46 protein-coding genes and 1 pseudogene (1 of these 47 running past the window's edge) are annotated in these 57671 nt (G+C 45.0%); 9 read left to right on the top strand and 38 right to left on the bottom strand.

Going from position 1 to position 57671, the window contains the following annotated elements; translation table 11 throughout:
- On the top strand, positions 1-88 hold the 3' end of the coding sequence (locus tag A3729_RS11445; RefSeq protein ID WP_068511175.1) for an ABC transporter substrate-binding protein. Its footprint begins 749 nt before the window's first position; 88 of the gene's 837 nt are visible here — the last part of the coding sequence; its start codon lies off the left edge, out of view; the stop codon is at positions 86-88.
- 1 nt (position 89) lies between these two features.
- Here the strand turns inward: A3729_RS11445 and A3729_RS11440 are convergent, their stop codons facing one another.
- From A3729_RS11440 to A3729_RS11405, 8 genes are all read right to left on the bottom strand, one after another.
- Positions 90-572 carry a hypothetical protein gene (locus tag A3729_RS11440; protein WP_068511176.1) on the bottom strand — a complete coding sequence of 161 codons (483 nt, stop codon included), beginning with the start codon at positions 570-572 and terminating at the stop codon, positions 90-92.
- Positions 573-580: 8 nt separating this feature from the next.
- Positions 581-1885 carry a GGDEF domain-containing protein gene (locus tag A3729_RS11435; RefSeq protein ID WP_068511178.1) on the bottom strand — a complete coding sequence of 435 codons (1305 nt, stop codon included), beginning with the start codon at positions 1883-1885 and terminating at the stop codon, positions 581-583.
- A 205-nt stretch (positions 1886-2090) separates the two neighbouring features.
- Complete coding sequence (locus A3729_RS11430) at positions 2091-2708, bottom strand: energy transducer TonB (protein WP_068633851.1); 618 nt, start codon at positions 2706-2708, stop codon at positions 2091-2093.
- Complete coding sequence (locus A3729_RS11425) at positions 2705-3229, bottom strand: hypothetical protein (protein ID WP_068511183.1); 525 nt, start codon at positions 3227-3229, stop codon at positions 2705-2707. Before A3729_RS11425 ends, A3729_RS11430 begins: the two co-directional genes overlap by 4 nt.
- Entirely contained in the window at positions 3229-4479 is a 1251-nt protein-coding gene (locus tag A3729_RS11420; RefSeq protein WP_068553848.1) for a sialidase family protein, read from the bottom strand. The genes A3729_RS11425 and A3729_RS11420 overlap by 1 nt, the downstream gene beginning before the upstream one ends.
- 3 nt (positions 4480-4482) lie before the next feature.
- Complete coding sequence (locus A3729_RS11415) at positions 4483-6594, bottom strand: TonB-dependent receptor (protein WP_197469959.1); 2112 nt, start codon at positions 6592-6594, stop codon at positions 4483-4485.
- Between the two features lie 169 nt (positions 6595-6763).
- The gene (locus tag A3729_RS11410) at positions 6764-7360 is read right to left on the bottom strand and encodes an HAD family hydrolase (protein WP_068508120.1); all 597 of its coding nucleotides are present in this window, start codon (positions 7358-7360) and stop codon (positions 6764-6766) included.
- A 192-nt stretch (positions 7361-7552) separates the two neighbouring features.
- Positions 7553-8011 carry a Spy/CpxP family protein refolding chaperone gene (locus tag A3729_RS11405; RefSeq protein WP_068508122.1) on the bottom strand — a complete coding sequence of 153 codons (459 nt, stop codon included), beginning with the start codon at positions 8009-8011 and terminating at the stop codon, positions 7553-7555.
- 173 nt (positions 8012-8184) lie between these two features.
- Between A3729_RS11405 and A3729_RS11400 the strand changes: the two genes are divergently transcribed.
- Both A3729_RS11400 and A3729_RS11395 read left to right on the top strand, forming a co-directional pair.
- Complete coding sequence (locus tag A3729_RS11400; protein ID WP_068508125.1) at positions 8185-8877, top strand: response regulator; 693 nt, start codon at positions 8185-8187, stop codon at positions 8875-8877.
- A gap of 2 nt (positions 8878-8879) precedes the next feature.
- A complete protein-coding gene (locus A3729_RS11395) occupies positions 8880-10235 on the top strand; it encodes a cell wall metabolism sensor histidine kinase WalK (RefSeq protein ID WP_068508127.1) in 1356 nt (451 codons plus the stop codon).
- Positions 10236-10273: 38 nt separating this feature from the next.
- Here A3729_RS11395 and A3729_RS33930 read toward each other — a convergent pair whose 3' ends face one another.
- From A3729_RS33930 to A3729_RS11295, 20 genes are all read right to left on the bottom strand, one after another.
- Positions 10274-19891, bottom strand: a complete 9618-nt coding sequence (locus A3729_RS33930) for a tandem-95 repeat protein (RefSeq protein WP_068508129.1) — start codon at positions 19889-19891, stop codon at positions 10274-10276.
- A gap of 30 nt (positions 19892-19921) precedes the next feature.
- Entirely contained in the window at positions 19922-21019 is a 1098-nt protein-coding gene (locus tag A3729_RS11385; protein WP_068508131.1) for a hypothetical protein, read from the bottom strand.
- Between the two features lie 30 nt (positions 21020-21049).
- On the bottom strand, positions 21050-21478 hold the full coding sequence (locus A3729_RS11380) for a hypothetical protein (RefSeq protein WP_068508133.1): 429 nt from the start codon (positions 21476-21478) through the stop codon (positions 21050-21052).
- 48 nt (positions 21479-21526) lie between these two features.
- Positions 21527-22120, bottom strand: a complete 594-nt coding sequence (locus tag A3729_RS11375) for a hypothetical protein (protein ID WP_068508134.1) — start codon at positions 22118-22120, stop codon at positions 21527-21529.
- A gap of 8 nt (positions 22121-22128) precedes the next feature.
- Positions 22129-22428, bottom strand: coding sequence for a hypothetical protein (locus tag A3729_RS11370; RefSeq protein WP_068508136.1), 300 nt, complete (start codon positions 22426-22428; stop codon positions 22129-22131).
- Positions 22429-22508: 80 nt separating this feature from the next.
- On the bottom strand, positions 22509-22763 hold the full coding sequence (locus A3729_RS11365) for a hypothetical protein (protein ID WP_068508138.1): 255 nt from the start codon (positions 22761-22763) through the stop codon (positions 22509-22511).
- A 217-nt stretch (positions 22764-22980) separates the two neighbouring features.
- Positions 22981-23271, bottom strand: a complete 291-nt coding sequence (locus A3729_RS11360) for a DNA-binding transcriptional regulator (RefSeq protein WP_068508141.1) — start codon at positions 23269-23271, stop codon at positions 22981-22983.
- A 5-nt stretch (positions 23272-23276) separates the two neighbouring features.
- Complete coding sequence (locus A3729_RS11355) at positions 23277-23588, bottom strand: hypothetical protein (RefSeq protein ID WP_068508142.1); 312 nt, start codon at positions 23586-23588, stop codon at positions 23277-23279.
- A 73-nt stretch (positions 23589-23661) separates the two neighbouring features.
- Positions 23662-25071, bottom strand: coding sequence for an HlyD family type I secretion periplasmic adaptor subunit (locus A3729_RS11350; protein ID WP_082880383.1), 1410 nt, complete (start codon positions 25069-25071; stop codon positions 23662-23664).
- Positions 25068-27392, bottom strand: coding sequence for a type I secretion system permease/ATPase (locus tag A3729_RS11345; RefSeq protein ID WP_156495335.1), 2325 nt, complete (start codon positions 27390-27392; stop codon positions 25068-25070). Before A3729_RS11345 ends, A3729_RS11350 begins: the two co-directional genes overlap by 4 nt.
- Before the next feature lie 95 nt (positions 27393-27487).
- The gene (locus A3729_RS11340) at positions 27488-27889 is read right to left on the bottom strand and encodes a hypothetical protein (protein WP_068507607.1); all 402 of its coding nucleotides are present in this window, start codon (positions 27887-27889) and stop codon (positions 27488-27490) included.
- A 72-nt stretch (positions 27890-27961) separates the two neighbouring features.
- Complete coding sequence (locus A3729_RS11335) at positions 27962-29320, bottom strand: HD-GYP domain-containing protein (RefSeq protein WP_068508144.1); 1359 nt, start codon at positions 29318-29320, stop codon at positions 27962-27964.
- 508 nt (positions 29321-29828) lie between these two features.
- Positions 29829-31301, bottom strand: a complete 1473-nt coding sequence (gcvPB, locus tag A3729_RS11330) for an aminomethyl-transferring glycine dehydrogenase subunit GcvPB (protein ID WP_068508146.1) — start codon at positions 31299-31301, stop codon at positions 29829-29831.
- Positions 31301-32671, bottom strand: coding sequence for an aminomethyl-transferring glycine dehydrogenase subunit GcvPA (gene gcvPA, locus A3729_RS11325; RefSeq protein WP_068508148.1), 1371 nt, complete (start codon positions 32669-32671; stop codon positions 31301-31303). The genes gcvPB and gcvPA overlap by 1 nt, the downstream gene beginning before the upstream one ends.
- 169 nt (positions 32672-32840) lie before the next feature.
- Complete coding sequence (gcvH, locus tag A3729_RS11320) at positions 32841-33239, bottom strand: glycine cleavage system protein GcvH (protein ID WP_068508150.1); 399 nt, start codon at positions 33237-33239, stop codon at positions 32841-32843.
- A 105-nt stretch (positions 33240-33344) separates the two neighbouring features.
- Positions 33345-34424, bottom strand: a complete 1080-nt coding sequence (gcvT, locus tag A3729_RS11315; RefSeq protein ID WP_068508169.1) for a glycine cleavage system aminomethyltransferase GcvT — start codon at positions 34422-34424, stop codon at positions 33345-33347.
- A gap of 118 nt (positions 34425-34542) precedes the next feature.
- A complete protein-coding gene (locus tag A3729_RS11310; protein WP_068508152.1) occupies positions 34543-35145 on the bottom strand; it encodes a YqiA/YcfP family alpha/beta fold hydrolase in 603 nt (200 codons plus the stop codon).
- On the bottom strand, positions 35142-35969 hold the full coding sequence (gene cpdA / locus A3729_RS11305; RefSeq protein WP_068508155.1) for a 3',5'-cyclic-AMP phosphodiesterase: 828 nt from the start codon (positions 35967-35969) through the stop codon (positions 35142-35144). The genes A3729_RS11310 and cpdA overlap by 4 nt, the downstream gene beginning before the upstream one ends.
- Before the next feature lie 283 nt (positions 35970-36252).
- Positions 36253-36705 carry a DUF1249 domain-containing protein gene (locus tag A3729_RS11300; protein ID WP_068508158.1) on the bottom strand — a complete coding sequence of 151 codons (453 nt, stop codon included), beginning with the start codon at positions 36703-36705 and terminating at the stop codon, positions 36253-36255.
- A 23-nt stretch (positions 36706-36728) separates the two neighbouring features.
- Entirely contained in the window at positions 36729-37349 is a 621-nt protein-coding gene (locus A3729_RS11295) for an NUDIX domain-containing protein (RefSeq protein WP_068508160.1), read from the bottom strand.
- A gap of 225 nt (positions 37350-37574) precedes the next feature.
- On the opposite strand from A3729_RS11295, the gene A3729_RS11290 reads away from it, so the two are divergent.
- A complete protein-coding gene (locus tag A3729_RS11290) occupies positions 37575-38903 on the top strand; it encodes a TolC family outer membrane protein (RefSeq protein ID WP_068508171.1) in 1329 nt (442 codons plus the stop codon).
- A gap of 3 nt (positions 38904-38906) precedes the next feature.
- Here the strand turns inward: A3729_RS11290 and waaA are convergent, their stop codons facing one another.
- Positions 38907-40178 (bottom strand): lipid IV(A) 3-deoxy-D-manno-octulosonic acid transferase, encoded by a 1272-nt coding sequence (waaA, locus tag A3729_RS11285; protein WP_068508161.1) that lies wholly within the window; start codon positions 40176-40178, stop codon positions 38907-38909.
- 97 nt (positions 40179-40275) lie between these two features.
- Here waaA and A3729_RS11280 point away from each other — a divergent pair, with 97 nt between their 5' ends.
- Genes A3729_RS11280 through A3729_RS11270 form a run of 3 tightly spaced genes read left to right on the top strand, consistent with a single transcriptional unit; the run spans position 40276 to position 43123 of the window.
- Positions 40276-41250 carry an ELM1/GtrOC1 family putative glycosyltransferase gene (locus A3729_RS11280; RefSeq protein ID WP_068554042.1) on the top strand — a complete coding sequence of 325 codons (975 nt, stop codon included), beginning with the start codon at positions 40276-40278 and terminating at the stop codon, positions 41248-41250.
- On the top strand, positions 41247-42374 hold the full coding sequence (locus A3729_RS11275) for a glycosyltransferase family 4 protein (protein ID WP_068510249.1): 1128 nt from the start codon (positions 41247-41249) through the stop codon (positions 42372-42374). Before A3729_RS11280 ends, A3729_RS11275 begins: the two co-directional genes overlap by 4 nt.
- A 38-nt stretch (positions 42375-42412) precedes the next feature.
- A complete protein-coding gene (locus tag A3729_RS11270) occupies positions 42413-43123 on the top strand; it encodes a 3-deoxy-D-manno-octulosonic acid kinase (protein WP_068510247.1) in 711 nt (236 codons plus the stop codon).
- Between the two features lie 15 nt (positions 43124-43138).
- On the opposite strand, the gene A3729_RS11265 is transcribed toward A3729_RS11270, so the two are convergent.
- The 6 genes from A3729_RS11265 to typA all read right to left on the bottom strand — a co-directional run bounded on the left by A3729_RS11265 (position 43139) and on the right by typA (position 51749).
- Positions 43139-44041: a lysophospholipid acyltransferase family protein gene (locus A3729_RS11265; protein ID WP_068510241.1), complete on the bottom strand. Its 903-nt coding sequence runs from the start codon at positions 44039-44041 to the stop codon at positions 43139-43141.
- A gap of 73 nt (positions 44042-44114) precedes the next feature.
- On the bottom strand, positions 44115-47072 hold the full coding sequence (gene glnE / locus A3729_RS11260; RefSeq protein ID WP_082865324.1) for a bifunctional [glutamate--ammonia ligase]-adenylyl-L-tyrosine phosphorylase/[glutamate--ammonia-ligase] adenylyltransferase: 2958 nt from the start codon (positions 47070-47072) through the stop codon (positions 44115-44117).
- A 94-nt stretch (positions 47073-47166) separates the two neighbouring features.
- Positions 47167-47778: a CYTH domain-containing protein gene (locus A3729_RS11255; RefSeq protein ID WP_068510239.1), complete on the bottom strand. Its 612-nt coding sequence runs from the start codon at positions 47776-47778 to the stop codon at positions 47167-47169.
- A 93-nt stretch (positions 47779-47871) separates the two neighbouring features.
- On the bottom strand, positions 47872-48774 hold the full coding sequence (locus A3729_RS11250) for a porin (RefSeq protein ID WP_068510236.1): 903 nt from the start codon (positions 48772-48774) through the stop codon (positions 47872-47874).
- Positions 48775-49372: 598 nt separating this feature from the next.
- Complete coding sequence (gene dtd, locus A3729_RS11245; protein ID WP_068510233.1) at positions 49373-49810, bottom strand: D-aminoacyl-tRNA deacylase; 438 nt, start codon at positions 49808-49810, stop codon at positions 49373-49375.
- Positions 49811-49940: 130 nt separating this feature from the next.
- Complete coding sequence (gene typA / locus A3729_RS11240) at positions 49941-51749, bottom strand: translational GTPase TypA (RefSeq protein WP_068510231.1); 1809 nt, start codon at positions 51747-51749, stop codon at positions 49941-49943.
- Positions 51750-52331: 582 nt separating this feature from the next.
- On the opposite strand from typA, the gene glnA reads away from it, so the two are divergent.
- A complete protein-coding gene (gene glnA, locus A3729_RS11235) occupies positions 52332-53738 on the top strand; it encodes a glutamate--ammonia ligase (RefSeq protein ID WP_068633847.1) in 1407 nt (468 codons plus the stop codon).
- Between the two features lie 195 nt (positions 53739-53933).
- Positions 53934-55628 (top strand): VCBS domain-containing protein, encoded by a 1695-nt coding sequence (locus A3729_RS11230; RefSeq protein WP_068633844.1) that lies wholly within the window; start codon positions 53934-53936, stop codon positions 55626-55628.
- A gap of 17 nt (positions 55629-55645) precedes the next feature.
- Here the strand turns inward: A3729_RS11230 and A3729_RS11225 are convergent, their stop codons facing one another.
- The 3 genes and pseudogenes from A3729_RS11225 to A3729_RS32925 all read right to left on the bottom strand — a co-directional run.
- Complete coding sequence (locus A3729_RS11225) at positions 55646-55876, bottom strand: hypothetical protein (RefSeq protein ID WP_156495336.1); 231 nt, start codon at positions 55874-55876, stop codon at positions 55646-55648.
- Positions 55873-57285: a TolC family outer membrane protein gene (locus tag A3729_RS11220; protein ID WP_068633841.1), complete on the bottom strand. Its 1413-nt coding sequence runs from the start codon at positions 57283-57285 to the stop codon at positions 55873-55875. Before A3729_RS11220 ends, A3729_RS11225 begins: the two co-directional genes overlap by 4 nt.
- Before the next feature lie 100 nt (positions 57286-57385).
- Positions 57386-57671: pseudogene (locus A3729_RS32925) on the bottom strand (HlyD family type I secretion periplasmic adaptor subunit); the annotation flags it as partial.

Here is a 57671-nt window from a genome sequence, read left to right as displayed (position 1 = left end):
CACCATGACGGATATTTACGCACGATACAATGGCTCTGTTACCGCGAACGTGCCTGCCATCGAAGATATGGTCGTTCCCGGGCACTAAACTAGCTAATACTTTCGACTAGATAGCGCTTATCACCAAGCTCTACTTCGTCCTCGAGATAGGCGCCAAACAAAGCCTTTCCCAGCGGCGCGAGCTTACTCAAAAGCAACACCTGGCGGCCATTAAAATCGACTATAAGGCCCCCTGCAACAGGCGAAAGAAACACTTCACTAGCAGCCTCGTCGCGACCAGTGCCGAGCTCTCTCAGTCCAATTAAGGTACCAAATTGAATTGCATCGTCTTCACCAAAGTTCTTTGGCTTTAAGCGTTCAAATGTTTTAAGTGCGTTTTCTGCTTCAGCCATCCGGCGAGCCTGCCCTTCGGCCAAATAAGAAGCTTCCAGCCCAAGCGTATCATATTTGTTCTCGGCAACATTCTCTTCGTGCGTTGCCGTTTCATAAGCTTGTTTAGCAGCAGAGTACGCAATATCATAACGCGATTTTAGTGCACTAATTATTTGTACATGCAGAAGCTCTTTATCCATCGCAATAACTATAATTCCGCCTGTCCACTATCGTAGATAAAATGCTGGTTACGTCCGTTTTCCTTGGCGTGGTATAGCGCTTTATCCGCTCTCGCGATTAATGCTCCAATGCCTTCATCCGCCATCATCATTTCTGCAATTCCAACCGATACAGTCACTTTAATATTATGACCTTCAAACTCAAATAATTGACCTTCAACCACATCAATTATGTTTTGCGCAACCGTCACAGCATCTTCAGAGGAGGTATTCTCTAACAAGATCGCAAACTCTTCTCCTCCAAAGCGAGCGAAGATATCGCTTTCACGCAATAACTGGCCAACAAGCAAAGTAAACTTAACCAAGACCTCGTCACCAGCCGCATGCCCGTATTCGTCATTGATATGCTTAAAGTGGTCCAAATCCAAAGCCAGAAGGGATAAGGGATGCTTATTGCGCAAGGCTAAAGCCCGATATTTTTCAGCCAGAACAAAGAACTTTCGACGATTATAGATTGAGGTAAGCGGGTCGGTACTCGCATAAAAACTTAGCTGCTGATTCGCCAACTCCAGTTCGTGAGTTCTCTCATGAACTTTCCGCTCTAACTCTCGATGGTAGCTTTGCTGCGCATCAACAAATTCCTGCTTCTGTTGCTGTAAGGTTTCGAGCATCTGGTTATAGCTATTCTCTAGAGACTGTAGCTCATCATCATGTTCCAGGCCAAGGTTAAGACGACGTTTATCAAGACTATCAAAATCCATACTATGCAATTCACCTACAAACTTTTGCATAGGTTTATAGAGCATTACTTTAAAGACCCATAAAAACAGGCACCAAAGAATAATACTTTTCATCAAAGCATTAATTGCAATAATTAAGAAGCCGAATTTCACACGATCAAATACCACCTGACTATCAGACAAAAAGGTTACTTTTGCCAAATAAACGTACTGATCGTTCAGGGTGCTTTGCAGAATGTCGAAGCTATATTCAAAGCTGCCTGCATCAACCTCCCCTACATTTAGACTTCCAGGAATAAGGGACTCTCCTTTTCCGTTCTCAATTTTCAAACCCGTCACGAAGGGCAACTGAAGAATTCCGTTAGCAATAGAAGAAAGTTGTTTCTCATTGACCGCCCAAAGTGCAGTGCGGAGCGCGGGTGTAAAGGTTCCTTCGATTTCCTTCAACTCAGATTTCACCACATCTTTTGTATGATGGTATTCCGAATAAGCATGAGCAAACGTCATGATAAGCGTAATGCTGAAATAGATAAGAAAAATGCGCTTTAGCAGCCGTAAAGCAATTGAATCAAATGAGAAAAGATTTGAAGCCATACCTACCCTGTACATCTCAAACTACATCGCACCGAGCGTAAACCAGAGGCGACTATTCAACAGAATTCTGTTCAGCCCCCTGTCCCTGATAAGGCCGCTAAATAAACCCTATTGAGTGTAGTTCAAAGACAGCTATTTTGTAAGATTTTTAAACCCTACAATGAAAGCGGTTAAGCAGAAGCGTTTTGGGCAGCCTCCTTCTACGCTACATTCGAAGGCTGTAGTTTAGTGCGACCGTAAAGGTCCACTCTGCACGGGTAGACTCTTTTGGAAAAGGTGGGAAAGTGTCGACCTTCTTTAGCGATGCCAGTGAAGCTTGTTTGAAGAGTTTATGTCCACGCGAGTCGATGACTTTAATGACTTTTAAATCGCCATTTGCCAAGAGCGTGAATTCAATCGTCACCTCACCCTCTCTACGCATTCTTTTGAGGCGCTTCGGATAAAATTTCTGTGCCTCAATAAGCTTAAACAGCTCCTGTTTATAGGCAAGTATCGATTCACCTTCTAAACCCAGGCTTTGCGCTTGCAAAACGGTTTCAGATGGAAAGCTAAAGTGTTCATTCTCTGATCGATTTTCTGGCTTTGGCTCTGGCTCTGGCTTTGGCTTTGGCTTTGGCTTTGGCTTTGGCTTTGGCTTTGGCTTTGGCTTTGCAGCAACATGGTGATGACTAATCACAAGCGCTGGACGCAGCAATGGCTTATCCACATTAACAGTATCTAGGCTAACACCACCAGACACGGTAAGAAAAACGGCCAACATCATTCCGCAATGAACAAGCACTGACACGATAACGGTAATACGTATAGGCTTGGAAGTTGTCATGGTGAATCGGTACTTTCCGGTGCAGAGTTCGCATGAATTAAAGCCAACCACTGTTCCAACATTGCTTTTGTCAACATGCCGCTATGTGCAACCCGCTGCCCGCGAGCGGAGTAAATATAGGCTCTGGGCAATTCACCATACCAGCCTGGATCGATGTTATAGCGAAGACGTTCAGGTAAATCGCCATTGAAAAGCCAATGCTCATACTCAAGAAGCGCTTCGTTTGCTATTAAAGCTTCAATATCTGTCTGGTATTCCATATCGTCCGTTGAAACTAGCAACAAGTGCTTATTCAGGCCTTGCCCTGTTAATTCCTTTAGAAGTTTTAATTCTTTTAGACAAGGAGGACACTCGATTGACCATAGCAGTAATATAAATGCCTCTCCCTTACGAGATTCTTCAATGGCAATCAGACTATCCGCTGAAAAGGGCTTTATATTCGCATTTGCCTGAAGCGAAGCGCTCCACCCTATAACTATTAAACCCCATATAAACACAGCTAGTTTTTTCACGCTTATCATTACTCTACCCTAATCCAGCGTAAGCCTTCAGCCTGTGTATGCCACATAGCATGAATTCGGCCCTTCACTTCAATCAGGTCAGGGTGATCTGAGTCATGAGTGGTACTTGCGATTACCTTTTCTTTTAGCCAGTCTTTTCCTAAGTTCACGGACTGACGTAAGATCAAATCGAGACCTTGTCCGTTGTAGCGTTTCCATAGTAGGAACACATTCGAATCTTGCACTATGACCTGTGGACGACTCGCACCTGGGAGTGAATCAATCGAAATTGTGTCTAAGGCCCTTCCTTCAGAAAAGTTATAGCGACCGTACACCAAACCTTTATGTTTATCCCCTTGTGTAAACCAGACAATATGTGCGCGGTCATCACGATCAAAAGACATATCAGGACCATGGTGAGGACAGCCTTCAATCACCCAGTTATCTATAGCCGCTTTAGCTGGATGAGCGTTCTGCATAGACTTCCAGTCTTTGACATAGGCAATAGCATGGTCTCGAATGCTGCCTGGGAATACATGCCGCCATAAGATCGCTACATCTTGGTTCGAATCATTTGCTAGGGCCAAACGACAACATTCACAACTATGATCAACCCACTTTTTATCGGGCTGAAAGCTAGCGCCTACATCGTCAGAGTAGGTGAAATATATCGATCCCCCTAAGTAGTCTTGATTCCTGTCACGAGCGGCTTTTTTATCTCGTTTATCAATCCAGAATAAATATAAACGCCCTGTACCATCCATCAGCATCGCATCAAAACGATGACCGATTAGTGCTTTGTCATTGTTGATCGTAATCGGTTCAGAAAAATTTTGACCGCCATCGAGTGAACGAGCAAAACGCACATCCCCCGAATAGCGCCCAGGCGTCTTATGCGTCCATGAGATAAAGATCTCTTGTTGTTTTCCCAACAGGATCTTTGGCCTATTCTCGCCATCATCATAAATCGCTTCAGGTCGCCGATTAACAGCAATAGGAGGCGTATAGCTGCGCCCTTCATCTGATGATGAAGATAAGTAGATATGGCCATTCTGAGAGAAGACCACATACACTTTATCCTTACCCTCGGCATACGATGGAGCGCGTCCACAATGCACAGATGGAAGTGCCATACCTTGACACTCAGGCAGCAAACTGTTTTTCATTGCTCCATGCTTTTTTGCTGCCTCTGCATCTTGGTTGCAGGTCAATAAGAGTGCAAGCAAAAGGCACAGTATGAAAAAAATACCTGAGCGTTCTTTAGTCATCATGTCTTAAAACCGATACTCAATACCTGCGAATAACTGACGCGGAGCCCCTGGTGTATACTTCTCTTTGCCGTAACTGAAGCTGGCATTTTCCGCATACACTTTATTCGACAGGTTATTAATCTTAGCGCTCAATTTGAGCTGTTCAGAAATTTTATATAGTGCTTTTAAGTGTGTAACCGTATAGCCGCCATATTTTTTAGTGTTATTGTCATCCATCCAATACTCACCAATATGCTCAAGCTCCAATGAAGTCGTCAAACCCTGCACCTTTTGAGGAGAATAGTTCAAACGTAAGTTAGCCAAACTGTTAGGCGCCTCAGCTTGCTCGTTATCGCCATAATCTTCATCGTTCACATACTCGTGCTCCGAGTAGCTATAAGCCAATCGTGCGGATAATTCCTCTGTTAAGGTCTGTAGTATTGATAACTCTGCCCCCTGATGCGTGGTCTCGCCACCATTTTCGTAGTAACGATCTCCATCAATGTTTTCTCGTCGAACAATTGAGTCATCAATCGTCATGTAATACAACGATAAATCGAGACGCTGATTTGTGGTTGCCAACTTATAACCCAGTTCATAGGTATCACTGACTTCCGGGTCTAAATCAAAATCAATATTGTCAGTTGTAAGCGCATACAAGCGAGAAGCTTGCGGTATTCGGAAACCGTTTGCATAGCGAACATAGATATTCTGACTATCATCAAGACGGAAACTAAAACTCAGTTTAGGACTTAAGTGATTGAATGAAGGGTCATTATCGCTCGATGCCCGCGCATAACTCGACGATGCATATTGCCCGTCAGATAGATTATTCGTGTAATCAAAACGGCTGGAGTCGTAGCGAAGGCCGGCTTCTACTGTTAAGTGATCAGTAACACTAAATGCAGCACTGGTATAGGGTGACACGGCGAAGTAATTCACGTCGTAGTCATAAATAGAGCCCTCAGCGACACTACTTCCCCAGCCACTGGGCACATAGTCAAAGGTTTGCTCATAGCTTCGACTAGACTTGGTATATTCAAGGTCGGCTCCAAAAGTCCAGCGGAGGCTATCTAGGCTATAGTCGGCTTTGAACATGAGGCCAAGCGTTTTTTGCTGGCTATCATTCTCAGGAAGGTTTCCCTGCCAAGTTGCTACATACTGGTTCCGGTTTGTTCTCAAGTACGCAATGGTACTCAGTTCAATCTCGTCATTAAGTAAGTGCGTCCATTCTGTACTCAAACGGGCAAAATCAAATTTTCGCTGAATATCCATCCCGGTAGCTAGTGCAGCTTCTATATCACCCACCGATTCTGTATCGTTTTTCAGCGCATCCAAACCAATTAAACTACCGGCCTGATCAGCCTCAGTAGTGTTTATTGCAAAGACTGTTTTCAGGCTATTGTTGTCATTCAAGGAAACAAAATGCGTAATATTCGCTTCACTTCGTTTTGAGCGAGTATGGTCTCGCCAGCCATCGTTTTCGCTATGCGATATATCAATGCCGACTGAAGAGTCATCACTCAAGCTTGCGCTTCCTGCTAGGCCTAAACGATAAAAGCCATGCGCACCAGCTTCAGTTTTGACGGTATAACCTTCTCTTAAGCTTGGGTCTTGGGAAATCACATTGATAGTACCTGCAACTGAATCGGAGCCGTACAATGCAGTCCCTGCCCCCTTCAAAACTTCTGCAGACCCTGCCGTACTAAAGTTGGTGTATGCCAAACCGTTATGGTTAAAGAAGCCAGAGGATTGTACCGGTATGCCATCCTGTAAAAACAAGTAATAAGGCCCTGTATTGGAAGGCATACGTATACTGGTTTTATGCCCCAAGGTTGAACCGGTCTGTATAATACGAACGCCTGCAATGCTATTAAACAAGTCTTTTTGGTAGTTAGCCTGGTCAAGATCAACAGAGCCTCTATCCTTAACGGCGATACTGGCGGGCACATCCAAGGTCAACTCTTCGTTTCTATTTGCTGTCACACTAATCGTATCTAGCTGCTCAACCGCTGGCTTTGCTTCCATGTCTGCAACAGCGGGAAGTGCATACAAAAGGCTAGCGCCCAAGAGACTACTACCAATACAAGTTTTCCCTGATAGCGAAATATTTCGAAAAGTTTGATTTACTCTCACACTAACACCCTCATTCAACCTCATCTATGATTCGATTGGAGGTGAGTATATCGATGAGGTTTTATGGAGGAAGTGACATTTTGTCGCACCTATTCGCCTTCTTTATCCAAGATTGATTCAGATCAATCTCGCAAGATAAGCAAAGTTAAGCAAGCAGGTGCGTTTGTCTTTATTTTTTTTCTATATAGGAGGCTAATAAATCGAAAAAAGATGCGTAGTCATTACACACAAAGCCCGCCCTTTCAGCATAATCAGGTAAGTGATCTTGAGCATATAAACAGGAATGCATGTTAGCATGTTCTGCTGCTAATAGGTCGTACAGATAATCACCCACATACACCGCCTCAGAAGGTTTGAGTTGCCACTCACGACATAGTTGCTGCAAGGCTCCTGGGTGAGGCTTTGCAGGGGCACACTCTCTGGTTAATATCGTGTCAACTTGTAGTCCCACTTGCTCTAACTTACGACGAGTTGCTTCTCTTGAATTTCGAGTCACTATCGCAGTTTTTAATGCTCCTATAGAAAGCTGTTCAAACAAACTTTCTACTCCAGGAAGCAGTTCAACTGATCGCGCATCGGCCATTTCGTGTTGATAAACAATGGCATTTGCCGCTTCTTTATCTTTGCCTTGCAGGGCATCGATGTAGGCCAAAATATCTTCGTCAGGCGGGCAACCCACATCTTTTCGCATTCGGTCAAAGTTGAGACTCGAGCTGACCAGCGTTCCATCAAGGTCAAAAATGATGGCTCTAATCTGTTCCGACACACACCGTGGAATTCTCCTCAAGCAACTCACTGACTCGCTCCATTTTGAAATCAAAGACTAAGAGCTAAGAGTGTACTGAAGATATATTCATAAGACCAAAGAAAACAAAAAGCGTGGCTCTCGCCACGCAAAAAACATCCTTGTCTAGCTTCACAACCAACAACTAGCATCCGATAAATCTGATGTCCTCAATTAATCGTCATCCTCACAGCGCTCTTCCATTCGCTTTAGCTTCTTCGATACCATCGCTTTAAGCTCGGCTTTCTGCTCCTCATTTAACACCGCGTGTACTTGCTGGCGAACACTCGCCATATTAAGGATACTAGCCTTAACTTTCTCAGCAGCACTTGTCGCCTGCTCTTCTGCTTGCTTCATATAATCGGCAGCGTCCGGGTCCAAAGACATCATGGCACGCATTTTCGGGAAGCCTTTTCTTTCCTTTCTGAGCTCTTTCATGGGAGCCAGAATTTCCTCAACCTGCACCTCTTGCTCTTCGCTTAAATCAAGACGCTTGAGCATTCTTTCCATTTTGTGGTTCATGCCATGCTCTTTATAGTGCGGCCCTGCTGTCGCAACCGCTGCAGACCCTGCGATGACCATCGCTAAACTCAAACCTAATAACTTCTTCTTAGTAAATAGACGATTACTCATGATTTCTTCCTCTCAATGATTTTTTTAATCGATTTGTTATCGACTGATAATCATTGTATTCATTGCTATGTAAATCGGGGTCTAGTAAACGTAAAGTCTCTGTAAAGATTAAATAGAAGGTAAAAAGCCTATGCTAGACTTCAAACAATTCCGTAAATCAATAAAGGTTTGATATGAGTGCCAATATATTACTCATTGAAGATGATACCGAGATCAGTGAGCTTCTAAGTAGCCTGCTAGTACAAGAAGGTTTCACCATGACCACGGCATTCGATGGCGTCGAAGGTGAACGCTTGGCTTTAAAAAGTCACTACGACGTTATCATTCTCGACATCATGCTGCCTAACAAAGATGGTTTAAGCGTGTTGCGTGATATACGCGGCCAAATCACTAGCCCAATATTAATGCTCACCGCAAAAGGTGATGAGCTAGACAGAATCATAGGCTTTGAGATGGGCGCCGACGACTACCTTCCCAAGCCATTTAACCCACGAGAGTTGGTGGCGCGAATCAAAGCATTGCTAAGACGCGTGGAGATCGACCAAGGCCAGACAACAAACCAGGCTAGTGAGCTGGTTTCAGACAAAATCAAGCTAAAACTAAAAACGCGTGAAGCCCTAATTGAGGGTGAAGAAATAGAACTTACCAGCAGTGAATTCAATATTCTGCACGCACTGATGCGCAACGCCAATGAAATTATGACCAAAGCCGAGCTAACCGAGCTTGCTTTAGGGCGAAAGCTAACACTCTATGATCGGGCCATTGATATGCATATGAGTAACCTGCGTAAGAAACTCGATAGCGAACACATCAAAACCATTCGTGGCAGTGGTTATTTATTCCAAGGTCAGGTGGAGACGCGTTAAGCATGACTCAATCCATCTTTAAACATCGCTTGTTTTGGAAGATTATTCTGATCTTCTGGCTAACCACCTTTGCGACCATTCTCGCCAATATCTGGATCACCAAAGAAATCGTCGTCAATGAATTCAAGGTCGAGCAAGTAAAAGACAAGATGCGCTCACTCGCACCCGAAGCAATAGAGGTATACGAGCAGCAAGGAGGCAAAGCCCTAAAACGCTGGTACCGAAAACTAGCCCGCCGCGAAGGCATACGCGTAGTGTTATTACATACTGACGAGACGCCGGTAATTCCACACCGAAAGCCAAGGTATCATGATGACGATGATGATGAGCATCACGATCACGATGACAAACCCTATCGAACACACTTGCTAAATTTGGCCGACCAACAAATATCCTCACCAAACGGGCAAAGTTATATCTTGCGAGTCATGCCTTCGCGCTATATACAGTCCCGCTTCAACCCAGAGTCTTTGCACGGCTATCGTCTACTGGCATCTTGTATCATCATATTATTAGGTTCACTGTGGATAGCACGCTCTATCGCCAAGCCTATTCGCGTGTTACATCAAGCCAGCCTTGAGATATCCCAAGGAAAGCTCGACATTCGCGTCAGTCAGGATGTTGGCAAACGCAAAGATGAACTAGGGCAACTCGCCACCGCATTCGACCAAATGGCTGATAAAGTATCTGACTTAATTAGCAGTCAGCAGCAACTTTTTCGTGATATTTCGCACGAAATAAGAACCCCACTCACTCGCCAAAAACTCGCGATTGAACTCGCCAGATCAGTTGATGACCCAGGCAAGTTGTTAGACAAAATCGAACACCAGAACCAGTGTATCGAAGAACTCATCAACCAACTGCTCACCTTAATGCAAACTGACAACCAGCAATTGACGCAGATGGAGAGCCTGCCCCTGTCACAACTCTTGGGCCGCATTACCGATGACGCAGAACTCGAACTAAAAGAAAAAAACCTGACACTAAAAACCGATTTACAAAGCGATGCGCTCATCAAAGGTGACGAGCCCTTGCTAACCCGGGCATTTGAAAACCTGCTAACAAACGCCATCAAATACAGCCCCAACGATGCCAACATCGAGCTCAAGCTCTATGAGGGCTCTGGCAATCTTCATATAGAGATTTTGGACGAAGGCCCCGGCATTCCAGAAGAAGAGCTCAAATCGATCCTCAAACCCTTCTACCGAGCTGACAAAAGCCGTAACCGAGGCACGGGAGGCTTTGGATTAGGTCTCGCTATTAGCTCGCAAATTATTAAGAAGCACAATGGTGTGATTGAGTTGAGTAATCGGGAGGTTAAGGGGCTTAGGGTTGTGGTTATTTTGCCGAAGAGTTGAGAAAGTTTTTAAGGGCCCGAAGGCCCTTTATGTAGCCTCTAGGCCCAAGCCGTCGCTATTGCTGTATCGACTTGGTTTTGCTCATCAGAATTCAGCGATATGCTGCCTCCTGAAGGAGCTCCGAACGAAGCCATCGCACTTACAAGCTGTTCAATATTAATAGCATCAATGGCTTGGCCACCCGCCTCAATTGAATCCAGCTTAAACTTATCTGCCTTGTACCAGTTATTAACTCGAACGTGGTCTTCACTTCCCAGCACATAAATATCGAGATGGTTGTTCGTCTTTTTGAACCATACATCATCGACATCACCTACACTTTCCAAACTAAGTTTGTCAGTATCAGTCGCGAAGTTATTTGAAGCGTTATTAATACGATCATAGCCATCACCAGTTTGGTAGTAATAGGTATCATGGCCTTTACCACCCACCAACAAATCGTTACCTTCATTCCCGTAAAGCTTATCAGAGCCATTAGCACCTTTTAGTGTATCTGCTCCCAAGCCGCCATATAGAGAGTCGGCACCGCCACCACCGTGTAGCGTGTCGTTGCCTTCATATCCATATAGAACGTCCTTTCCACCTTTGGCTGCGAGGTTATCGTTATTATTTCCACCCTCTAAAGTTTCTGCAGCACCAGTTCCAACAATAGTAATTGGATCATCCTCAGTTGAGTTTACAGTTACTGCGACGGTTGAATTGGCGACTCCACCATTACCGTCCGAAACTTCGTAGGTGATTGAATCTTCTCCTACGAAATTAGCGCTAGGCGTATATGAGATAGTTCCATCACCATTGATAGCTACGACACCGCTAATCGCCGCAGCAGCCACAACAGATAAACTATCACCATCAATATCACTATCGTTCACAAGAACATCGATAACAACTGCCGTATCTTCATCAGTAACAGCTGTATCAGATATTGATACCGGCGCATCATTTTCAGGGTTGACCGTGACGGATACCGATGAGGTCGCCGTGCCACCGTTACCGTCTGAGACCTCATAGCTAATGCTATCAAGACCATTAAAGTCTGAATTTGGCGCATAACTTAGTGTGCCATCGCCATTTATCGCAACTGCACCGTTTGACGCTGATGCTGAGCTAATGCTCAAACTATCTCCGTCGATATCGCCATCATTCGCTAACACATCAATGGTGACAGAAGCATCTTCCTGCGTTACAGCGGTATCGACTACAGCAACTGGTACATCATTTTCGGGGTTAACCGTGACGGATACCGACGAGGCCCCCGTGCCACCGTTACCGTCTGAGATTTCATAGCTAATGCTATCTAAGCCGTTGAAATCTGCATTAGGTGTATAGTTCAGTGTGCCATCGCCATTAATCACAACAGCACCATTTGACGCTGATGCAGAGCTAATGCTCAAACTATCTCCGTCGATATCACCATCATTCGCTAACACATTAATGGTGACAGACGTATCCTCCTGTGTTGCTGCCGCATCTGCAACAGCAACAGGCGCATCATTTTCAGGGTTCACTGTGACAGAGACTGACGAGGTCATGGTGCCACCGTTACCGTCTGAGATTTCATAGCTGATGCTATCTAAACCATTGAAATCTGCATTAGGCGAGTAGCTCAGCGTTCCATCGCCATTAATTACAACAGCACCACTTACCGCTGATGCAGAGCTAACGCTCAAACTATCACCATCGATATCGCTGTCATTCGCTAACACATCAATCGTGACTGACGTATCTTCCTGCGTTGCAGCCGTATCGAATACAGCAACAGGCGCATCGTTTTCGGGGTTAACCGTGACGAATACCGATGAGGCCGCGGTGCTACCGTTACCATCTGAGACTTCATAGCTGATGCTATCTAAACCGTTGAAATCTGCATTAGGTGTGTAGTTCAGCGTTCCATCACCATTGATGAGAACCGAACCATACGAGGCTGAAGCAGAGCTAATGCTCAGACTATCACCATCGATATCGCTGTCATTGGCTAACACATCAATGATAATGGAAGTATCTTCCTCGGTGTTTGCTGTATCCGCTAGAGCGGTAGGTTCGCTATTGCTCGAACTACTCTCGTCAGTCGCTAATGACTCAATATGATCGATTGAATGTGTGATATCCAAATCATCGAAATACACTACTACTTTTCGTTCCGGTGACTCATACCAGTCTTTAACGGTTATCTGATCAGACGTTCCGATAATAGAAACCACGAGGTCATTGCCTTGCTTTGCATAAGCCACATCCGACTCATTAACCTGGTAAAGCCATATCTCATTATAGTCGCTTCCAGTATTGTAAATGACATCTTGACCAAAACCAGGGTCGAAATCATAGTCATCTTCACCCGAACCGCCGTACAAAGTATCGTTCCCAGCACCGCCAACTAAGATATCGTCGCCACCTTCACCATACAGAGTATCATCGCCTTCAAAACCTGCGATCCAGTCATCACCAGCACCACCTAAAAGTGTATCAGCCTGACTAGTTCCCTCAATATCTTGATCAACCGGAGCGTTAGCCAACATGTCTGTGATGTCGTTTTGATTCCAAACTGTCCCGTCAGCAAAACGAATTTCGTCAACGGGTGCGGTTTCACCTATGCCCTGCCCTTGGTATGTCAAAGGTTCAAAATAATCTGCCAACGTGACGACATAGCCATTATTTCCGATTTCTAATTCGAGACCATAACCATTAGCATAAAAATTAATATCGTCGGGAGAGATGCCTTCCATAAACTCCAGTACATCAAAGTCACTTGCGCTTCCACCTGGCCCCCCTGAAAAGCTAGCGCCATAATGACCCGCTTCAGAGCCGTTGTAGATAAAGGTGTTTACGCTGTTTATACCGACACGATAGGTATCATCACCATCACCGCCAAACATAAAAGCACGACCATCATAATTGTCGTTGCTCATATTTCTCGACTCCAAAATGTCATCCCCTTCGTTACCAAATAGCAAACCGTCACCGATTATCAAATCGCCACCACTACTACCCACTAACTCATCAGAACCACCAAAGCCAACGATGATATCTCGCCCCCAAGACCCATAAACGACTTCTTGGTCTCCAGTACCCTCAATAAAATCGTCATCATTCGTACCGATATAATCGCCACTCCCGTTAGGTTGATCTACAACGTTAAATCCTGCTGGAGCTTGCCCATCGTATGAGAGCGGAAGGTCTTCAACGTTTGCCTGAACATACGCAGATTCCCAGACAGTATTATCGGCAAAGCGTATTTCATCAATTACGCCACTTGGGATTCCTGAGTCGAAATAGTTCGAGACAATGACATTCTCACCCGTTTCAAAAGAGATCATTAAATCATCACCACTTTGGTGAAGCGCAGCATTTTGTGCGCTTAAATCATTCGCTATTTCAATGATGTTAAAGTCTTCTGAAAAATCAGAAATACGAGATACTCCAGAACCTGCGTAGATACGATATACATCGCCCCCAAAGCCGCCCATTAGACGATCATTCCCTTTGCCACTAATCAGGGTATCTTGGCCGTCTCCACCATAAAGTTCATCATCACCTGCGCCCCCGTCTAAAACGTCATGCCCCTCTCCGCCTCGAAGAATGTCATTATTTGCTTTGCCATATAGCTGATCATTCCCGGCACCGCCTTCAAGTTCATCAAATATTGCGGCATCATCCGTGCCGTAAATTAGATCGTCACCCTCAGTGCCTAAAGCATAATTCCAAGATTCCGTTTCGTTACTCCTAATTACGACATAACCTGAACCATTATAGTAACCACCAGAAATATCAATGACCTCGCCTATCGTATCGGTAATTTCGACCTCGGTGTCATTCACAAGCAAGTGATCAAGTTGATAGCGCCAATTTCCATAGTCTCTATCAAAATGCAAACTGACCTCAACAGACCAGTCCAAAGCCTCGCCAGCGCTAATAAATAGTGAGTGTCGACCTTTCATTCTAAATTCAATGTCACTTGCGTCGATATCACCCTGAATGTTTAGCGTATTTAAGCCACCACCGAATACCACTTCATCATGGCCTTCACCCACATTCATACTAACGGTATCATCGCCATCGCCGGCATTAAGGTAATCATTCCCGGCACCGCCATTCAACTCATCATTGCCCTCACCACCATAGAGCCAATCATTACCAGAATTACCAAACAATTGGTCAGCGCCCGAATAACCTAGCAACGAGTCGTCACCTTGCCCACCGCTGAGGTGGTCGTTGCCTTGACCTCCGAAAATGCTGTCATTCCCTGCCAAACCATCAATTTCGTCATCAGCATCACCTGCAACAAAATAGTCGTCACCTTCGGTAATAGAATTAATGATCAAAGCATAGATATCTGTTTCAGCCCATTCGGAACCATCAGAAAACTCGAAAGTAGATACTTGGCCGGTACTGGTCGTATCGTCACTAGAGTTTGAAAAGTAACGTGCGACAGTAAGAGTTTCACCTGTAGATTTGACAGTAATAAGCAGGTGGTCACGATAACTATTATGGGTATCCTTAACACGCTCTAACTCGAGATCATTCGCTTGAATTGACTCATCAAACATGACGGTATTACTCCCGACAAGGCTTGAATTACTATCAAAGTCGATAATGTCATGACCGGACCCAATGCCGTATAAATACGTATCATTGCCTAAACCACCTGTTAGGGAATCGTCCCCCGCACCACCATCTAAAGTATCATTGCCGGTACCTCCATTTAAGGTGTCGCGCCCTTCTCCGCCTAAGAGTATGTCATCACCGTCCAAGCCATTTAGATTATCATCTCCCGCCAATCCACTTAGCGTATCAGCGTCAGCTGTCCCCTGAATGGTATCGTTGCCCGCTGTTGCCTCAAATGTTTTAGTTCGAAGCTCAGAATCTGACCATGTTGACGAAGTTGCATCAAATTGAATCGAGAGACTTGTTCTCTGGCTTGGATCCGTATCGAAAAAGCCAAAGACTTCGATTGTTTCTCCGCTGGCAGTCAGGGTTATGATCAAATCATCGTCGCTATTCACCAGGTCTATTTCACTTGGGTCAACCGTCTCGGAAAATATGAGTAGATGAGACGCTTCAGCACCTTCTGCACGAATTTGATCATTCCCATCTCCCAAAGCATAGTGATAGATATTATGGCCCGCACCTCCGTATAAATAGTCATCGCCATTACCGCCAATTAAGGTGTCATCACCATCATTTCCATATAATGTGTCTTGCCCATCCCCCCCATTTAGCTCATCACTCCCTTGGTTTCCAGACAATATGTCATTACCTTCATCACCGAAGAATTGGTCATTCCCCTCTTGACCTGTGATCGTATCATTGCCCGCAAGCCCGCTAATGACCTCACCTTCTGCACTCGCTTGAACGACATCGTCATACGGTGTTGCAGCCTGAATTCGGCTTCGCACTTCATCGCTGTCCCATGAAGTACCGTCGGAAAAGTTAATCGCTGTTAAGGCGTAATTAGGGTCATCTTCTTTAAAGAAGCTTTCAACGACGATGCTGTCATCATTGCCAAGAACAAGCTTTAGATCATCACCACTTCGTGTCACATAGCTGGTCTGGGCAGCAATCGACTCATCGAAAACAAGGACATCTTGTCGACCTTCAGTTTCATCATAGGTCGAGATATAGTCAGCACCATCACCCAGGCTATACAGGTAGGTATCATTTCCTGCTCCGCCAAAAATGACATCGTCTCCTTCTCCTCCTGCAATAACGTCATCACCGACATCACCATACAGATAATCATCCCCACTATTGCCATTGATTGCGTCGTTATCATCACCACCATAGACATAATCCTGGCCGTCTCCGGCATCAATAGTGTCGGCACCACTGAACCCATAATAGTGCTTCGAGCCTACGCCGTCCGAGGTGATATGGTCATCACTATCCGTTCCTAGGTTAGTTCCATTGGACAAGTTGTCGACAATGAGAGATAAACTTGAACCATCAGCAAATCGAGCTTCACGGATGTACGAGAAAGTCGTCTGCGACATAGCGATCACATCACTTTCATTCGAGCCATAATTTATCTTAATAAAACTGTCGCTTGTAGGATCTTGAGAAGAAGGTCTCGCATAGGTATAAATATCGCCAGCATTCAAACCACCCTCAAAAGCTAGGATATTGATGCCTTGGGTATCAGTAATATAGATCGTACCGTCACCGGGCTTCACGATAAAGGTATCATTACCCGCGCCTCCGTCTAAGCGGTCTGTACCCGAGCCTCCAGATAAAACGTCATCACCTTTTCCACCCTGGATCTGGTCATTACCTGCGCCGCCATATAATTGATCATCACCTTCACCGCCGTAAAGCCAGTCATGCTGCTCCCCGCCATTAAGACGGTCATTCCCTTCGTCGCCATAGAGAACATCACTACCTTCATCACCATTAATTGTGTCGGAGCCCGTTCCCCCATAAAGCCAGTCAGTCTCACTCCCACCATGAAGCGTATCATTTCCACCATTGCCGTATATTGTATCGACGCCAGCACCGCCTTTTAGGGTATCGTTACCGCTCCATTCTTCTTGGAATTCGACATAATCATCAGCCGTAATTAAGCGCTCTACACCCTCCTTATTGGTATAAGACAGATACTGACCTTCAGCTGTGAAAAAGCCATTGTCGTTGGATTTATCACCTTCGATGTAGTCATCTCCATCACCACCGTCAATCGTATCATCACCCGCTTCACCCAAGATGATATCGTCCCCCTGACCACCATCAATGGTATCGTTATAGCTCAGGCTTTCATCCAGACGGTCAATATGATCTGTGATGGTAAAGATGCGAATATCACCACCTAAACCAGGCTCAGTATAGCGAACACGGTTACCGGCGGAGTCTCCCATAATAAAATCATTGTCGGCACCACCATCAATAACGTCATTACCTTCGCCACCATATATTTGCTCCTCGCCCGCACCACCCGATAGTATGTCGGTGTACTTGCCTGAAGAGATTCGGTCATTTCCGGCCCCCCCGTCGACGATATCTACATCACCGACATCAGTTCCGGCTTCATTGAGCACTTCGCCCGTTTCAGCATCAATATTTATGTAAGGGCCATTGCCAAAGATGAAGTCGATACCTTCTCCACCCGACAAGGTATCGGACCCACTGCCGCCAACCAAGGTATCATTACCCGTTCCGCCAACAAGGTTATCTTTACCAGCATGACCGAATAGCTCGTCGTTACCTTCGCCACCGAGCAGGTCATCATCACCTAGATTACCTTTCAGTACGTCATCTTCTACACCGCCTTTTAGATAATCATTGCCATGACTGCCCCAGAACTCCCAGTCATTGCCGGCGTATCCATCGTTATATAAGTCAGCATCATATAAGCTGGCATCATAGAAAATATTATCTTCAATAGTAGCCGTTCCACCTCTACTGGGAGCCCAGTTGTTAACACCATCGTAGTTATGGCCTGAACCGACGACGATGTCTCCACCTGCGGGGCTTGGTTCAGGTTCGTTGTTTTCAACATTAATACCGAAGCGGGAAAAGTCTGATTGAGCGATGACGTCGACAATATCCCCATTAGCGCCTACGGCTCTAAAGCCTGACACAGTGAGTTGATAGCGATAGGGATCGTTTTCATCTAATGCGTTTTTATATGAGTCTTCTGTACCAGAAACTTTTTCTAGAGCAGTGATGGTTCGACCACCAATTATGAGGGTGTTTATTCCTTCAGTATCTTCAATCCTGTCGTAGCCGTGACCTTGTGTGAAGTGGTAGGTATCGTTGTCTGCTCCGCCGACTAAGAAATCGTTTCCAGTGCCGCCGTGAAGGTGGTCGTTTCCTTTTCCGCCATCTAGAACATCTTCGCCCTCTCTGCCAAATAAAATGTCATCACCGCCATTTCCATATAGGTGATCATGATACTCTCCGCCCTCTAATCCAGAAGTATCATTGTCTTCTGTCCCGAAAGTATATGTATTTACCTTATCTGCGAAGAGGTAGTTTTTAGCTATATCTCCAGTTTGCAAGTCCTTAAAAAGTGCGTATTCAGTCCCCAAGCCGTCCCCATATGGAAGGTTCTCTCGGTTTTGTGAAAGTGTTAGCTCATAAAAATTAAGCCTATCAACCCAATAGGGTTCGGAATAAGTATCTTTAGCATAGCGATCTGATTCCCTGATTTCCGAAGAAACAGCACTTGCCAGTTCAGGGCCCATTAGGATGAATGGCAGATTATTGATCACACTATATCGGGCTAATCGGGCGTCCAGATCAAAGTAACCGGATTGATTAAGCCAGTGCTCTAATTGCTCTCTATCCACTCCTCTAGCATCAGCAACAGTCGAAAAGTGTATGCCCTGACTCAACAGCGTATGATGGAAGTCAATATACCCCTTAAGACCATCTTCTACATTTTCACCTAATATATCCGCTACAGCTTGAAAAACCTCAGAGTATCTTTGAGCTTCGTGAGGAGCGCTGCCCTCTAGTATATGATTAACTTCCACACGACTAATAGTCCCTCCTTCCATCCCCCCCTGATCATTGAGTCTGCCACCGCTAAGTATCGAAAACAGACTAAACGCTAAGGCATCCTTTGCCGGTGTTGTCGCGTCCGGCTGATCATTGTTTGCATTTAAATACTCTAGATAAGAAGCCGTTAATTGGGAACCCGCTTCGAGGAGGAGGGGAAGTCTAGAAAAGTTAAGTCCTGTAGAGAGAGCCCCTATTGCCGCACCAAGCCCGAATACTGTCACCGCTCTCTCAGTCGGGTCAGTTACATCAAGTACCGTTTCTGCAACGTTATCCAGAACCCAATCTCTTAATTCCGTATATTCACTTGATTTAAGGGGGAAGGCCTCAATCAAGGAAATTCCTGGTAATATAGTAAATAATCTCGCCATCGCCTCCATTTCACTGATTTCTTGATCACCACCACCCAATAGGCCATTTGTTCCAGAGCTCAAAGCTTGAACTAACGGCAAAATATCATCCAAATTAAAATAGTGATGGTTGGCTTGAGAATCTATTAATACACTGCCATCCTTCATCTGTAGCTCAATGGTTGCTAAGGAATGAGCATCGAGGAAGAACTCTGCTTCAGTTGATGAGCTAAGTTGATAGTTAGATGTCTGACCTCCGACATGCTCAGAGAGCTGGACGACTAGATCTGAGGGTTCATAATAGTGATAGATATCTGCGTCTGCGAGGAGGTCTTTATCATAATCAGAATGTTTCGAATCTAGACTAGCTTCTCCACCTAAACCATTGAAGGTTAATAGGTCTATTTGATTAGCTGCTAGTTTTCCCTCGCTCACTATTTCGTAAGCAGCATACTGCGCCAAAGCTCCACCAAGACTATGGCCAGTTACAGTCAGTGTGGCAATATCACCAACGTCGAAGTTAATATCATTAAACATTTCAAATATTTGTTGTCGTACACTCTCCCATTGACCGTAGCCCAGGCTGGATACATTCTGATACCAATCTTGGGAACCTTCAGTACCTGCAAAAGCCAATACATAATTTCCCGTACCATCTGAATAAAGGGCCGCTTTAAGTCCCGTTTGTTCTATTGTCCAGATCCCATTCTCAACAAACTCATAACCAAGATGCTTAAGAAACCCACCCCCTGCATCTAACTCATAAGCGCCTTTTGCTGCATAAAATGCTAACTCGAATTCTTCCCTTTCTATCATCAGTCATCTCCTTTGACTTGTTATCACTATCTAAACGTCCTTATCAATATTTTTCGTTTCAAAATAGGCACACACATTGAATAATTTGAGGTGTTGCCTGTACTCCTTATTCTTAATCGGCCTATACCCTCCAGAACCATAAACAACCCGACATCCATCAGGAGCTGTGCTAACTCCACGCCCCCCTACCATATCTATTGGCAACTCTTGCTCTGGTGTTACTAAATAATACAAAGCCCAAGGAGCTCCCTTACCGCTGCCGTGCTGCTCAACAAATAAACCAACATTAGTAGGCGCTATAACAGACGAACCAGCCTTAGACCAAGGACCTAAACAATAGTCCTTTACCTTTAGCGTCCAATCTTTACGACCTAACCACCAAACGCCAACTCCAGGACATGGTTTATACTGCGTCATATAAGAAAAATACCCATCAAAATATGGATAGTACAATGCAGTACCATTAATTGAATTAACAACATCAGGCTCGGAACTTAGTTCTTTGTAGCTAACACCATCTGCATTAACTAACTCTACACTGTCAAACTTCTCTCCAGTCGAACTTAACTTCACTATGAACCCATCTTCCCTTAACAGTTCCCTGATTCCTTTGCGCTGTTTAGATTTACCTGGCCTCGAGTAGTATCCACACCTAACGGCTGAACGTAATCGTCCATTCAGTTCAGAACCTCGCCGAGAAACAATCTTAAAATTTCTAGGTTGATATTCGAACTCTAGCGGCTCTGAAGAAGGCCATGAAGAGACAAATAGAGTGTCATTGGAAAAGCAATATCGACGGAGCTTCCTCTTTTGACTTTGGGTATCTACCAATTTCGTATAAGAGCCATCCGTAACATTCACAAGGTATAAAGCTTTTTCGTTTTCAATCTCTGCCATGGTGACTATTTCATTGTCACTTACCCAGTAGATGCCTCCGTGTCCTGACCGTGCACTCCATCCGAATTGATCAACCTTGATATCCTCAAACTCAGTAAAGAAGCTGTCATCAGGTAAATACTGAACATCTGTGCTGTAATAGCGAGACAACTCCAAAGTTCCATAAATACCAATTGGTGCGATTGATAAGATCGTTATTTTCTTAAGCCATTTAAGTAATACTCTTAACATTTACCAGACCTCCTACCCAAGCCGACAGAACTAGCCTCCAACAAAAGCACTAAGCCCAACCCAAATCCCAACAAAAAATAAAATCATAAGAGATAAAACCAGAAGAATGGTGTACACAATTGATGCCTTAAAAGCCTTCCAATAGCTTTCCCTAAAAATCCATTTAGCAAGCAACACCTCTGTCGCAAAGCCAATCAGTGCACTCAAATTTGAATAGTTTTCCACGTAGAGGCCTATAGGCTGCTCCATGCCGTAAATGACTTGGGTCGTTGCAACATAAAGCACCTGGAAAACCACTCCAAGCAGAATCAAGAGCACCCAGAAGTAGGCATACTCTTTGAATATGGCGTTTTCAAAAACGATTACCTTCTTGGTCACCCAAGCATAAAGAACGGGCGCTAATATAATTGCTAGCAAACCAACGACAAGATAGGTGAGAAATGCGACTAATATACCCATATTTTCTTCCTTAAAATTTTCAATTCATTCCGTTATCGGTCGTTAATACTAAGCCACCGCAGCGACTAAGCGTTCAAGCTCTTTGATTCGACTCGCCTTTTGCTTAACGAGTATTTCTTCGTGAATCTTTAATACAATACTTTTTAAGAGTTCCGTTGTGGTTTCTATCTGAGCCCTAGCTTTAAGCACCTCTATCTCTTCAGCCACGTAACGCCCTTTTAGTGATATTCTTTTATTCGCTCGACCTTTTGCCAAATCACTCTTAAGCAAAGGTAGTAAATCCTTGGGCGCAATCGAGTTCTCATAAAAAGCATGAATGTAGTATTTAATCAGGCTAGGAATAAAATCAGCACTAGCTCCGAGACTATCGCTAGCCAAGTTTAGGACATCAACTAAGTGAGAGGGCACTCGGCCTTCCACTGATTTACGCTGCTTATCTAACTGCTTCTTAATAGCTGGAGTAGATTGATGAGGAATCGCAGCAACACTATCGCAGGCATCACAAACACCCGCCAATATGTTCTTAACACTACCACTGTCATCACTAAAGGGGACGTCTCTCAACTTAAACGTGGAATTTTGTACTGACTCACAGGTATGACAAAGAACCTTTCCCACATCACCCTCTTTTAATATTTTCATAACTGGCCTCATTGATGCACACTTATAAACACAGCATTTGGTTCTATAAAAAACCACTTTATATACCATGACTGGCGCCGATACCGAGTCTTAATAAGGTGCACATTTATACTTTGATCTTTATGATGCGGACTGACCTCGTAGTCGTCTCCTCGAGTATGCTTAATGATTTCTGCTAGCTCTTCGATCGAAACATCACCTACTTCCAACAAGTTCTTAATCTCGATATTGTTTCTGGCTTCATGCAAAACATTTCCATCATATATACATTGCAGGATCCGCTTTTTAACGTCCTTGAACTTATTCATTGCCCCCTCACAGAATAATTGTACGACATTATACGTACCTATATCAATTCCTGGTATCTGTGTCTGAAAAGCTGTCAGACCTACTTCCCAGGCCTACCCGATCCTCTATTCTCGACTCTTCGACCCATACGCCTTTCAATCTCATCTACAAACTTTCCTGTGCCTGTTAGTTGACACCGCTCCACTGCGACTCCTAAATCATTCTTTGCTTCAATCAAGACCTCCAAATAGTGCTGGTCATCTTCATCACACAAAAACGCTGCCGTCTTATCATGTCCTCGCTGGACAATATGATGAGGGCAGCTTGACACTATCAGGCGCTTTCCTCTCGGCATAGCTCACCTCCTTGTTTGCTATACAGACTGAATCAAAAGACTTCACATCTATTTTCTGTATTTAAAAATTAAATGTGACACCTTTTTCTTCAAAGGATCGATAGAATAAAAAAGTTACTTGCGAGCTGGAGTTGTAGGTACAACCATTATGGGAAATTAGTTATAGCAGATGCAGGTCAACAAAGAGATAAACAAACCTATTAAGTAATTCTCAAAATTACCCATTCAAAGTGCGCAGAGCATATTCTGGGTCTTTGTCTAGCAAACGAAGCAAAGCTCTCGCGGGACCTGTTGGATAACGCCGCCCCTGTTCCCAATTTTCTAATGTACGCTTACTGACACCAATGAGTCCTGCGAAACGGGTTTGAGATAAGCCAATTTTTTCACGAATCGCCTTAACTTCAGGCTCTTCAAATTTAAAGTTACGCGATGTGCCCGCTTTACCTTCAACTATATCATCCATTTCCTGAACGCTCGCCAGCAGTTCACTAAAGTCATTATCTTTCATATCATTTACCACCTCTCTACAATGGTTTTTAATATCGCCAATTGATCTGAAGTTAAGCTTTCTTGTTTACCCTTTGGATAAACATACAGCATACGAATTTGTTCATCGCTTACCACCCAATAGTAAATAACTCGCACACCACCACTTTTACCTGCAGACTTAAGCTTCCAACGGATCTTACGCAAACCTCCAGAACCTCTAATCAGGTCACCAAGGTCAGGCCGATTAACCAGCGTTTCTTGTAGCTCTCGATATTGTTCATCAGGCATCAATTGCTTAATGAGTTTGGTAAATACGCTTGTTTCAATAATAACCATAAACACAACTATACGCCACTGACGTATTCTGACATTAAATTAAACAGATTAAAATATAAGATGCCTATAACGACTACCTCTCTCCCAAACTCTCCTGCTTATACCTCAACAAAGGCGACAAGAAATACTCAATCAACCGCCTCTTCCCCGTCTTCACTTCAGCCGTCACCGACATCCCAGGCGACAGCTTCACTTCTCTACCTTCTACCACTAATTGCTCTTTGGCCAGGGCCACACGAGCACTATAGACCAAGCCCAAATTCTCATCTTGTATCGCATCGTCAGAAATGCTCTTAATCTCTGCATCAATCAAACCGTACTTGGTGAAGTTAAAGGTATCGACTTTGACTTCAGCTTTCTGCCCTTCTTGCACAAAACCGATGTCTTTATTAAGAATCATCACGTCCACTTCCATTTTGCTTTGGTCCGGTACAATCACCAAGAGTGCTTGGGCGGGTGTGACTACGCCTCCAATAGTATGGACTGCTAATTGCTGCACTTGACCATCTATTGGTGAAACGATTGCTTGTTGCTGGTTTCTCTGTTTTGCTTTGACGAGTTCTTGCTTTAGGCCTTCTAATCTCAGTTCAAATTCTTGCTTTTGCGAGAGCGTTGCTAACTGCTGTTCTGCCAGTAATGAGTGGGTTTGTTTTTCGATGGCAAGTATTGAGCTATCCAGTTGCTTGAATCGGGCTTGTTGTACTTTCAAGTCTTGTTCTTGTTCGATTAGCTCTTGCTTGAGTTCTAGGTATGGAAGCTTTGAGCCGTAGTCTTTTCGGTGGAGTTGTTCGAGCGCATCGACTCGTTCGGCCAGTACGGGTATGACTCTTTCTTTTTTCGTTGCTTCCGCTTCGACCATTTGTTGTTCTGCTTGGAGCTTTTGTCTTTCAACTTCCAGGGATGAGAGCTTGGCGTTAAGTTCGGTTTTCTGTTGTACGAGAAGGTTTTGGTGGCTCGTCGATTTTAACGGGGCCAAAGCCTGCGAACCTACTCCCTTTAAAACTAAACTCAGCCAATGATCGAAGTGCGATAGCCTTTCAATATTCATTGATAGTTCGGCAATCTCATGCGCTAAACGATCTACATCAGCCTGTGTTTGAGTGCTGTCTAGCGTTATGAGCGGCTCACCTTGTTTGACGCTTTGCCCTTCTCTGACGTGAATCGCTTTAATCTTACCGGCTTCTAAGGGCTGAATATGTTTGATGTGTTCGCTTGGAATCACTTTACCTTGCGCAACCGCAACAATATCAATTTTACCAAAGTAAGCCCAGATACAGGCAATGGTGAATAGTATTACGATTGCCCAGATAATGGCTCTGCCTGCTGATGAGGCTGGGGTTTGTTCTACTTCAATGGCAGCCGGTAAGAACTGGTACAGTTCTTTATGCGAGACTGACTGATCTTTATGAAGGAAAGCAAACAGCCCTTTCTTTGTTTTTTCTTCAGAGACATCACCCACAGGGAGTTGAATTGAGGAGCTCATTCCACACCTCCATCTGTTTCACTTTCCATCTGATTAGCTGTGGATGTTTTCGGCTTGGAGACTATCTTCGCCTTAGGTAAATTCATCGCTAGTTTATTCGTGGGCTTAGCTGTTTTACCTTCGTCTTTTTTGACCTCGCGAATGCTAGGAATATGACTTTGATGGCTATGTAGCTTGGCATAGTAGCCATTCAGCTCGAGCAATTCATCATGGCTTCCGCTTTCAACAATTCGCCCGGTTTCAATGACGATAATTCTGTCTGCTGCACGAACGGTTGATAGACGATGAGCGATAATAAATACCGTTCTGTCTTTGCATATCGAGCGCATATTGTCTTGAATGATACGCTCAGACTCATAATCCAAGGCACTGGTCGCTTCATCAAAGATCAGAATGCGGGGGTTGGTAATGAGCGCTCTGGCAATAGCGATACGTTGCTTTTGCCCTCCTGATAATGAAGCGCCTTGCTCGCCCACCACGGTGTCGTAACCTTCTGGAAGTTGTAGAATGAATTCATGTGCACCTGCTAAGGTTGCGGCTTCGATCACTCTATCCATGCTCATGCTTGGGTCTGCCAAGGCGATATTGTCTTTGACTGAACGGTTAAATAGAACGTTTTCTTGAAGCACCACGCCTATCTGTCTGCGTAGCCATGCCGGGTCAACCTGTGCGACATCGACACCATCAACCAGCACTCTGCCTGACTCGGGCACATATAGCCTTTGCACGAGTTTGGTTAAGGTACTTTTGCCTGAACCTGAGCGACCAACAATGCCTATCACTTCTCCGGGCGAAACTTCCAAGCTTAAATCTTTGAGTATTTCAGGTCGATCTGGCTGATAGCGGAAGGTAATATGTTCTAGTGACACCTTGCCTTTCAAGTCAGGCAGCGTTGTTCTGTTTGGGTTATGACCAGGTTCTGCCGGCGTATTAAGAATATCCCCCAAGCGCTCTAATGAAATGCCTGCTTGCTGGAAGTCTTGCCAGAGTTGAACGAGCCTCAGAATCGGTGCACTGACTCGGCCTGCGAGCATATTGAATGCGATCAACTGCCCGACACTCAAGGAGCCTGCAATCACCAGTGTTGCACCCACCCAAAGGATTAATACTGTAACTGCCTTGTTAATAAAGCCCGCCGTTTGGCTGGCGATATTGCCTAAGTTCATCGCCTTGAAAGAGGACGACACATAAGCAGCTAGTTGCTCTTCCCATCGACGTTGCATTTGTGGCTCAACTGCCATGGACTTGAGTGTTTCAACACCTGAAATGGACTCGACCAAGAAAGCCTGGTTCTCTGCTCCGTGTTTGAACTTTTCGTTTAGGCGGTTTCTAAGAACTGGCGTGATTGTCGCCGATAGAATCACATAGAGGGGAATCGAACCTAACACTATCCATGTGAGGGGCGGGCTGTAGTAGTACATCACCACAAAAAAGATCACGGTAAAAAGGATATCGATAATCAGCGTTAAAGCAGAGCCAGTAATAAACTCACGAATGGTATCCAACTCTCGAACTCTGGCTACAGTATTCCCCACTTGCCGTGCATTAAAGAATGATATGGATAGACGCAAGAGATGGTTATATAACTGCGACCCTAAGGTCACATCAACCCGATTGGTGGTATGCGAGAAGACGTAGGTTCGAAGGCCATTCAAAATCACATCGAATAAGGAAACGACGATTAAACCGAAGCACAATACATCGAGCGTAGTTAAGCCCTGATGGACGAGTACTTTGTCGATAATCACCTGAAAGAACAACGGCGTAATTAGTGCAAATAACTGAATAAAGAAGGAGGCAACCAAGACCTGCATCAAGATCTTTTTGTACTTGATAATAGCGGGGATAAACCAGGAAATATCAAATTTACCGTTCATACCTGGCAGGAGTGAACGTCGAGTAATTAGAATAATTCTGCCATTCCAATAATCTTCGAATTCACTAAGAGTGAAGACTTGTGGTTTTTCAGAACCAGGCACTTGAACAAGAACCTTTTCATCTGCGACTTTGGCAAGAATAAAGTACTCACCATTTTTACTCAGGCCTATCGCAGGTAAGGCCATCTTTTCTAACTTAGCGATGTCTGCTTTTGTTAGTGAGGCTTTAAGTTTTAGGTGTCTAGCAGCACGAACGATATCTTTATCATTCAGACAAGAGGCCGAGTTTTTAGCTTCGGATGAAGGTTCATTAGTACCAAAGTAATGACGAATCTGCTCTGGATCTGCAGCGACTTGGTGATAACGTGCTATTGATACCAGGCAAGCTAAGCCCGTATCAACGGATGAAGACTTTCCAGCCTCATTTGAAGCATGACTAGACACAACGATTTCCTTATCGGCGGCATTCAATCTCTTCACATATTAATAAAAAGACAAAACACCAAACAGTTGTACCTACAACCTTCCAACAAAAAATCTTAAAAGAAGTCTTTAACCATTCCCAGGCGTACAGCATTCGATGCTAGCCGAGGGTTACTCGCAGCCCATTCGTAGTTGATGATGTAGTCTTTATCTTTTAAGCCCGGGCACTGGGCGTTTAGGTCGACGTGGCTTTCTGGGAACATTTGAAAGATCCAGAGGCATTCGTTCTTTTGCTTATAACGAAACCAGAGTACGACATCGCCTTTACGAGAAGAGTCATTGTAAGTGCGAAACTTCAGGCGACTGGATGTCCGGAAGCTGACATCCTCAACTCTAAGGCCCTGATCATCGAAGTAAAAGCCACCGTTTTTGAGGTAAACCGGCGTTAAGGCAATAGTTATGATGACCATGGCGCCAAGCCAGGCGCTGCGGATTAGGTTCTTTTTAGTTATTTTCATTATCGATAAGACTAAACGTTGTTATTGTGCCTTTAAGCGTAGCAACGATTAGCCTATGTCGCAATATTCCGCCTACTCTTCAGCAAAACATGAGTAGGTTTCAAAGGCTTCGAAGTGATCTTTGGGGATCGAATACAATAAGCTGGCGAGGTCATCGCAGCGGTTGATCCAGTCGCTACCTACTTTTTTGGCCGCATCTCGCATAGACCATTGCAAAGCCTTCAACTTATCCAGCACAGTTTCTAGCAGTAGCGCGACAACCTCAAGCTCTTCACACTCTCTAGCATTATGCTCAACCTCCAAGCAATCGGCCGCCTCACTGAGCCAACGCCGAACCTCTGAATCCCATAAACCTGAATTACGGTAGAGTTCCTCCAGGCCTTTGATGATCAACATGGAACGCTCTGTCTGTGCAATACTTTGCACCTCTCGCATCCCTACAGCACATTGCTTTGCAAGTTCCAACCAATGCACCATAAAACGCTGCTGCACCACCAAGTAACGCGATAGTTTGGGCATAAACTCTATGGGGATAACTTGAGCAAGGCCCTGGGCATTCTTACGCAGCATCTCGACGACAGCATGACATATATCACGATCAACCGCCTCTGATTCAGCCTGAATTAAAGGAATTAACTGAGAAGGCCCATAACCTCTCGGACGCAATTTTTTTCGATAGGCTTCATCAAGCATAACAGCAAGACCAACAACCTGAGCATCGAGACTATGCTTATCTCCGATAATGCCTTGCGGCCAGCCTGAACCGTCTTTACGTTCTTTATGCTCTTTGACTGCACGCCCTACCCGCTCGGACAGATTAGGTATATTTTCAAGAAACTCGCCCCCCAAAGACAACTGCTGCACATACATTTGTCGCTTTTCGCTATCGGGAAGCTTGTCAAAAATGGCAGCAATATCAGGGTCAATATTCAAGAAGCCTGCATCATGCATTTGTGTTGCGGTGAAGACAACTTCCATATCTTCATCATTGAGTCCAAGCTCAAGCGCAATGAGTATTGCAAAACCGGTAGCACTTTGAGTTGAATTAAAACGGGGCGATAAGCGATCTGCAAAAACTGTCAGCTTTTGAGATAGCAGTGGATAAGCACTGATTAAACCACACTGTCGAACCAGTTCCTTGGTTAAATCCATGCGATCCAAGCCCTTCAAGACCTTATTCTGTGCCTTACGAATCGAGTCAAACAATTCACTAGGTGATACGGTACTCGCCAAGCTAACTTGCAGTTCTATGGGAAGTTCCAGCTGAAAGCGCGCAATCTTATTGGCAACGTCTTCAGTGAGGTAGGTTCCTTTGGGTACAACTGTTGCCCCACGGTTATTACATATGTCTTGCGTCGTTAAAACCGGGTTATATTTATTAATTTCTACCAAGTGATCAGCATAAGGGTTCCGCTCTGAATACTGGTCCATATTAATAACGCTCCATTCAAGTCGTGCCACCCGCTTGGCAGGTGTATCTACAGCCAAAAGATAAATATATATTTATCACATTTTTAAACTTTAAGCATTTGAAAAATATAATTTTTTCAAATTCTATTAGTATTATTTAGATCATTTTAGGTCAAAACAGGCCAAATTGATTAATACTCATACAACACAGCACTAAATACAGGTCTTCGTTTTGCGTAGCGAAGAGCATACAAACCTAATTTTAATTCTGGAAACGGATATATAGACTATAGAGAAATCGAAAGATTATGCCCTAAAAACAGCTAACAACTGTATATCAAGAACATAGAGCTAGAAATATTGTCTGTCAGGTAAGTCGTATTAGCTAATACCCTGCGACAACTCTCATCCATGTTGAAATAGTAAGATAGATGCTAAAACGGATATTGCCAAGGCGTACGTTTGAAATAGTTTAGAAATTTTTAGGGCAGGATAAGGGTGCACCATAGCGCACCCTTTTGGAACATTTTTACTCTGCTGGCGCTGAGTAGGCTACATCAAGTTCTCGTGCAGCTTTAACATCATCCAGACGACGAACAGGTTGCGTATAAGGCGCACCTTTTACTGTTTCTGGTGTGTCTTCCGCTTCCTTCTGAATCGCTGCCATCGCCTTAACAAAGCCTTCTAGCTCGTCAATAGACTCTGTCTCGGTTGGTTCAATCAGCAAACACTCTGGTACCAACAAGGGGAAGTAAGTGGTCGGAGCATGGTAGCCGTAATCGAGTAAACGCTTGGCAAAGTCCATCGCCGTGACACCCAGACCTTTCGCTTGTTTGTTCATCGTCACAATAAACTCATGCGTGGCTCGACGCTCAGGATAGGCCAATTCAAAACCGGCATCAGCCATCAACTTAGCCATGTAGTTTGCACTCAAGGTTGAAAACTCACCAACTCGATGCAAGCCTTCTCGGCCAAGTAGTACTGCGTAAATGTAGGCTCGAAGAATAATCCCGGCATTACCCATGAAGGTACTTAGGCGACCGATGGAATCTACATTATCTGCTTGGGTCACCCAATGATAATTCTTAACGCCGTCTGCTTGCGCCTGACAACCCGCCATTGGCGTAGGCAGGTATGGTAGTAAACGCTCACCTACAGCAACTGGGCCAGACCCTGGTCCACCGCCACCGTGAGGTGTTGCAAAGGTCTTGTGCAAGTTCATATGCAGCACGTCAAAACCCATATCGCCCGGGCGTACTTTACCCAAGATCGCGTTCAGGTTCGCACCATCGTAATAAAGCAAACCGCCCGCGTCATGAACCGTCTTGGCAATCTCTTCGATCTGTCTTTCGAACACGCCGCAGGTCGAAGGGTTAGTCATCATGATCCCGGCTGTTTGTGGGCCAACTGCTTCTTTAAGCGCTTCCAGGTCAACATCACCGCCTGACTTTACAGGGATCTCTTTTACCTTATAACCACACATTACCGCTGTAGCAGGGTTTGTCCCATGAGCTGCTTCTGGAACGATAATTTCAGTTCTTCCAAAATCTTCACGTGCTTCGTGATAGGCTTTGATCATCGCAACACCGGCGAATTCACCTTGTGCACCGGCCATAGGGCTTAGTGATACACCCGCCATACCCGTCACTTCTTTAAGTACTTCCTGAAGCTCATAGACACATGACAAGTAACCTTGGCTATGCGACTCAGGCGCTAAAGGGTGACGAGATATAAAACCCGGCAAACTCGCTGCACGCTGCGCACCTTTTGGGTTGTACTTCATCGTACAAGAGCCCAAGGGATAGAACTGAGTATCTATCGAGAAATTCTTGCGAGACAAGTTAGTAAAGTGTCTCACAGTTTGTAATTCAGATACCTCTGGCATAAGCGCCGGCTTTTGACGTAGCAATTCCTGAGGAATCGTGGTCGCCTGGCTATCGGCTTTAGGAGGTAATTGCGCCGAAGCTGTTCTGCCCTGACTACCGTTTTCAAAAATCAACATTAGGCTTCTCCTCCTGCTAGCGCCCGGCTTAACGCGTTAGCGAATAAGTCCAGGTCGGCATCATTTTTCACTTCAGTCACACACACTAGAATACAGTTCTTCAAAGCATCAAAGTGTTGCTCAAGACCATAGCCCGCTAACACGCCCTGCTCAGCCATGCTTTCAAGTACTGCATCAGCATCGTTATCGACCTGTACAACCAGTTCATGGAAGAAGGCTTCGCCATTCAGCACTGACACTCCGTCAATTGCTTCAAGCTTAGCGCGCAATTTTTGAGTATTTTGATGACAAGCCATCGCTACCTGAGAAAGGCCCTTGTAGCCCATCAAAGACATATAAATCGTTGCTGCTGTAACCGCCAAGCCTTGGTTGGTACATATATTGGAAGTCGCTTTAGAACGGCGAATATGCTGCTCGCGTGCCTGTAAGGTCAGGGTAAAACCTTCTTTACCTTCCAGATCGACAGTACGACCAATAATACGTCCTGGCATTTGGCGAACCAGCTTTTCTTTACAACAGATAAAGCCAAAATACGGGCCACCCGATGCCATAGGAATACCCAATGGCTGACCTTCACCCACGGCGATATCGGCACCCTTATCTCCCCATTCACCAGGAGGCGTTAATAGCGCTAAAGCTGTCGGATTAACGACGCCAATAACCAACATGCCATTTGCCTGGCCCCAGTTGGTTAAAGCATTCACATCTTCCAACGAGCCAAAGAAGTTTGGCTGAGGAATTATCAAAGCGGCATAGTCTTGGCCAGCAAAGCTTTCTAACGCTGCACTATCAACGGCAAGCGCTTTATCGTCCATTGGCAATACATCAATGGAAATTCCCTGGTTGCTAACAATGTCATCAACCACTTGCTGGTATAGAGGATGTACGGTACCTGCGATCAGAGCCTTTTTGCTCTTGGACTTTCTGTTGGCACGAATCGCCATCAACACGGCTTCAGCTAGGCCCGATGCTCCGTCATACAAGGAAGCATTAGACATATCCATCGCCGTAAGCTGGCACATCATGCTTTGGTATTCATAGATTAGCTGCAAAGTCCCTTGGCTTGCCTCTGCCTGGTAAGGTGTATAGGCAGTCAGGAACTCACCACGCATCGTCACATCCCACACAGCAGCAGGAATATGATGTTCGTAGGCACCGGCACCAATAAAACATAGCGCACCTTCGTCTAATTGAGCACGCTCGCTCATTAGCCGCATCATTTCCATTTCGCCTAAACCTTCAGGCACACCATTCAGTGGTTTGGCTCGTAAGTGAGCTGGAATTTCATCAAACAGGTCATCGACTTTGTCGACACCAATAACATCCAACATCTTCTGGATATCGTGTTCCGTATGAGGAATAAAAGGCATTACACACCCTCTTTGCAGCGAGTTCCCAAAGCATTCACTCAGGAACTTAAAAAATAAAAACCTTTGCCGACTTGCTTCACCGAAATTGCACGATCTAAACAAGTATCACAAAGGTCTGAAATAATTAGCTGGCAAATGCTATCAGTTACCAGCTGAAACACTAAGTTTCTTAGTGCTCTTCTGCTTCACAAATTTCTTTGTATTCGTCAGCAGACAATAAGCCTTCAAGCTCTTGAGGATCAGAGATCTTCAATTTGAAGAACCAGCCATCATCATAAGGATCGCTGTTAACCGTTTCAGGCGAATCTTCCAAGCCTTCATTGGTTTCTAGAACCGTTCCACCAACAGGAGAAAAGATATCAGATGCTGCTTTAACTGACTCGACAACACCGGCTTCTTCACCTGCTTCAATGACTGCATCAACTTCAGGTAATTCAACAAATACCACGTCGCCCAGTAGGTCCTGTGCATGATCAGTAATACCTATAGTAACGGTTTCGCCATCTTCTTCCAGACGAACCCACTCATGGCTAGATAGATACTTCAATTCTCCAGGGATAAGACTCATGTTTTGCAATCCTCAAACTAAATAACAATTAAATCAAATACTAAAATAGTGAATAAATTTATTCTGGCAAGTTCCTGCTACATTTAAGCAACAAGCACGAGCTTTTTACTCGAATACTTTTTTACCATTACGAACAAAAGGCGGGCGCACCACTCTAACGGGCACCTGCTTTCCACGCATATCGACAGCACAACTATCTCCCGTCGCAGCAGGTACTCGCGCCAAGGCAACCGAGTAGCCAAGTGTAGGTGAAAAGCTACCGCTAGTAATTTCACCTTCGCCAACACCTTCAACAATTACTTTCTGATGGCCACGTAATACACCGCGTTGCTCAAGCACCAAGCCTACCAATTTGCTCGATACGCCCTGCTCTTTCTGCGCAAGTAGCGCTGCTTTCCCAATGAAGTCCCTGTCTTCTGAGAAAGATACTGTCCAGCCCATAGCAGACTGAAGCGGCGTTACAGACTCATCCATATCGGAGCCATATAGGTTCATACCTGCCTCAAGACGCAGTGTGTCTCGGGCACCCAGGCCACATGGTTTAACACCCGCTTCAACCAAAGCTTTCCAAAAGTCAGCAACAGCATCGCTTGGCACCATGACTTCCAAACCGTCTTCACCGGTATAGCCGGTGCGACAGAACATCCAATCGCCAGCTTCCAAGCCTTGGAACACTTTTAAACTATCGATAAGCTCGGCATTATCAGGAGAAGCCTGCTTAATGTTCTGTATAGCTTCGGGGCCTTGAATGGCCACCATGGCTAACTCGGGGCGCTCAATCAATTCCACATCAAATTTTTCAGCCTGCTTGTTCATCCAAGCCAGGTCTTTTTCTCGCGTACCGCAATTAACCACTAGGCGATAGTCTTTAGGCATACGATAAGCAATCAGGTCGTCGATCACACCACCCTTCTCATCCAACATGCCACTATAGAGTGCTTTGCCTGTTTCTTGCAGCTTGTCGACATCGTTCGCTAACAAATAACGAAGATAGTCACGAGAGTCTTTACCCTGTACATCAACAATTGTCATGTGCGACACATCGAACATACCCGCGCTTTGGCGCACAATTTTATGCTCTTCAATTTGAGAGCCATAATGCAAAGGCATGTCCCAGCCACCAAAATCTACTATCTTGGCACCGGAATCCTGATGCACCTCATATAATGCGGTTTTTGAGCCCAAGAGCATTCTCCGAGAAGTTAGGAATAAATAGAGTAAAATTAGAGCGGCATTTTACCTGATTGACTGGGGAAAAAACCACCAATTATTTTATAAGGCATAAATAGCGACGATTCGCTGACTATAAAAGAAAGTATTGCAGGGAAGGCAAAACCTTTTCAAAATCACAAAATGCATGATCACCACCGGCCTGAACCCAGAGTTTAGCCTTAGGCAGACATGCTAAAGCCTGTGCGAAATCCAAGACCTCATCTCCGGTTTGCGTCATGATATAAACATTATCCGAACTGACCAACGAAGCATTCTGCTTAGGGCTTAGTTCCAAAGACTTTAACTCATCCATATGTGAAGGTAATACAGTGTAGGTTTCGCCAGAGTAGTAGTTAGTATTCTCACCTAGATAATCAACGAGCAGTTCGTAAGGCTTTAAAGCAGGGTTGATCAAAACTGCCTTCAGAGAGGAGCCCGGCAAAGAGTACCTCTCAAGCAAGTGCATACTGTAATAAGCACCAAGCGAGCTACCAATGAATCCGAGCAGATTCTGTACACCAATGCTTTCAATCAGCTTGTCTACCAGAGCAATCGCTTCGCGTGGCGATGGGGGGAGTTTTGGAATTTCTAAACGAAGCCCAGGGCATTGTCGCTCAAAATAAGCCTTGCATAACTGGGCTTTGTGAGACTGTGGTGAACTATTGAAACCATGTAAATAAATAACAGACTTCAATAGCCATTACTCTCGAGATCTAAATTAAACTGAAAATCTTCAGCTCTTGAAACTTTTGACTCTAAACGACCGTCGTCAAATAACTTTAGCCATCGGTAACCAGGCGCTATCGCTTCTACACCAAAATCATGGGACTTCGGAGTAAATTGAATACAGGTTGAAGGCGTCGCCAGCAGCTGAACACCTTTACGCGTTTCAGAAAACTCTTGATGAATATGCCCCCAGAGTACCGCTCTGACATTGTCATAGCGGTCAACGATATCGAAAAACTGATCTCGATTATGCAAACCAATCTTATCCAGCCAGGTACTGCCGATATCAACCGGATGGTGATGAAAGCTAATTAAGGTATGAAGATCGGGGCGTTCAGACAAGCACCGCTCTAGAAAGGCTAAATCATCATCTCGTAACATGCCATGTACGGCACCTGTTACAGACGAATCTAATAAAATAATTTGCCAATTGCCAACACGTAGCAAGCGCTCCGTCTCGACCCCGTGACCCAAGGCCTCAGCCATAATGCCACGGTCATCATGATTCCCAGAGAACCAACGGCTGGGAGCGTTAAAGCCTTCAATTTGAGTTTGGAAGTAGTGATAGGCTTCAAGACTTGCATCCTGTGCAATATCGCCCGTCGCCAAAACGTAATCCGGGCTTGGACAAAAGCTCGCAGCTATATCAGCTTCAACTTTATCAAGCACCGCAACAAGGCTTTCGCGTGTCACCACACCAAGCAAGTCACTTTCAGCATCCTTTGTGAGGTGGCAATCACTTATTTGAAGGAGGTTAATCACAGCGCCCCCTGCACTGACATGACTCGACATTTTCGTTCGGCTCTTTCTGTTATCTAAATCGCTGATCTGACAATCTCAATTCCAATTTGACCCGGCACACTGAGACTCACTCCTTCAGAGAACCGATCTGCAATACGCTTTATCCATAGATTCACTAAACTTTTCGCAGATTAACTAGATAAGTTAGCTCAATATTGCAGTTTGGAAATGATGATGACGCTTTGTTTTAGTGTTTTCATACTAAGGTATGAATTTTTTGTTACGCGCGTCTCAGATATTAGCGTTAATAAAGACAAACAGTCTGATAAGACTTTCACACTTTCTGATGGGTAAACGGACTCTCGTCGCAACATCCATAAGAAATACAGAAATTCAGCCATTCCGTCAGAAAAGTATTCATCTGACTTTTTTCATCGGGCAAGTGCATTTTTTGATTTGGGTAGATATTTACACCCTGAGCTAACTGGCGGCCATCGCGAGCTATCACTTCAGCGACACCCGCATCATGATATAAACGCACCGTAAGCTTGGGGTTGTTCACCCACTTCCCTGCCGCTGCGGTTTGTTCAAGCAAAAAAGTATCGGTATATTTACAAGACTCAACAAGCGTCATATGTACTTGCCCAACGTAAGACATGCCGTTATGTAAGCTGAAGCGAATCCGTTCAACATCGCCCATCATTCGAATCAAACGAATTAGGCGGTTATAGTTGCTTTCAAAGGTCGCGCCAAGCTGAACCAAGTCGGGGACATACTTTTTACGCATTAAAATAATACTCTCCCCTTAGTCTAGCGCCACTGCTCTCGCAAGCGTTCCCGGTTTAAGGCCAGCCATTGAAGCCCCATAATAGCGGCAGCATTGTTAATGGTGCCATTTTCGACCAATTTATAAGCTGCTTCAAAGTCTAGGCAGTGTACCTTGATATCTTCATCTTCTTCAGCAAGACCAAACACGCCACCAACACCTTGAACACTGACTTTAGCACAGTAGAGATAGACCTTCTCTGTAGTGCCGCCCGGCGAGACCAAGTATTCACAAATTTTTTCAAGTTCGCCTAATTCCAGGCGCGCCTCCTCTTGCGCTTCTCTGCGTGCAACATTCTCCGGGTGCTCGCCCTCATCATTCATCCCTGCAACCAACTCCAGCAACCAGGGTGATTGATCCTCGAGTATTGCGCCCGGCCTGAATTGTTCCAGCAGCACAACTTTGTCTTCCATTGGGTCGTAGGGAATAACGCAAGTGGCATCACCCCGAATAAACAATTCACGACTGACTTCCCGGCTCCAGCCACCATCAAACAAGCGATGTTTCAGGGTAACCTTTTCCATGCGAAAGAAGCCTTCAAAGCAGGACTCACGGCCAATTAGCTGATAATCTTCTTTGCCATATTGAAGCTTGATCGTCGACATTATTTCTCCTTTCAGCTCGAACTGAGGCTAGCGTTTTTCGAACTAAATATACTGTTTTTGCGATTTATTGAGGGACATACAAACATCTACATGCTGCACAAGACAGGTATTTGCGCCAAGGAAGTCTAGAGTTCTTCATATAGATTGTCCATAATGAAACCATCGAGCCAAAGCTTATTTTCAGCCTTAGGTTCCTATACCGTACGCCCGATCAAAGAGGACACTATGAAGCACACATCAAAGCTGCTTATTTCAACCTTTCTTTCTTGCATGACGCTGCCATTTATTGCGTCGGCACAAAGTACCGACCTTTTAAGCCTATATAAGAAAGCCGAGAACTATGACGCAGAGATCTTTGCTGCTCAGTCAGCTTATTTGGCCGAACAAGAAGGCCAAAAAATTGAATTTGCAGGTCTACTACCCACTGTCAATGCAAGAGCAAGCTTAAGCCATACAAACTCAAATGGCTTAAGCTCAAGCGACAATAGCTACAAGCAAAAAAACTATTACTTAAGTTTATCTCAGCCACTATTGAACTTACCTACCTGGCACTCAGTAAGCGCTAGTGAACAAAGAACCCTGCTAGCTCAAGTCGATTACCTTACTGCTCAGCAAAATTTAATCCTTAATGTCGCAACAGCCTATTTCAAAGTACTAAGAGAGCAAGAAAACCTGCGCTCTGACCACTCTCAGGAAGCAGCTGTAAAGCGCCAATATGAACAAGCCAAAGAGCAGTTTGATGTTGGCTTAATCGCGATTACCGATGTTCACGAAGCTAAAGCATCCTATGATGCATCGCAAACTGCACGAATTAGATCTGAGGGCAACCTGACCATCGCCCTGGAAAACCTTTCGCGAATTACGGGTGAGTATACAAACGAGCTACATGGCCTTAATCCTGACTTCCCTATTGCCATGGATACAAGCATTTCTGCAGAAAAATGGCTTGAGTCCGCACAAAACCACAATCTAGGTATCAAGATTGCTCACTACGCTTATAAGGCAAGCGAAGCACTTCTAAAGTCAAAGAAAGCAGCTCATTTACCTACCGTCAGTCTGGATGCCAATTATAGCAATTCTGCCTTCACCAATTACTATGCAGCTGGCAACGATGATAGTGAGAGTAGCGAACTAGCCATTACACTTAACATGCCACTGTATTCTGGTGGCGCAACACAGGCGGGTGTTCGCCAAGCTCGCCATCAGGTCGCCGAGGCAAAACACAATCTGACCTTAGCGCAACGTCAGGCGAAAATAGAAACACGTACCGAGTTTATTAGTCTGAAAACCAACATTCAGACAGTTGAGTCACTTCAACAAAATATCGTTTCTCGTGAAAGTGCTTTAGAAGCAACGCGTGAAGGTTACAAGGTAGGTACTCGAAATATTGTTGAAGTACTTGATGCCGAGCGTAACTATTTCACTGCACTTCGTGACTACGCGAATGCTCGCTTCGATTTTGTAGAAAGTAGCCTACGCATAAAACGCGCAGCGGGAACCTTAAGTGTTAAAGACATTGAAGCTCTGAACGCCTGGCTATCGCCCGGCCAGTAAGCTCTAGCTTTCTTCAAGCAAGGGCTGCAGGTGGTCAACAACACGTTTCACCGCTCCCTTGCTAGCCTCAACTTTCTGCAATGCATTTTGCCCCATTTCCTGAGCCCGTTCCGGGTTTGAAAATAGCATTCCGAGCGACTCGAGCAACGCGAGTTCATCTGCCACAATTTCCATACCCTTGGCTTCGACCAGTTGATGACAAATAGCTTCAAAATTAAAGTAATGGGGGCCAATTAAAATCGGCAACCCCAAAGCGCCTGGCTCAATCGGGTTATGGCCACCAATTTCGGTAAATGAACCGCCTATTACCGCAACCTGAGCTGTCGCATAAAAATCCATCAACTCCCCCATGGTATCCACCACAAATACTTCTGCATCGCTGGGAATTTTTTCAAATTCGCTTCTTCGTGCGGTGTTAAAGCCTTGCTTATTTGATTGCTGAAAAGCACTTTCGAAGCGCTCAGGGTGCCTAGGCACTAATACCAGCAAGGCATCGGGAAAGCGCTGCCTCAAACGTTCATGCACTTTTAAAACCAGCTCGTCTTCGCCTTCATGCGTACTCGCCGCGACCCAAATCTTAGGCTTAGCGGGTAAATTTGCGCTCAGGTGAGCGGCTTTTTTAACATGACTATCTTCCACGTTCGTATCAAACTTTACGCTACCCGTTACAAAAATCTTTTCCTTTGCGATATCTAGTGATTCAAATCGTGAAGCATCATTTTCGTACTGGCATAGCACGAGTGACAGATCATTCAACATCCAACCAATAGCGGGTTTCAAGCGTCGGTAGCCTTTTGCTGAGCGCTCTGACAAACGCGCATTAGCGATGACAACCGGGCAGTTTCTTCGCATCACCTGGTGAATCATATTTGGCCAGAGTTCGGTTTCCATAATGATCAGACATTCAGGTTTTACCCGGCGCAAAAACGCCTTCACCATAAAGGGAATATCGTAAGGTGCATAGACATGAAACACATCACTGCCAAAGCGCTTTCTAATTTGCTCGGAGCTGGTTGGCGTCATACTAGTGATAACGATATCTCGGTTTGGAAAACGCCTTTGAATCTCTCGAATAATTGGCTCCGCTGCTAGCACTTCGCCTACGGACACAGCATGCACCCAAATACTTCTATTCAGCTTTGGCGCATTAAAAAAACCAAAACGCTCCATTTTTCTGGCCTTATATTCTGGCGCCTTAAATCCTCGCCATAAAAGCTTCAGATAAACAAATGGCATACAGAGTGCGAAAAGAATTGTGTAAACTAAGCGGAACATAAGCGCCTTTCGAAAAATTCAAAAGACGCAGTATAGACGATTAGCAGCGCTTCTCACATCACTTGATGAGAGAGCGCTTCCGAGGAAAACGATATCTATGTCAAGCCAATCTAACACGAGAGCTACCCGACCTTTGATGGTTTGGGTCTGTCATGATGGGCGGGCCGGACACATCAGTCAGCTAAAAGGTCTAACTAAAGCGCTTGCCCGCCAGACTAATATCGAAGAGCTCTGGCTAGACAGCCAAACACTGCAAGTCGGCTTTCGAGGATTGTTACTTCCCACAAAACAGGATAACAGCCCGGACATCATCATTGGCGCAGGGCACGGCACTCACAAAAGCCTGCTCATGCTCGCCCGGACCCACCGCGCCAAAAGCTTTGTCATTATGAAACCCAGCCTACCGCTGCCGCTATTTGATGGCGTCATTTGCCCCGAACATGACGGGCTAGCCAATAGTGAACGGGTCATGACAACGCAAGGGCCTATCACAAAGATTTCACCCCCACCAAACACGAAACGAACACAACACCTTATGATGATCGGCGGCCCTTCTAAGCACTTCGTATGGGACGAGTCGAATTTGATTAAGCAAATCCAAGAAATTTGCGACACCCGCCGGGAAGTTTTATGGCACTTGAGCGACTCGCCACGAACACCGCTAAGCTTTATCGACAAGATTTCAAGTTTCGAAATAGCAAACCTAAGCTGTCACCGGTATCAAGATGGCAGTTTTGGCCCAGTAGATGAAGCACTTCAGTCCAGCGCTTTTACTTGGGTAACACCTGACAGCATGTCAATGCTCTACGAGTCCTTAACGTCAGGCTCGCCCACCGCACTATTAGAGCTGCCAATGGTATCGAAATCAGAAAAGAAGCGAATTTGCATGCATATCAACAGACTCACCTCTAGCGGCAAACTTATCGACTTCGGTCAATGGCAAAGCAATAAGAAAGCACAGTTTTATCCTGACTTACCAGCAAGCCTTGACGAGGCTTCGGCAGCTGCCACCTGGCTTTTGAAACGATACCAACAACTTTCTCTTACTGCGCAAACCACAGGGCAAGCATGAGACAAAAAACGATATTACAAGTTTTGCCAAGCCTGGTTTCTGGCGGTGTCGAAACAGGCACTTTAGACCTCGCTCAAGAACTGGTTGAGCAAGGCTACCGTTCATTGGTTGTTTCTTCTGGCGGCCCTATGGTTAAGGCGCTTGAACAACAAGGGTCGAAGCATATCGAGCTCCCCGTTCACAGCAAGAACCCCATACTTATGTGGTGGAACAGTAGAAAGCTAGCAAAGCTGATAGAAACGCAGAAGATTGACCTAATCCATGCTCGCTCTCGCGCTCCAGCCTGGAGCGCCTTATGGGCATCAAAACAAAGCAACATTCCCTTTGTCACCACCTTTCATGGTGTCTACGGTCACCAGAATGCTCTCAAGCGCTGGTATAACAGCGCCATGCTTAGAAGCCAGCATGTGATCGCTGTTTCTAAGTTTGTACAACAGCATATAGAAGAGGTCTACCCCACCTTCAACACTAAGACCAAGCTGATTTTTCGCGGCATCGACCTGGATAGGTTTGAGCTGGAAGAAGCTCAGCTCGCTGCGAAACAGCTCAAGACAGCATGGTCAGTCCCTGAGGGGAAAAACATTATCATGCTGCCTGGAAGGCTAACTCGAATTAAAGGCCATCAAGTACTAATAGAAGCACTGGCTAAATTGCCCCATCGTAACTTTTACTGCTTGTTCGTTGGCGACGAGCCTGGAAAAGATGCATATAAACAAGAACTGGAAGCCTTGATCGCTGAAAAAGGTTTGCAAGCTCACGTCAAGTTAACCGGAAACTTCGACAACATGCCAGCAGCCTATGCGCTGGCTGATCTGGTAATTTCAGCCTCCGTCAAGCCGGAATCCTTCGGTCGTACTGCCTGCGAAGCTCAAGTGATGCAACGCATGGTAGTTGCTACAAACCACGGAGGTAGTCAGGAGACAATCTCCCCTCCCTATAAAAGCCTGATGTGTAAACCTCGCGACTCCAGTTCTATGGCGGCGGCTATTGAACGAGCCCTGGCATACAGTAAAGACGAACGCACAAGGCAAGGCATTGAAGCGGCAGCCTTCGTCAAAGAAAACTTCTCTCTTTCACAAATGTGCCGAGACACCATCGCCCTGTATGAATTAGAATTGTCTTAGCTAGAACGCCACCCAAACGATTCAAGGAACTTGAAATCATGCCGAATATAGAGTCCTCTCAAAACGGCCAGCATTATTGGCTCTATGATAGTGAATGTTTTTCGGACATATCCAGCGAGCTCTTTGAATCAGGCTATTGGAAAAAGCTCAATGCCGTTAATGGACAAGAGTCTGGACGTGGAACAACCTGGTTTATCCAACACAAGTCTCATTCACTGGTGTTAAGACATTATCTGCGCGGCGGCATGATGAGTAAAATCAGCAACGACCACTACCTTTTTAAAGGCTGGCAAAAGAGTCGTTCTGTCAGTGAGTTCAATATCTTGAGTTTACTCAATCAACAAAACTTGCCGGTTCCCAAGCCTGCTGCCGCACAGGTAGTCAAAAGAGGCCTATATTATCAGGCAGACTTACTGACACACCGCATTCCTAATGCACAAGACTTACTGCAAGTACTCAAACAAGTACAAAGCAAAGACTTCTATTTCACATTAGGCGCTTTAATCGCAAGATTCCACAAAGCGGGTGTTTATCATGCTGACCTGAACATTCAAAACATTTTGCAAGATGAAGAGGGCTTATTTTGGCTCATCGACTTTGATCGCGCCAAAATGTTAAAGCCAAAGCATGCCTGGAAAAGCAGTAATCTGAAGCGCTTAAAACGCAGCTTTGAAAAGGAAGTAACAAGGCATGGGATAAAGTGGACTCACAATGACTGGAATTATTTGATTGAAGGCTATTCTCAATAGCAGCGTTAAACCAATCTATGGGTTAAGCTTACTATAAGCCTTACGCCCGTCTATCGTCATCCCTTTAAAGCGTTTGTACTCCCATTGGTATTGTTCGGGATGACTTTCGATACATGCTTCAACTGAGCGATTCAATGCCGCGACGGATGTAGCGATATCGTCACTATATATCTCAGGATCAGCTGGTTTGAACACCATATCAAAACCATCCCCTTTGGGACGGCGAATCGCACACAAGCTCACGACTTCACAGCCAGTGCGGCCAATCAAGCGAGATACAAGCTTTACCGTATTAGCCTCTATTCCCATAAAAGGAGCATTAACACCGCCCGTTCCGCCTGGCACCTGGTCTGGCAGAATACCAACCATCCCCTGATCCGAGAGGATAGAAAACAAACGAATAACGCCCCGCCTATTGGTTGGCACTAACTCAGAACCATGACGACCTCGCACCGAAGACATATATTCTTCCAAGGCTTTTATTTTAGGCGGTTTGTATAGAGCAGCCATCGGTCGAAGCGTTGATAAATACAAACCAACTAGCTCCCAATTTCCATGATGAGGCGCCAATACAATCGCTCCTTTACCCTTTTCAAATATCGCGTCAAGGTGCTCTTTACCTTCAACCGAGCGAATTAAATTCAAAGTCTTTTCAGTGGGCCATTCCCACATCACTCCAAATTCGGCAAATAACATACCGGTTTCAAGTAGACTGCGCCGTGTTAGCTCTCTCTGGTCGCTTTCTGATAGCTCGGGATAACAATGCGAGATATTTTCTTTGGTGACACGTGTGGTCTCGGAGTCGCCCATCCATAGAATCCGACCAATAAAACGACCGAGAGCCTGGGCTTTGCTTAAACCAAGGCTCGCTAAGAATTTAAGGATATAGACTACTAATTTGGCTCTAAAAGCTTCCATTATTCACTACTTGATAATTAATCACGGTGCTAATTTTAGAGCATTAAGCCAGGAAAATCTTGCTTAAATATCACTAGGCCACGAAGACTTTTTGCCAAATCTCCGTTACCTTGCTGCATGTTTCAGCATAATCAGCGATCGTTGTTTTATCCGCCTCATCAGCCAAGCTATTTCGATGCAAACCAGAACGCAGCTCCCGATAGGATGCACTCAGTACGGATAAATCAATGCCTTCAAAACAATCCAGCTTCTCTAAAACCTCTAATATGCGAATATTATCGGTCCAGTCCATCAAGCTAGAATCTTGGTGCGCGAAGTTCAACACGCCAAACTGGGTGATAAATTCGATATCCACCAGACCACCATCACCTTGCTTGATACTTCCCGCTTTGGCGGCAGCCTTCATTTTTTCGCGCATAGCTTTAACTTCTGCCCTAAGCTCAGCTTCATCTCTGGGTGCTGCCAGTATGTCTCGTCGAACCAGATTAAAATTTTCGATAAGCTTTGGGTCACCCGCAATACCACGCGCCCTAACTAAAGCTTGATGTTCCCATGTCCAAGCATCATTTTGCTGATACTTTTTGAACGCAGCTAGCGACGACACCAACATTCCAGAATTGCCCGAGGGACGCAAACGCATGTCTGACTCATACAGCATTCCTTGCGTTGTCTGAGCTGACAGAATATGAATTATTCTCTGCCCTAGACGCATATAAAATACCTGATTATCAATCGACTTTGGCCCCGATGTCACGCCATAGTCATCAGCGTCATAGAGAAAGACCATATCCAGGTCAGAGCTATAACCTAACTCCAAGCCACCTAGCTTCCCGTAACCAATTGCGGCAAAACCTTCGCCAGCAATCCCTTTCTCGTCACTGCTTAAACCACTTGGCACACCGTGTTTAACGACTAGATTATGCCATGCGATGGCTAAAGACTCTTCCAGAAGGACTTCGGCCAACCATGTTAAGTAATCACTTACTTTCATTAAAGGCAAGTGTCCACCTAACTCCGATGCAGCCACACGCAACATATGAGATTGTTTGAAAGTTCGTAGGCAGTTCATTTGAGTTTCCAGATCATCCTCTGGAATTCTCAACATTTGCTGCCTTAGCTCATCTTGTAATTGCTCTCGATTCGGTGGATGGAATAGACTTCGGGCATCCAGCAACTCATCAAGAATAACCGGACTTTTAGCAATATGTTCAGACACCCACGGGCTTTCTGAACATAAGCGGCACAACTGCTTAAGCGCTCCTGTATTCTCATACAATAGAACAAAGTAAACTGAGCGACCCAGTATCGAACTAACAAGCCCCAGCATGCGCGCCAATGTAAGCGACGGCTTATTGGTTTCAGCAGCTTCATCCAGCAATAGGGGCAGAAAAGTCTCAAAACGCTGCCGTGCTTCTGGTGACATCAAGGTAAACAAGCGATGCTCTCGTAACTGTTCCAAATCACTAACACTCTGTGCAGGCGACTCATAACCTGCCTCTTGGAACATTGGCTGCAAAAGCTGTGAACGCTCTTCAGCCAGCCAAGCTGCCAACCAAGCCCTTCCTGCTTCCTCCTGATCACCATCTTCTTCAGGGTCATGCAGAAAATCGGCAAAGCATTGACTCACCGCTGAACGATGCTCATTCAGCTCTGCCTCTAAACTTGGCCAGTCTGAATAGCTCATCGACCAAGCAATACGCTGACGGCTCTCTTCTGATTCTGGAATTAACTGGGTTTGTTGGTCTGCCAAGCCTTGTATCGCATGCTCCAAATTACGCAATAGTCGATAGGCAAGTAATAAAGTATCGACCCATTCCGAGGGTAAATATTCATTTTCTTGCAATGTACGATAAACGCTTACCAAGCCCTGCTGCTGGAGGCGTTCGTCTCGGCCACCATGAATCAATTGGCAGGCCTGGGCAATAAATTCGATCTCTCGAATGCCGCCATCACCCAGCTTAATATTTTGCTCTCCACCTTTGCGGTGCATTTCAGCCATAATCATACGCTTCATATCGCGCAAGGCTTGCACAGAGGTAAAATCAGCATACTTGCGGTAAACAAAAGGGCTAATAATATCCATTAAGGCCGCGCTGGCTTCAGGGTTTGCGTCGGCATTAACGATACGCGCCTTGATCATGGCATAACGTTCCCACTCCCGTCCCTGGTTGTGATAGTAGTCTTCAAAGGAAGCGAAGTTCATCGCCAATGCGCCACTATCACCATAAGGCCGCAAGCGCATATCGACACGGAATACGAAACCCTCAGAGGTCATGGCATCCAAAGCATTGATGAGCCTTTGCCCCAGGCGCGTGAAGAAGAGCTGGTTTTCAATTGGCTTTTTGGCGTGATCGGTCTCACCAGATTCAGGATAGGCAAAAATCAGGTCGATATCGGAAGATACATTTAATTCATAAGCGCCATGTTTGCCCATCGCCAACACCAGCATGTGCTGAGGGATAGGTGCACCGCCCTCTTTTGCTCTAGAAAAAGGGGTGCCATAACGCTCGCAAAGCTGTTTGTATAAGACATCCAAAGCAACTTCAACCGCTGCATCGGCCAAAGCACTTACGTCCGAAAGTGTTTCTTCCAGCTCTACCAAGCTTAAGAGATCGCGCCACATAAGCCGCGTCATTTCATAGCGACGAAATACTCGCAGAACTGACATCAATTCAGCTTCATCATTGACTGCTTTACAGCGTGAACTTAAATCGCGCTTATATTGCCCTTCCAACTTTGAAGTAAACAGTGCTGAATCGCTGCCCGACCACTCATGCAACCATTCAGGGTACTTTAAACTGGACTCTCTAACATAGTCGCTGCGCGACCATACATCCAAAATGCTCTGAATAAAGTCTTTTGACCAAGGGCATTCGAGCGTTTCCCAGCGAATATCTTCCAAACATGCTTCGCCAACATAATAAGCACTCAACTCTTGCCAGGCGTTACGTAGACTTGCTTGAATAAACCCCGGAAACTGATTAATTACATTCTCAACTTGGGTACCGATTGCGATGTTAGCACTGCTCATATAGATAGCTCTCAATTTTCGATATTGTTATCTGAGAAAAGTAACGCAGCGAGCATGTCAGCTCAATGCGCTTGATCAAGTATGTCTGAAATACTTAGCTCGCTGCCAATAAAGAATAGCCTCTCTCGGCTTTACTCGTGTCAGACGCTTTCAAGTGAATAGCTTGCCCCAATACGGCTGCCAAACTTTTTAGCGCTTCAACCTCACCCGACATTAGCTCTAGCTCAATTTCTTTGATTGGCAGACACTTACCTTTTGACAACACCTCGCCCTGGTCAAAAGCTAATTCAATTTCGCTACCCTGCCATTCAATTAATACCTGATGCCTAACAAAGTTCGTCTCAAACACCGCATTTAAACTTTCCAAATTCATTCCTTCCGGCCAAACATCCAAGCCCTCTAGAAGTGAAATATCTAGCTTGTTATCCGCCAATTCCCATTCCCATTCACCACGTTCACTTAGACCGCTTACCGACTTCCCCTTGGTCTTCAAGGTTTGAATAAAAGCATCGCCTTTTTTCCGAACCCGCAAAGCCATTCGATGCTGGTTCAATATCTTATCAGGCGTATCATAGTAAATATTCTGCAAAGGCTTTCGCTGCAACTCAAGCACAAACCCCTGATTGCTCAAACACGCTTCCAAGCTCTCAAGCACAGCAAGACTTTCACCCACAACACTAAGTTTTAGTTCAATTTCTTTCGGCACAAAACACCTTATCGTTTGATTTACATAAATTTCAGGCAAAAAAAAGCCGGTGAAAGTCACCGGCTTTTTAGAGCTTAGTTCTAAACTTACAACTTAGAAGCTGTAGTTAGCGCCGATAGCTAGTACGTCAACATCCGCACCATCAACACCACCAAGGTCAGTAGACGTTGTGTATTCTAGAGCTACAAACAAATGATCTGTTACATTATGAAGAGCTTGAAGCGCAATTGTCGCTTCGTCTTCTGCACCATCATAAGACTTCATACCATAACCTAGAGCAAACTGGTTCTGACCCATTGTGTACATGCCCTGCAAACCAATGTAATCAACTGTATCTGACATGCTTTCGTAACCAAGCATTACAGTAATATCATCCATTGAGTAAGTAGCACCTAAACCAATAGTATCTTCTGCTTCAACACCAGCTTCTTCGCGACCCATAGAGTATGCAAAAGCAAGTTCAAGGTTATCCATAGCGTATTTAGCAGCTAAAGCACCAGCGAATACAGAGCTGCTTTCAACTGGCAAAGTTACACCAACAGTTAAACCGTCAGCAATCTCAGGAGAAACATATTGTAGGTTCTCAACTTCGCTATCTGCAGCCAATTCGCCTTCTAAGCCAACAAACTCAGAAGTGTCTGTTACGTCTACCCACTCATATACTGTGTCATCAACACCGTATTGAACAGAACCGAAGTCACCTTTAACACCAACATAGATTTCATCAGACTGGTTGATACCAGCTGTAGTTTCGTCTGCGTCGAATTCAAATTCTACTTTAGCAAAAGCAGTTACGCCTTCAGAAACCATGTGAGAGTGAGTCAAACCAAAAGTAGAGTCACTATCCATTACAGCGTTGGCAGTATTTCCGTCAGCATCTGCATGTACATATGCAACATCGATATCACCGTAGAATTCAATACCTTTATCTGCTGCCATTACACCAGTAGATAGAGTAGCTGCTGCTACAGCTGAAGCGATCAGGGTCTTTTTCATTTCGTCTTCCTTTTTTCTGTTAAAATTTTAATGAGAGTCAGGCTCATCCTGGAATCTCGTTAAATATACTTAGCGATTAAATTATTATTAGTTATGCCGTTAATACAGCACCGTTAATACAGCACAGTCTTCCGGCCGCCTATATTATTTATAAAATATGTCAGAAATGTGTCAAAAATCAATTCTTCAGACATGTTCCCAACATAAGTTTCATCTTATATCTGCCAATTACTTAACAAATTAAAATGTGTTTTATCTTTCCTATCAACATATTAAGACAAGTTTGAGCACTAAGGCACGTTACAGCTTGTTAAGGTTTAGACCTGAATGATCTAGATCAAAAACACCCAAGCCTTATTTAATGCCAAGCAAAACTTACTTCACTTTTATATGCGTCATTGCACTTGCAATAAAGATATACCAGTCATTCTCTAGTGGTTAACCAGTACAAACAATATCTTACAAGTCCTTTTTAAAATTAAGCTTAACTATTATTTAGCAGCAAATAAACAAAAGTACAAAAAATAATTACATTTTTCTCGCAAATTAGCCGTTTTGCACCAAAAAAGCTCAAAATCCACTAACAAGCACACAATAACTACACCTCAAGCAAAAAGGTAACCGGCCCGTCATTCACCAGAGAAACTTGCATATCCGCACCAAATACCCCTCTCTGCACACGAACACCTTGCGCCTCGGCCATTTCTCCAAATATCTTATAAAGCTCTTGCGCTCGCCCAGGCTCACTGGCCTCTGAAAAGCTTGGCCGCCGCCCCTTTTTTGTATTCGCTGCCAACGTAAACTGGGAAACCAGCAATAACTCACCTCCTATATCCCTTAGGCTTTTGTTCATTCGACCAGCTTCATCCTCAAAAATACGATAGCCCACTACCTTTTCAAGCAAAGCCTGTGCCGAAGCTTCAGTATCTTGCTTCTCAACGCCCAGCAATAACAAAACCCCTTTAGATATCTCCCCAACCACTTCACCAGAGACCTCGACCGAAGCAGAGCTTACCCGCTGAATCAGACCTTTCACTTTTCTCTCCCAAGCTTAATTAAGCATAATCCTTTAATATGTCATATCGATGACCCACAAAAAAGCCCGCCTCCAAATATGGAGGCGGGCTTAATTATTAAGCTACTTTCTATACAGACTATACAGAAGCTTACTTCTTATTACGCTTTCGCTCAGTCTCGGTAAGAAGCTTCTTACGAATACGAATGCTTTCTGGCGTTACTTCAACCAACTCATCATCTTCGATAAACTCAAGCGCCTGCTCTAGCGTATGCGTAATCGGCGGAACCAAGGTCAAGGCCTCATCGGTACCCGATGCACGAACGTTCGTTAGCTGCTTACCTTTGACCGTATTAACAACCAAGTCATTAGAGCGTGAGTGAATGCCGACAATCTGACCTTCATAAATATCAACACCAGGGCCTAAGAATAAACGGCCACGCTGCTGAACAGTAAACAACGAATAAGCAGTGGTCTTACCTTTGACCATACTCACCAACACACCGTTCTGACGCTCAAAAGAGCCACCAGACTTCACTTCGCCATAGTGATCAAAGACACTCGTCATGATGCCTGAACCAGAAGTCAGCGTCAGGAATAATCCACGGAAACCGATCAAACCACGAGAAGGGATAACAAACTCAAGACGCACACGCCCTTTACCATCCAACTCCATATTGGTTAATTCTGCCTTTCGCAAACCCATTGCTTCCATCACAGGCCCTTGATGCTGCTCTTCAACATCAATTACAACCATCTCATACGGCTCGTGAATCTGGCCATCAACTTCTTTCTGGACAACTTCAGGGCGCGATACCGCCATCTCAAAACCTTCACGACGCATTGTTTCAATCAATACAGAAAGGTGTAATTCACCACGACCCGAGACAACAAACTTGTCCGGCGTATCACCTGGCGCCACTCGTAATGCCACATTGTGAATAAGCTCTTGATCAAGACGGTCCTTAATATTACGCGTCGTAACAAACTTACCTTCCAGGCCTGCAAAAGGAGAATCATTCACCACGAAGGTCATACTTACGGTTGGCTCATCTACGTTTAGTGCTGGCAAAGCCTCTACACACTCCGGGTCACACAAAGTATCTGAAATACCTAAGCCATCAATACCATTGATACAAACAATATCTCCAGCATTCGCCAGTGGCGTCTCAACCTGCTCAAGCCCCATATGAGTTTTGACGTTAAGCACCTTGCCTTTACGCTCATTACCCTTGGCATCTTTAATAATTACTTGCTGATTTGGCTTCAATGTTCCGCGAGTAATACGACCTACACCAATAACACCTACGTAGCTGTCGTAAGCCAATGCAGACACCTGCATCTGGAACATTCCTTCAGGATCTACATCAGGCGCTGGCACTTGTTCTGTGATCATCTCATACAGCGGCGTCATATCGTCAGCCATATCCTCAGGGTCTGAACCAGCAATACCATTCAGCGCCGACGCATAAATAACAGGGAAGTCTAACTGTTCATCCGTCGCACCCAAGCTATCAAACAAATCGAAAACCTGATCCATCACCCAGTCTGGACGAGCACCCGGGCGATCTATTTTATTGATTACAACAATAGGACGTAAACCCTGCTCAAACGCTTTTGAAGTCACAAAACGAGTTTGAGGCATCGGCCCATCAACGGCATCAACCAACAGCAATACCGAGTCAACCATCGATAATACACGCTCTACTTCGCCACCGAAGTCAGCGTGCCCAGGTGTGTCAACGATATTGATATGATAGTCATTCCATTGAATGGCTGTATTTTTTGCCAGAATGGTAATACCGCGCTCTTTTTCCTGGTCATTGGAGTCCATGATACGCTCAGAACCTTCGTCCCGACGTTCGAGTGTACCCGATTGGCTTAACAACTTATCTACAAGCGTCGTTTTACCATGATCAACGTGAGCAATGATGGCAATATTTCTTAATTTCTCTATCACAATACGGGTACCTGTTATCCTGAAAAGACTAAATCCAAGACTTAAATTAAAAGTAACTGAATATAAATTGGACGCGAATTATACAGAAAGAACGTCATATTAAAATGCAGTAAACAAATATTTTACATTTTAGTTTTTTACTGTCGCACCATTTTATTGCACTAAACAGCATGAAGCACCGCTATGGTGCGCATTACATCGTAAAAATCCACTGATACTCCCTTCCAGCCACCTATTTTCAAGCACTTACAAATAATCAAAATTGGCAAACATATTGCACACTGACATAGAAAAACTAATGTCAACAAATAATTGGGGAATAATGAAGATAGTTCTGCTATCCTTCATTTTTTCCTCTTCCAGGCTGCCCAGCAAAGGCGTCTGACAACTTGGACGGTACTTGAAATATAAATAGTATTTGAAAAGTTTGTTTAGACTGGTTAGGCCGGACACCTGCTGCGAAAATCGCTAGGCACTGCGCATGTCGCAACTTGAGTGTGACAATTTAGTGCAGTGCTCGGCACTTGAAATAACATGAAACAAACCTTTGTTTCGAATACGTCCAAAAATGGAGAAATTAGAATGTCAGAGAAAACTCTCGGCCTAATCAAAGAAAACGAAGTCACATGGGTCGACCTTCGCTTCACAGATACTCGCGGTAAAGAACAACACGTAAGCATTCCATCTTCTGAAGTTGACGAAGACTTCTTCGAAGAAGGCAAAATGTTTGACGGTTCATCAATTGCTGGCTGGAAAGGCATCAACGAATCAGACATGATCCTTATGCCTGAAGACGCTACAGCAGTACTTGACCCGTTCACAGAAGAAAGCACTTTGATCGTTCGTTGTAACATCGTTGAGCCTTCAACTATGCAAGGCTACGAGCGCGACCCACGCTCTGTTGCGATCCGTGCTGAAGAATACTTGAAGTCTACAGGTATCGCTGACTCTGCATTGTTTGGTCCAGAGCCAGAATTCTTCGTATTTGATGACGTTAAGTGGAAAGCCGACATGAACGGCGCTATGTACGAAATCAACTCTGAAGAAGCTGCTTGGGGTAGCCACGCAGAATTCGAAGGCGGTAACATTGGTCACCGTCCAGGCGTTAAAGGCGGTTACTTCCCAGTACCACCAGTTGACTCTCTACACGACCTTCGTGCAGCAATGTGTGCAGCGATGGAAGCAATGGGTCTAGTAATCGAAGTACACCACCACGAAGTTGGTACTGCTGGTCAGTGTGAAATCGGTGTTGGCGCTAATACACTAGTAAACAAGGCTGATGAAGTTCAGATCCTTAAGTATTGTGTACACAACGTTGCTCACGCTTACGGCAAGACTGCGACATTTATGCCTAAGCCAGTAGTTGGCGATAACGGTTCTGGCATGCACGTTCACATGTCTCTTGCAAAAGATGGCGTTAACGTTATGGCTGGTGACGGCTATGCTGGTCTATCTGATGAGTGCCTATACTACATCGGCGGTATCATTAAGCACGCTAAGACTTTGAACGCTTTCACTAACGCTTCTACTAACTCATACAAGCGTTTGGTTCCAGGCTTCGAAGCACCAGTTATGTTGGCTTACTCTGCACGTAACCGTTCTGCTTCTATCCGTATTCCATACGTAAATAGCCCGAAAGCACGTCGTCTGGAAGCTCGCTTCCCAGATCCAACGGCTAACCCATACCTAGCGTTCTCTGCGCTACTAATGGCTGGCCTTGACGGCATCCAGAACAAGATCCACCCTGGCGACCCAGCTGATAAAGATCTATATGACCTACCAGCAGAAGAAGCAGCAGAGATCCCAACTGTAGCAGCGACTTTCGAAGAAGCATTGAATGCTCTTGAAGCTGACCACGAATTCCTAACTAAGGGCGACGTGTTCACTGAAGACATGATCCAGGGTTTCCTAGATCTTAAGCGTGAAGAAGTAGAGAAATTGAACATGACAACTCACCCAGTTGAGTTTGAGTTGTACTACTCTCTATAAGCACGACGCTCTATAAGCTATCCTCACAGATAGCCTGACCTGCGCAAGCAGGCTCAGAATAGAAACCCGTTAATGACAACATTAGCGGGTTTTTTACATTTGATCACAAAATCCGCCCGCCATAATCTAGACAAACACTCATAATACTCTTAGTGTATTAACTCACTGTATTAATTGTACAACCGGAGTGCATTCATGTCGGCTCAGCCTAGCCTGTTAGTATCAACCCGCCTTTTTTCTAGCCAAGTGCTTGAACAGGCTCATGGGCAAACTACAAACACCGACATTAACAAGACAAGTCCGGACGTACATCCATCCATACTACTTAATGACATCTTCCCTCCACAGGAAGCTTCGCTGAACCTTGAACAGCTCGACACAGCATCGAACCAAGCACTGCAAGCCAAGGCGACACTCAAGAAGCTGGAACATGAGCTATCGAACGCAAACGAGCAACAGTTAAACGATATTGCCACCCTACAAGACAGTATCATTAACGACGAAGATTTTGATTTCTCTCTACTCCCCTCCACTGCAGCCGGGTACGAAGAAAGCCCCACCCAGCTTAACGGAGAATTTTCCAGCCCACCTGGCGAGAGTTTTTCCAGCAATGCGTATGTAGAAACAAGTACCGCCAACTCAGCGAAGCAAAGCAAATACGAAGTAGCCAGTTTAGACGAACAAAATAGTGAACAAGTCAGCACTTCAACTGCCATACCGCCTCACACAGAAGCAGAGATAGATCATTCCAGCAAATCCCTTGGAACTCTGCACCGAAGCACTACTGAAGACATTCACTTTGAAGTAAGCGGCCAAGTTGATACAAACTATGAATTTGACGAAACCAGTCATGAAACAGCTTATGGCCAAATCAATTACAACAGCGACGGCAGCTGGCAATACACGCTAGACAACAACACTTCGAAAATTCAAGAACTGGGGGCAAACGACTCCCTTATCGACAGCATCGACCTAATCAGCAAAAGTGGCGACAAATTTACCCTCAATATCACCATACATGGGATTAACGACAGCGCAACAATCTCTGGCGACAAGAGCGCTGAAGTTTCAGCACTAAGTAACTATAGCCCTGGTGAAAGACCCGAAACGATCAGCGGCACGCTTACTGTTAAAGACCTCGACCAAGATGAAGCCCAAATGCTGGCTGAAGACATGGTTGAAGGCACATACGGCTTTGTAAGTATTTCCGCTAGTGGCGAATGGACTTATTCGCTCAATAGTGAGTCAGACGCAGTAAAAAGCCTTCATCAAAACGACACTTTGCATGACCTAATCCCGCTAAAAAGCGTGGACGGTACTAATCAACTTCTCAAGATCACTATTTTTGGCGCCGATGACAAGCCTTTTTTAAGCGGTGACAACTCTGAAACGATCGACTTAGCCAATGCCACTTACGCCGAACAGAAGCTAAACATCGACGACCCTGACTTTGGTCAATCTCACTTTATAGCAGCCGAAGACATTGCCACCCGCTCTAACTATGGCACTGGCAGTATTGATGAACATGGCAACTGGCGATACGAACTAAATACTGACAACCCGAGTGTCATCTCTTTGGGAGAGAAAGAACGCTTGTTCGACACATTTGTTGTCGAAAGTGTTGATGGCACGACACAAACAGTCATTATCAAGATTGAAGGAAGTGATCAGCCACTCTTTGCCAACAACAGCTCCAGCGAGCCAGAGACCCTAGAGTTAAATCAAGTTCTACATGATGACACAGAGAACGACCTAGAAAGCGTATTCGGAAAGGCTAACTCTAGCCATCAGTCCACGGGCGAGACCCTAGACAATGCCAATACAAGTGCAAGCGAGATTTTACAGCAAATTACTCAGCAAAACTTTCAAGACAACCATCTCATTACTTAAGAGAGTTGAATACTTAGCTAGAGCGTATCGCCCTCCGATAATATAGACACATTCACCTGGCCCAATTTTTCTCTCAGCTTTTCTCTATCAACAAGCTTAGCCTGTACTGCGCTAGGCAGTTCGGTAAACAAAATAATACCTTTCTGCACCAGCAAGGAGATGAGGTCTTCCGTCACTCGCGCCAGATCAACATCGCTATCCTGTAACGCTAAAAATAAAGCCTCCTTTTCTTGCTGATCCATCATCATGCCCTTTCGTCCAGGAACTTAGTTACTTTAGGGGATATCGTAATATTTTGAGACAAGTGATCCAGCAAACTACCCTGCAGGTACAACAGCTCATACTTAATCAAATACAAGTCATATCGCGCCTCACTACTTAAACGCTTAGCATTTAATAGTTCATTCTCGGCATCCAGCAGATCAATCAAGCTTCGCTGGCCAATATCAAACTGCTTAATGTAGGCTCGCTTGGTGTTTTCTGCCGATTCTGCATAATCCTGAAGTAAGGCGTAACGAGTCGATAAACTCTGGTAACGATGCCAAGCCTGCTCAGCCGCTAAGCTTAACTCACGCTGCGCATCTTCCATGCGATACCCTGCCCGCTTAACACGCAGAGCAGCCTTATTCTTAGCCGCTGAGTCTCGCCCACCGTTGAATAAGTCATATTGCATACGCAGCATCACAAAAGCATCATTATTTCGCCCTTTAACACCATCAAGGTTATCATTCCAACTCGCACCAGATTCCAGATAAATCGAAGGTAAATTAGTAGACTTCGCTGCCGAACGCTCAGCCTTGCTCGCTCGAAGCGCTCGCGCTTCAGATAATAACTGAGGATTCTGTGAGGACACCTCTTCCAATAGCTGTTCCAGCGAATTTGGCATCGATAACAAGCCTGGACTAAAAGCCAAAGATAAAGCAGGCCTTGAGCCTACAACTCGAAAATAAGCCGCCTCAGCCGCTCTAAGCTTAGCCTTTGCTGCCTCGACATTTGCCAAAGATAAAGATAAACGCGCACTGACCTGACTTACCTTGGCTCGGTCATCTTTTCCCAAACGAGCTCTCGTACCCACGTCTTTCGCAATCCGTTCATGAGTTTGCAGGTTCGCAATATGATCCTCAAGAGCAAAGTTCGCACGCATAACATCCAAATGCGCCTGCACAGCATCATAGGCTAGCGTTTCTGCCTGAGAGCGCATCGCTAGACGTCGTGCCTGCCCCATCTCTACGCCGCTTTCACGCTGCCAATGAGTATGAAAGCCATCAAATAACATTTGCCTTAAGGCAAGTGAAGCTTCTCGGCGCTCCATTTGTTCAGAGCCACTTCCCGTCAATGACCTTGTCGAAGTGTTATTACTATGCTCACGCCCGACACCTAGAGATAAAACAAGCTTAGGTAGAAACGCAGACTCCCGCTCCTCGATGTCCGCCATCTGAGCATACAACTCGCTGACCATTGCTTTAAGTTGCGGATGACTGGCTAAGGTTAAGCTCACGCTCTCCTGAATGCCACGAACTGCCGAAGCTTTCTTAGACAGCCCTGGCTCATCTATAATGTTCGAGAAACTTGAATCTAGCTCTTGGGAAAAAACCGGGGCCACGCTAAAACAGCCTGTGACAGCTAAGCACAAGAACAAGCGCGAAAGAAACTGCATTTTATTATTGCCTCTACGTTAACAACCAAACTGGTTGCTACTTATTATTATCTATCCGTAGATAAAACCCTGAAAAGTTGCATAGTGAGCAAGTCAAAACTTACTGTTCGGTCAGCGCAACCTGCCGGGCTTTTAATATTGGTTTCAAGAGATACGTCAGCAAGGTTTTCTTCCCTGTCAGAATATCTACTTGGGCAATCATACCAGGAATAACCGGAAGGAGCTTGTCTCCGAACTTCAAGTTATTATCTCGCGTCTTGACGCGTACCAGGTAGAAGCTATCACCTTGTTCATTTGTACTGGAATCAGCACTAATATGAACCAGCTCAGCTTCGAGCCCTCCATAAACCGTGAAATCATATGCGGTGAATTTTACCATTGCTTTC

The sequence above is a fragment of the Oleiphilus sp. HI0043 genome, assembly GCF_001634935.1.
The sequence above is the reverse complement of the archived record's forward strand: the minus strand, read 5'-3'. Positions and strand labels throughout refer to the sequence as shown.

What these genes read in the sequence shown, in the direction of transcription:
- A3729_RS11440 (WP_068511176.1), bottom strand. Translation starts at nt 572, where the DNA reads ATGGATAAAGAGCTTCTGCATGTACAAATAATTAGTGCACTAAAATCG.
- A3729_RS11435 (WP_068511178.1), bottom strand. Translation starts at nt 1,885, where the DNA reads ATGGCTTCAAATCTTTTCTCATTTGATTCAATTGCTTTACGGCTGCTA.
- A3729_RS11430 (WP_068633851.1), bottom strand. Translation starts at nt 2,708, where the DNA reads ATGACAACTTCCAAGCCTATACGTATTACCGTTATCGTGTCAGTGCTT.
- A3729_RS11425 (WP_068511183.1), bottom strand. Translation starts at nt 3,229, where the DNA reads ATGATAAGCGTGAAAAAACTAGCTGTGTTTATATGGGGTTTAATAGTT.
- A3729_RS11420 (WP_068553848.1), bottom strand. Translation starts at nt 4,479, where the DNA reads ATGATGACTAAAGAACGCTCAGGTATTTTTTTCATACTGTGCCTTTTG.
- A3729_RS11405 (WP_068508122.1), bottom strand. Translation starts at nt 8,011, where the DNA reads ATGAGTAATCGTCTATTTACTAAGAAGAAGTTATTAGGTTTGAGTTTA.
- A3729_RS11400 (WP_068508125.1), top strand. Translation starts at nt 8,185, where the DNA reads ATGAGTGCCAATATATTACTCATTGAAGATGATACCGAGATCAGTGAG.
- A3729_RS11395 (WP_068508127.1), top strand. Translation starts at nt 8,880, where the DNA reads ATGACTCAATCCATCTTTAAACATCGCTTGTTTTGGAAGATTATTCTG.
- A3729_RS33930 (WP_068508129.1), bottom strand. Translation starts at nt 19,891, where the DNA reads ATGATAGAAAGGGAAGAATTCGAGTTAGCATTTTATGCAGCAAAAGGC.
- A3729_RS11385 (WP_068508131.1), bottom strand. Translation starts at nt 21,019, where the DNA reads ATGTTAAGAGTATTACTTAAATGGCTTAAGAAAATAACGATCTTATCA.
- A3729_RS11380 (WP_068508133.1), bottom strand. Translation starts at nt 21,478, where the DNA reads ATGGGTATATTAGTCGCATTTCTCACCTATCTTGTCGTTGGTTTGCTA.
- A3729_RS11375 (WP_068508134.1), bottom strand. Translation starts at nt 22,120, where the DNA reads ATGAAAATATTAAAAGAGGGTGATGTGGGAAAGGTTCTTTGTCATACC.
- A3729_RS11370 (WP_068508136.1), bottom strand. Translation starts at nt 22,428, where the DNA reads ATGAATAAGTTCAAGGACGTTAAAAAGCGGATCCTGCAATGTATATAT.
- A3729_RS11365 (WP_068508138.1), bottom strand. Translation starts at nt 22,763, where the DNA reads ATGCCGAGAGGAAAGCGCCTGATAGTGTCAAGCTGCCCTCATCATATT.
- A3729_RS11360 (WP_068508141.1), bottom strand. Translation starts at nt 23,271, where the DNA reads ATGAAAGATAATGACTTTAGTGAACTGCTGGCGAGCGTTCAGGAAATG.
- A3729_RS11355 (WP_068508142.1), bottom strand. Translation starts at nt 23,588, where the DNA reads ATGGTTATTATTGAAACAAGCGTATTTACCAAACTCATTAAGCAATTG.
- A3729_RS11350 (WP_082880383.1), bottom strand. Translation starts at nt 25,071, where the DNA reads ATGAGCTCCTCAATTCAACTCCCTGTGGGTGATGTCTCTGAAGAAAAA.
- A3729_RS11340 (WP_068507607.1), bottom strand. Translation starts at nt 27,889, where the DNA reads ATGAAAATAACTAAAAAGAACCTAATCCGCAGCGCCTGGCTTGGCGCC.
- A3729_RS11335 (WP_068508144.1), bottom strand. Translation starts at nt 29,320, where the DNA reads ATGGACCAGTATTCAGAGCGGAACCCTTATGCTGATCACTTGGTAGAA.
- gcvPB (WP_068508146.1), bottom strand. Translation starts at nt 31,301, where the DNA reads ATGTTGATTTTTGAAAACGGTAGTCAGGGCAGAACAGCTTCGGCGCAA.
- gcvPA (WP_068508148.1), bottom strand. Translation starts at nt 32,671, where the DNA reads ATGCCTTTTATTCCTCATACGGAACACGATATCCAGAAGATGTTGGAT.
- gcvH (WP_068508150.1), bottom strand. Translation starts at nt 33,239, where the DNA reads ATGAGTCTTATCCCTGGAGAATTGAAGTATCTATCTAGCCATGAGTGG.
- cpdA (WP_068508155.1), bottom strand. Translation starts at nt 35,969, where the DNA reads ATGTCGAGTCATGTCAGTGCAGGGGGCGCTGTGATTAACCTCCTTCAA.
- A3729_RS11300 (WP_068508158.1), bottom strand. Translation starts at nt 36,705, where the DNA reads ATGCGTAAAAAGTATGTCCCCGACTTGGTTCAGCTTGGCGCGACCTTT.
- A3729_RS11295 (WP_068508160.1), bottom strand. Translation starts at nt 37,349, where the DNA reads ATGTCGACGATCAAGCTTCAATATGGCAAAGAAGATTATCAGCTAATT.
- A3729_RS11290 (WP_068508171.1), top strand. Translation starts at nt 37,575, where the DNA reads ATGAAGCACACATCAAAGCTGCTTATTTCAACCTTTCTTTCTTGCATG.
- waaA (WP_068508161.1), bottom strand. Translation starts at nt 40,178, where the DNA reads ATGTTCCGCTTAGTTTACACAATTCTTTTCGCACTCTGTATGCCATTT.
- A3729_RS11280 (WP_068554042.1), top strand. Translation starts at nt 40,276, where the DNA reads ATGTCAAGCCAATCTAACACGAGAGCTACCCGACCTTTGATGGTTTGG.
- A3729_RS11275 (WP_068510249.1), top strand. Translation starts at nt 41,247, where the DNA reads ATGAGACAAAAAACGATATTACAAGTTTTGCCAAGCCTGGTTTCTGGC.
- A3729_RS11270 (WP_068510247.1), top strand. Translation starts at nt 42,413, where the DNA reads ATGCCGAATATAGAGTCCTCTCAAAACGGCCAGCATTATTGGCTCTAT.
- A3729_RS11265 (WP_068510241.1), bottom strand. Translation starts at nt 44,041, where the DNA reads ATGGAAGCTTTTAGAGCCAAATTAGTAGTCTATATCCTTAAATTCTTA.
- glnE (WP_082865324.1), bottom strand. Translation starts at nt 47,072, where the DNA reads ATGAGCAGTGCTAACATCGCAATCGGTACCCAAGTTGAGAATGTAATT.
- A3729_RS11250 (WP_068510236.1), bottom strand. Translation starts at nt 48,774, where the DNA reads ATGAAAAAGACCCTGATCGCTTCAGCTGTAGCAGCAGCTACTCTATCT.
- glnA (WP_068633847.1), top strand. Translation starts at nt 52,332, where the DNA reads ATGTCAGAGAAAACTCTCGGCCTAATCAAAGAAAACGAAGTCACATGG.
- A3729_RS11230 (WP_068633844.1), top strand. Translation starts at nt 53,934, where the DNA reads ATGTCGGCTCAGCCTAGCCTGTTAGTATCAACCCGCCTTTTTTCTAGC.
- A3729_RS11225 (WP_156495336.1), bottom strand. Translation starts at nt 55,876, where the DNA reads ATGATGATGGATCAGCAAGAAAAGGAGGCTTTATTTTTAGCGTTACAG.
- A3729_RS11220 (WP_068633841.1), bottom strand. Translation starts at nt 57,285, where the DNA reads ATGCAGTTTCTTTCGCGCTTGTTCTTGTGCTTAGCTGTCACAGGCTGT.